50 protein-coding genes and 1 pseudogene (2 of these 51 cut by a window edge) are annotated in these 56,973 nt (G+C 70.3%); 37 read left to right on the forward strand and 14 right to left on the reverse strand.

The window, feature by feature from the left end:
• Positions 1-258 carry the end of a TetR/AcrR family transcriptional regulator gene (locus AB0E24_RS31400; RefSeq protein WP_069868263.1) on the forward strand. Its footprint begins 309 nt before the window's first position, so the window shows 258 of its 567 coding nt (coding positions 310-567); the start codon falls outside the window, past its left edge; the stop codon is at positions 256-258.
• 64 nt (positions 259-322) lie between these two features.
• Here AB0E24_RS31400 and AB0E24_RS31405 read toward each other — a convergent pair whose 3' ends face one another.
• Positions 323-1,360: a hypothetical protein gene (locus AB0E24_RS31405; protein WP_093702394.1), complete on the reverse strand. Its 1,038-nt coding sequence runs from the start codon at positions 1,358-1,360 to the stop codon at positions 323-325.
• A 144-nt stretch (positions 1,361-1,504) separates the two neighbouring features.
• Here AB0E24_RS31405 and AB0E24_RS31410 point away from each other — a divergent pair, with 144 nt between their 5' ends.
• On the forward strand, positions 1,505-2,401 hold the full coding sequence (locus tag AB0E24_RS31410; protein ID WP_359382087.1) for an RNA polymerase sigma-70 factor: 897 nt from the start codon (positions 1,505-1,507) through the stop codon (positions 2,399-2,401).
• Between the two features lie 161 nt (positions 2,402-2,562).
• Here AB0E24_RS31410 and AB0E24_RS31415 read toward each other — a convergent pair.
• The 4 genes and pseudogenes from AB0E24_RS31415 to AB0E24_RS31430 form a co-directional block, all read right to left on the reverse strand.
• Positions 2,563-3,177, reverse strand: a pseudogene (locus AB0E24_RS31415) (N-acetylmuramoyl-L-alanine amidase); the annotation flags it as partial.
• 51 nt (positions 3,178-3,228) lie between these two features.
• Complete coding sequence (locus tag AB0E24_RS31420) at positions 3,229-3,864, reverse strand: peptidoglycan DD-metalloendopeptidase family protein (protein WP_069868261.1); 636 nt, start codon at positions 3,862-3,864, stop codon at positions 3,229-3,231.
• 47 nt (positions 3,865-3,911) lie between these two features.
• Complete coding sequence (locus AB0E24_RS31425) at positions 3,912-4,952, reverse strand: helix-turn-helix domain-containing protein (protein ID WP_100804919.1); 1,041 nt, start codon at positions 4,950-4,952, stop codon at positions 3,912-3,914.
• 187 nt (positions 4,953-5,139) lie between these two features.
• Positions 5,140-6,345 carry an NAD(P)/FAD-dependent oxidoreductase gene (locus AB0E24_RS31430; RefSeq protein ID WP_079153337.1) on the reverse strand — a complete coding sequence of 402 codons (1,206 nt, stop codon included), beginning with the start codon at positions 6,343-6,345 and terminating at the stop codon, positions 5,140-5,142.
• Positions 6,346-6,707: 362 nt separating this feature from the next.
• Between AB0E24_RS31430 and AB0E24_RS31435 the strand changes: the two genes are divergently transcribed.
• The 20 genes from AB0E24_RS31435 (at position 6,708) to AB0E24_RS31530 (ending at position 29,194) form a co-directional block, all read left to right on the forward strand.
• Positions 6,708-7,058: an ArsR/SmtB family transcription factor gene (locus tag AB0E24_RS31435; protein WP_099017284.1), complete on the forward strand. Its 351-nt coding sequence runs from the start codon at positions 6,708-6,710 to the stop codon at positions 7,056-7,058.
• A gap of 192 nt (positions 7,059-7,250) precedes the next feature.
• Positions 7,251-7,733 carry an NADH-quinone oxidoreductase subunit B family protein gene (locus AB0E24_RS31440; RefSeq protein WP_069868259.1) on the forward strand — a complete coding sequence of 161 codons (483 nt, stop codon included), beginning with the start codon at positions 7,251-7,253 and terminating at the stop codon, positions 7,731-7,733.
• Complete coding sequence (locus tag AB0E24_RS31445) at positions 7,730-9,763, forward strand: proton-conducting transporter transmembrane domain-containing protein (protein WP_359382093.1); 2,034 nt, start codon at positions 7,730-7,732, stop codon at positions 9,761-9,763. The genes AB0E24_RS31440 and AB0E24_RS31445 overlap by 4 nt, the downstream gene beginning before the upstream one ends.
• 10 nt (positions 9,764-9,773) lie before the next feature.
• On the forward strand, positions 9,774-10,733 hold the full coding sequence (locus tag AB0E24_RS31450) for a respiratory chain complex I subunit 1 family protein (RefSeq protein WP_251771892.1): 960 nt from the start codon (positions 9,774-9,776) through the stop codon (positions 10,731-10,733).
• On the forward strand, positions 10,730-11,422 hold the full coding sequence (locus AB0E24_RS31455; RefSeq protein ID WP_359382096.1) for a hypothetical protein: 693 nt from the start codon (positions 10,730-10,732) through the stop codon (positions 11,420-11,422). Before AB0E24_RS31450 ends, AB0E24_RS31455 begins: the two co-directional genes overlap by 4 nt.
• Complete coding sequence (locus AB0E24_RS31460) at positions 11,422-13,020, forward strand: proton-conducting transporter transmembrane domain-containing protein (protein WP_359382099.1); 1,599 nt, start codon at positions 11,422-11,424, stop codon at positions 13,018-13,020. Before AB0E24_RS31455 ends, AB0E24_RS31460 begins: the two co-directional genes overlap by 1 nt.
• A gap of 4 nt (positions 13,021-13,024) precedes the next feature.
• Entirely contained in the window at positions 13,025-14,506 is a 1,482-nt protein-coding gene (locus tag AB0E24_RS31465; protein ID WP_359382102.1) for a hydrogenase large subunit, read from the forward strand.
• A gap of 256 nt (positions 14,507-14,762) precedes the next feature.
• A complete protein-coding gene (locus AB0E24_RS31470) occupies positions 14,763-15,725 on the forward strand; it encodes a MaoC/PaaZ C-terminal domain-containing protein (RefSeq protein WP_359382105.1) in 963 nt (320 codons plus the stop codon).
• A gap of 53 nt (positions 15,726-15,778) precedes the next feature.
• Positions 15,779-17,146, forward strand: a complete 1,368-nt coding sequence (locus AB0E24_RS31475) for an MFS transporter (protein ID WP_069868252.1) — start codon at positions 15,779-15,781, stop codon at positions 17,144-17,146.
• The gene (locus AB0E24_RS31480) at positions 17,143-18,150 is read left to right on the forward strand and encodes a hotdog family protein (protein WP_069868251.1); all 1,008 of its coding nucleotides are present in this window, start codon (positions 17,143-17,145) and stop codon (positions 18,148-18,150) included. The genes AB0E24_RS31475 and AB0E24_RS31480 overlap by 4 nt, the downstream gene beginning before the upstream one ends.
• 35 nt (positions 18,151-18,185) lie before the next feature.
• On the forward strand, positions 18,186-19,877 hold the full coding sequence (locus AB0E24_RS31485; RefSeq protein ID WP_359382109.1) for a thiamine pyrophosphate-binding protein: 1,692 nt from the start codon (positions 18,186-18,188) through the stop codon (positions 19,875-19,877).
• A 35-nt stretch (positions 19,878-19,912) separates the two neighbouring features.
• Complete coding sequence (locus AB0E24_RS31490; protein WP_069868249.1) at positions 19,913-21,121, forward strand: CaiB/BaiF CoA transferase family protein; 1,209 nt, start codon at positions 19,913-19,915, stop codon at positions 21,119-21,121.
• 3 nt (positions 21,122-21,124) lie between these two features.
• On the forward strand, positions 21,125-21,841 hold the full coding sequence (locus AB0E24_RS31495; RefSeq protein WP_217490158.1) for a GntR family transcriptional regulator: 717 nt from the start codon (positions 21,125-21,127) through the stop codon (positions 21,839-21,841).
• Positions 21,838-23,271, forward strand: coding sequence for a xylulokinase (locus AB0E24_RS31500; RefSeq protein ID WP_359382114.1), 1,434 nt, complete (start codon positions 21,838-21,840; stop codon positions 23,269-23,271). The genes AB0E24_RS31495 and AB0E24_RS31500 overlap by 4 nt, the downstream gene beginning before the upstream one ends.
• Positions 23,272-23,447: 176 nt before the next feature.
• On the forward strand, positions 23,448-24,056 hold the full coding sequence (locus tag AB0E24_RS31505; RefSeq protein ID WP_197710370.1) for a helix-turn-helix domain-containing protein: 609 nt from the start codon (positions 23,448-23,450) through the stop codon (positions 24,054-24,056).
• A 105-nt stretch (positions 24,057-24,161) separates the two neighbouring features.
• Positions 24,162-25,361 carry an NAD(P)/FAD-dependent oxidoreductase gene (locus AB0E24_RS31510; protein ID WP_359382118.1) on the forward strand — a complete coding sequence of 400 codons (1,200 nt, stop codon included), beginning with the start codon at positions 24,162-24,164 and terminating at the stop codon, positions 25,359-25,361.
• On the forward strand, positions 25,358-25,726 hold the full coding sequence (locus tag AB0E24_RS31515; protein ID WP_250850801.1) for a (2Fe-2S)-binding protein: 369 nt from the start codon (positions 25,358-25,360) through the stop codon (positions 25,724-25,726). The genes AB0E24_RS31510 and AB0E24_RS31515 overlap by 4 nt, the downstream gene beginning before the upstream one ends.
• A complete protein-coding gene (locus AB0E24_RS31520; protein ID WP_359382122.1) occupies positions 25,726-27,207 on the forward strand; it encodes an FAD-dependent oxidoreductase in 1,482 nt (493 codons plus the stop codon). The genes AB0E24_RS31515 and AB0E24_RS31520 overlap by 1 nt, the downstream gene beginning before the upstream one ends.
• A gap of 53 nt (positions 27,208-27,260) precedes the next feature.
• The gene (locus AB0E24_RS31525) at positions 27,261-28,193 is read left to right on the forward strand and encodes a dihydrodipicolinate synthase family protein (protein WP_069868679.1); all 933 of its coding nucleotides are present in this window, start codon (positions 27,261-27,263) and stop codon (positions 28,191-28,193) included.
• Positions 28,193-29,194, forward strand: coding sequence for a proline racemase family protein (locus AB0E24_RS31530; protein WP_100804909.1), 1,002 nt, complete (start codon positions 28,193-28,195; stop codon positions 29,192-29,194). The genes AB0E24_RS31525 and AB0E24_RS31530 overlap by 1 nt, the downstream gene beginning before the upstream one ends.
• A gap of 75 nt (positions 29,195-29,269) precedes the next feature.
• Here the strand turns inward: AB0E24_RS31530 and AB0E24_RS31535 are convergent, their stop codons facing one another.
• The 5 genes from AB0E24_RS31535 to AB0E24_RS31555 all read right to left on the reverse strand — a co-directional run bounded on the left by AB0E24_RS31535 (position 29,270) and on the right by AB0E24_RS31555 (position 34,839).
• Entirely contained in the window at positions 29,270-30,370 is a 1,101-nt protein-coding gene (locus AB0E24_RS31535) for a glycoside hydrolase family 172 protein (RefSeq protein WP_232636275.1), read from the reverse strand.
• 60 nt (positions 30,371-30,430) lie between these two features.
• Positions 30,431-31,228: a carbohydrate ABC transporter permease gene (locus tag AB0E24_RS31540; protein ID WP_197710513.1), complete on the reverse strand. Its 798-nt coding sequence runs from the start codon at positions 31,226-31,228 to the stop codon at positions 30,431-30,433.
• Between the two features lie 109 nt (positions 31,229-31,337).
• A complete protein-coding gene (locus tag AB0E24_RS31545; protein WP_079153334.1) occupies positions 31,338-32,270 on the reverse strand; it encodes a carbohydrate ABC transporter permease in 933 nt (310 codons plus the stop codon).
• A gap of 64 nt (positions 32,271-32,334) precedes the next feature.
• Complete coding sequence (locus tag AB0E24_RS31550; protein WP_359382127.1) at positions 32,335-33,651, reverse strand: ABC transporter substrate-binding protein; 1,317 nt, start codon at positions 33,649-33,651, stop codon at positions 32,335-32,337.
• A gap of 129 nt (positions 33,652-33,780) precedes the next feature.
• Positions 33,781-34,839 (reverse strand): LacI family DNA-binding transcriptional regulator, encoded by a 1,059-nt coding sequence (locus tag AB0E24_RS31555; protein WP_359382129.1) that lies wholly within the window; start codon positions 34,837-34,839, stop codon positions 33,781-33,783.
• A gap of 381 nt (positions 34,840-35,220) precedes the next feature.
• Here AB0E24_RS31555 and AB0E24_RS31560 point away from each other — a divergent pair, with 381 nt between their 5' ends.
• The 9 genes from AB0E24_RS31560 (at position 35,221) to AB0E24_RS31600 (ending at position 46,672) form a co-directional block, all read left to right on the forward strand.
• On the forward strand, positions 35,221-36,243 hold the full coding sequence (locus tag AB0E24_RS31560) for a sugar ABC transporter substrate-binding protein (RefSeq protein WP_359382132.1): 1,023 nt from the start codon (positions 35,221-35,223) through the stop codon (positions 36,241-36,243).
• Between the two features lie 5 nt (positions 36,244-36,248).
• Positions 36,249-37,796, forward strand: a complete 1,548-nt coding sequence (locus AB0E24_RS31565; RefSeq protein WP_359148744.1) for a sugar ABC transporter ATP-binding protein — start codon at positions 36,249-36,251, stop codon at positions 37,794-37,796.
• Positions 37,793-38,794 (forward strand): ABC transporter permease, encoded by a 1,002-nt coding sequence (locus AB0E24_RS31570; protein WP_359382135.1) that lies wholly within the window; start codon positions 37,793-37,795, stop codon positions 38,792-38,794. Before AB0E24_RS31565 ends, AB0E24_RS31570 begins: the two co-directional genes overlap by 4 nt.
• Positions 38,795-38,823: 29 nt before the next feature.
• Positions 38,824-40,899, forward strand: a complete 2,076-nt coding sequence (locus AB0E24_RS31575; protein ID WP_359382138.1) for a hydantoinase/oxoprolinase family protein — start codon at positions 38,824-38,826, stop codon at positions 40,897-40,899.
• On the forward strand, positions 40,896-42,608 hold the full coding sequence (locus tag AB0E24_RS31580; RefSeq protein ID WP_359382141.1) for a hydantoinase B/oxoprolinase family protein: 1,713 nt from the start codon (positions 40,896-40,898) through the stop codon (positions 42,606-42,608). Before AB0E24_RS31575 ends, AB0E24_RS31580 begins: the two co-directional genes overlap by 4 nt.
• The gene (locus tag AB0E24_RS31585) at positions 42,605-43,801 is read left to right on the forward strand and encodes a metal-dependent hydrolase family protein (protein ID WP_102936070.1); all 1,197 of its coding nucleotides are present in this window, start codon (positions 42,605-42,607) and stop codon (positions 43,799-43,801) included. The genes AB0E24_RS31580 and AB0E24_RS31585 overlap by 4 nt, the downstream gene beginning before the upstream one ends.
• Positions 43,798-44,676, forward strand: coding sequence for an LLM class flavin-dependent oxidoreductase (locus AB0E24_RS31590; RefSeq protein WP_359382144.1), 879 nt, complete (start codon positions 43,798-43,800; stop codon positions 44,674-44,676). Before AB0E24_RS31585 ends, AB0E24_RS31590 begins: the two co-directional genes overlap by 4 nt.
• A gap of 141 nt (positions 44,677-44,817) precedes the next feature.
• Complete coding sequence (locus AB0E24_RS31595; RefSeq protein WP_359382147.1) at positions 44,818-45,495, forward strand: GntR family transcriptional regulator; 678 nt, start codon at positions 44,818-44,820, stop codon at positions 45,493-45,495.
• Between the two features lie 79 nt (positions 45,496-45,574).
• Complete coding sequence (locus tag AB0E24_RS31600) at positions 45,575-46,672, forward strand: serine hydrolase domain-containing protein (protein WP_435865344.1); 1,098 nt, start codon at positions 45,575-45,577, stop codon at positions 46,670-46,672.
• 14 nt (positions 46,673-46,686) lie between these two features.
• On the opposite strand, the gene AB0E24_RS31605 is transcribed toward AB0E24_RS31600, so the two are convergent.
• Positions 46,687-49,014, reverse strand: a complete 2,328-nt coding sequence (locus AB0E24_RS31605) for an FdhF/YdeP family oxidoreductase (protein WP_359382150.1) — start codon at positions 49,012-49,014, stop codon at positions 46,687-46,689.
• A gap of 245 nt (positions 49,015-49,259) precedes the next feature.
• Between AB0E24_RS31605 and AB0E24_RS31610 the strand changes: the two genes are divergently transcribed.
• A complete protein-coding gene (locus AB0E24_RS31610) occupies positions 49,260-50,213 on the forward strand; it encodes a LysR family transcriptional regulator (protein ID WP_206334380.1) in 954 nt (317 codons plus the stop codon).
• Here AB0E24_RS31610 and rpmF read toward each other — a convergent pair.
• Positions 50,210-50,410 carry a 50S ribosomal protein L32 gene (gene rpmF, locus AB0E24_RS31615; RefSeq protein WP_174886214.1) on the reverse strand — a complete coding sequence of 67 codons (201 nt, stop codon included), beginning with the start codon at positions 50,408-50,410 and terminating at the stop codon, positions 50,210-50,212. The genes AB0E24_RS31610 and rpmF overlap by 4 nt on opposite strands.
• A gap of 183 nt (positions 50,411-50,593) precedes the next feature.
• Between rpmF and AB0E24_RS31620 the strand changes: the two genes are divergently transcribed.
• Positions 50,594-51,817, forward strand: a complete 1,224-nt coding sequence (locus tag AB0E24_RS31620) for a GTP-binding protein (protein WP_359382153.1) — start codon at positions 50,594-50,596, stop codon at positions 51,815-51,817.
• Positions 51,818-51,916: 99 nt separating this feature from the next.
• Here AB0E24_RS31620 and AB0E24_RS31625 read toward each other — a convergent pair whose 3' ends face one another.
• Entirely contained in the window at positions 51,917-52,714 is a 798-nt protein-coding gene (locus tag AB0E24_RS31625) for an AraC family transcriptional regulator (protein ID WP_147965575.1), read from the reverse strand.
• 96 nt (positions 52,715-52,810) lie between these two features.
• On the opposite strand from AB0E24_RS31625, the gene AB0E24_RS31630 reads away from it, so the two are divergent.
• Positions 52,811-53,611: a sulfite exporter TauE/SafE family protein gene (locus AB0E24_RS31630; protein WP_069868228.1), complete on the forward strand. Its 801-nt coding sequence runs from the start codon at positions 52,811-52,813 to the stop codon at positions 53,609-53,611.
• 46 nt (positions 53,612-53,657) lie between these two features.
• On the opposite strand, the gene AB0E24_RS31635 is transcribed toward AB0E24_RS31630, so the two are convergent.
• Positions 53,658-54,971, reverse strand: a complete 1,314-nt coding sequence (locus AB0E24_RS31635) for a sensor histidine kinase (RefSeq protein WP_251771869.1) — start codon at positions 54,969-54,971, stop codon at positions 53,658-53,660.
• A gap of 151 nt (positions 54,972-55,122) precedes the next feature.
• On the opposite strand from AB0E24_RS31635, the gene AB0E24_RS31640 reads away from it, so the two are divergent.
• The 3 genes in view from AB0E24_RS31640 to AB0E24_RS31650 are tightly spaced (each overlapping or abutting the next) and all read left to right on the forward strand, a layout consistent with a single transcriptional unit that may run on beyond the window.
• Positions 55,123-55,749, forward strand: a complete 627-nt coding sequence (locus tag AB0E24_RS31640) for a hypothetical protein (RefSeq protein WP_093703439.1) — start codon at positions 55,123-55,125, stop codon at positions 55,747-55,749.
• Positions 55,749-56,453, forward strand: coding sequence for an ABC transporter ATP-binding protein (locus AB0E24_RS31645; protein ID WP_069868225.1), 705 nt, complete (start codon positions 55,749-55,751; stop codon positions 56,451-56,453). The genes AB0E24_RS31640 and AB0E24_RS31645 overlap by 1 nt, the downstream gene beginning before the upstream one ends.
• A protein-coding gene (locus tag AB0E24_RS31650; RefSeq protein WP_100804896.1) for an ABC transporter ATP-binding protein crosses the window boundary here: on the forward strand, positions 56,450-56,973 show its 5' portion. Its footprint extends 220 nt past the window's final position; 524 of the gene's 744 nt are visible here — the first part of the coding sequence; its start codon is at positions 56,450-56,452; its stop codon lies beyond the right edge, outside the window. The genes AB0E24_RS31645 and AB0E24_RS31650 overlap by 4 nt, the downstream gene beginning before the upstream one ends.

Consider the following 56,973-nt stretch of genomic DNA (forward strand, 5'->3'; position numbering starts at 1 on the left):
CGCCGGGCGGTGATCGACGCCAGCCCGGAGTTGCAGGAGCGCGAACGGACCAAGACGGCCGCGATCACCGAGGCGATCCGCGATGCCCTGATGCGGCGTCAGGTGAACACCGGGACGGCCGAACTGGTCGCACAGCTCGCCACGGTGGCCTTCGGCAACGCCTTCCGGCGCTGGATCGAGGCCGGAGGACATACGAGTTTCGGCAGCTGCCTGGACGCGGTGACCGATGAACTGCGAGCCGCCTTCGCCGGGATGTGAGTCGGGACGCCTGACCGGCGCCATGACCGACGACCGGTCCGCGGCGGCAGGGGCGTGCTGCCCGCTACTCGCCGATGCCGGGGTTGCTCGCCAGGATGTCCTCGGTGGTCCGCCAGAGGCGGGGCAGAAAGCGGATGACCTCTTCGGCGCGGTGGAGGATGTCCTCGCTGGAGCTGATGCCCAGGTCGGTGACGGCTGACCGGAACGCGGGGGCGAGGGCGTGGTGCAGCTCGGGGGCGTCCGCGGCCAGGATGGTGTGGCAGCGGGCGAAGGTCGCGATGATCCAGAAGACGGCCTCGTGGTGGTCGCCGCGGTCGATGAGGTCCTGGCTGCCGTTGATCGCGATCGGCCGTGCCGCCGGGGTGATGTCGCTGCTGAAGAAGAACGGGGTCTTGGCGACTTCGGCGGTGGCGTCGAACGTCTTGGTGAGTTCGCGCAGATGGTGCTGGATGCGCCGGGCGGGCAGGTGCCGGCAGCCGAGAAGGTCCAGCAGTTCCGGGTACAGGCCGAGATGGCCGTAGTCGGCGAGGACCTCGCGTGCGGCCAGATAGCGCAGCCGCACGGTCGGGTTGCGGAGGGCGGCGACCAGCAGCACATGGGTGGTCACGCCGGTGGGGAACAGACAGGCCATCACCTGCTCATGGAACGGCGCTGAGGGGTCGATGGCCGCCAGCCGGGTCTCGATCCGGTGGCGGGCGTCCTGGCATCTGCGGCGGACCCAGTGCCGGGCGGCGAAGCTGCCCGAGATGTGTGCCTGCACGGTGCGCAGGTGGCCGGTGGGGTCATCGATGATCGTGTCGGTGCGGAAGCTGCCGGCCAAGTGATACGAGGCGAGGACGTCGTCGGCGGACTGGAGCTGTGACCAGGGCAGGTAGCTGACCTCCAGCAAGGTGTCGCGATAGCGGAGTTTCCCCGGTTTGGCGGGTGGGTCATCCTCGGCGGTGACAACGACGATGTCGATGTCGGAGGAGGGCGGCAGCTCGGCATCGTCCGGAAGCCCTACGGTTGAGCCGCTGAAGTACGCCCCCCGGAAACCCGCGCCGGGCTGGGCATACCGGGCCACCCATGCGGCCGCGGTGGAACGTCCCGGTCCCACTTTCACCACGCGTCCTCCTCTGCTGACGAGTGCAAGACCTGCGTTGTTCCAGTGTGCTGCGGCCTCGGCCCCTGACGCCCGTGGCCGCGCCCGGCGAAGGCGCCGGGTCTGTGGGGCTTGTAGCATGGTGACGCAAAGTTGGAGGCATGCATGCGCGACGGGGATGACGCAGGCTCCCTCGACCAGGCGATGAAGGACTTCATCACAGCGCGTCCCCGACTCTTCGGTATCGCCTACCGCGTGCTCGGCACCAGTGCGGATGCCGAGGACATCGTCCAGGAGACGTGGCTGCGGTGGCAGAGGACCGACCGCTCCGGCATCCAGGAACCTGCGGCGTTCCTGACGACGGTCACCACCCGCCTGGCGATCAACCTTGCCCAGTCCGCCAGGATGCGGCGTGAGTCCTACGTCGGCCCCTGGCTCCCGGAGCCGGTCGACACCCGCGCGGATCCGCAGTTGGGTGCGGAACGAGCCGAGGCGCTCGACCTGGCCGTGCTCTTCCTCCTGGAGAAGCTCAACCCCGTGGAACGGGCCGCTTACGTGCTGCGGGATGCCTTCGACTACCCGTACAAGCGGATCGCGGACATCCTGGAGACGAGCGAAGCCAATACGCGCCAGTTGGTGAGCCGCGCCAAAAAACACCTGTCGGCCGAGCGCAGGGAGCCGGCCGACCCCGCCGCTCACCGGCGTCTGCTGGAGGTGTTCCTCACCGCGGCCCGGACCGGCGATCTGACGGTGCTCGAGGACGTCCTCACCAAGGACGTGGCCAGCTACTCCGACGGCGGAGGAGCGCGCGGGGCGTCCAGGATCCCTGTCATCGGGCGTCCGCGCGTCTCCAAGTACCTTGCCGCCTTCGCCCCACGGTTCTGGCCTCAGGCGGACATTCGCTGGGTCGAGGCCAACGGCAGGTCGGCCGTCCTCGTCTCGGCCGGTGGGAACGCGGTGGCGCTGCTCTGCGTCGAGGTGTCCGTACGGGGCATCGAACGCATCATGTGGGTCATGAATCCGGCCAAGCTGGCTCCCTACGTGGCTTCGCTGACCGATTGACGCCGCCCCGCAAAGTCCGCGCCCTACCTGGACGACGGTCCCTACGCGGGTACGGCGCCTCCACGAGGGGGTCCCAGGGCGACGCCCGTGTGGGGTGCCTTCGTACGGAGGCACCCCACACGGGCCACAGGGTTCACTCACCCGGCGACGAGCGCGGCCTTCGGTGTCTTCTCCAGGCGGGCCGCGACGCGGTCACGCATCCCGGGCATGGGGAAGCCCTTCGGGTCGATCTTGTCCTCGGACCATTCGAGGTGGCCGATGACGCTGCGCGCGGTCCAGCCGTGGGCACGGCAGATCGCGGCGCCGACGCGTTCGATCGCCTCGAGTTGTGCCGCGGGCCAGGGGTCCTCGCCATCGCCGCGGTTGACGCATTCGAAGCCGTAGAAGTGGGCGTTGCCGTCCACGCCGTCGGCGTTGCCGCGCGTCGGCTTCGGCGGGCGGGTGCCGTAGTCCTCGGCCTTCACCCGCTCGAGGACCTCGGGATCGCCCCCGCCGGCGTGGTTGGCACGCCCGTGGCCGACGAGGTGGACGGTGCCGTCCTTGGCGATGACGCCGTGACACAGCGGGCCCGGCAGTGAGCTGGAGCCGTCCCGGCAGATGGCCACGGAATTCTGGGTGCCCGAGGTCACCGTGTGGTGGATCACCACACCGTGGACGGGGCCCCAGGCGCCCTTATGGTTGCGGTTGTGCGTGCGCCAGTCGCCGACCTCCACGACCCGTACGCCTTCGGCGCGCAGCGCGGCGAGGAGCTTCGCCGCGGACAAGGGTGTTGCCATGGAAACCTCCTGGTAGGTGAGTGTGCGGTGAGTGCCGTGGATGGCCCGTGCTCACCAGGAGGGCTTGCGGTCGTTGCCGTACCCGCCACCGCGGGGACGGTCCTCGAAGTGCAGGTGCGGACCGGTCACGTTGCCGGTCGCCCCGACCTTGCCGAGCTTCTCGCCCGCCTTCACCTTGTCTCCCTTGGAGACGCCGCGCTGGGACAGGTGGCAGTAGATGTAGTCCCTGCCGTTGTCCGCGCGCAGGCAGATCCACTTCCCGTACGGGCCACCGTCGTCGTTGGACCAGGCGATGGTGCCCGCCCGTACCGCCACCACCTGGGTGCCGGTGGATGCCGCGTAGTCGTCCCCGGTGTGGTAGCCGGAGGAGTAGCTCGAGTTGCGGACGCCGTATGCGTATGTGACCTTGTGGCCGGGCACGGGTGAGGCCACCCGGCCCGACCGGTGCCCCCCGTCCTTCAGACCGAGCAGGGCGAAGGTCTCCTTGCCCGGCAGTCCGTCCGCCCCGCTGCCCGACCAGCCCTGCTTTCGCTGGAACTTGGCGCAGGCGCTCTTCGTCTCGTCGCCGTACTTGCCGGTGGCGCCGGACGGGATCTTGTAGCCGGCGGCGATGAGGGCCTTCTGGAACGTCTTCACGCACGGCTCGGTCGAGCCGTACCGCACGTGATCGAATTCGATCGCGGTCATGAACTTCTCCCCGTTGATGTCAGCCGCCCGGTCTCAGGCGACTGATGTCATCCTCCGGGCAGCGGGCGCCGACGTGTTGACGCAGAGTCCACGGTTGTTTGACGATCCGTCCCCGTCTCCTGGAGCAGGGCACGGCGGCGGTAGTCGCGGGGCGACATGCCATAGGCCGAGCGGAACGCACGCGTGAAGACCGGATGGTGCTCGAAGCCCGCGCGCACGGCGACGAGATGCACCGGGACATCGCTCCGGGCCGGATCGGCGAGTTGCTCGCGGGCACGCTCCAGACGCAGCTGGCGGATCCAGCCGGACACGGTGGTCTCGCGGTCCTGGAACAGCCGGTGGAGATGGCTGGTCGAGATGTGGTGCGCGGCGGCGATGGCGGTCGGCGTCAGGCCGGGGTCGTGCAGGTGGTCGCGGATGAACGCCTGGATGCGCAGGGTCAGCGTCCGCCTCCGGGATTCGGCGGGCAGGCGGTCCATGGCGTCGAGCCCGTTCGCGAACACGGCCGCGAGCAGGTCGAGCAGGACCGTCTCCAGCCGGGGCGCGTCGGCTGCGGTGTACGAACGCGCGTTGTCCACCAGGGTGGTGAGGAAGGCCGCCAGCAGGGCCCCGACGCCCTCCTGTCCCGTCATCCGGCGACCGATCACCCGGTCGAGATCGTCCGAGGACAGGGGCAGGCGCGCTCGGGGCACGTCGACGCTCACCGCGTCCACGACTTCGCCCCGGGGGCCCATGAGGATCTCATAGGGGCGGGAGGAGTCGTTGGTGCGGAGCTCGTACGGGCCGTACAGGGCGTCCGGGCCGCCCATCCGGAAACCCACGCTGCCCTTGATGATCAGCGAGAGATGGACCATCTCCGGATCGGAGCGGCCGATGAGCCGTGGTGTCCGCCTGACGGTCTGCGGCGACCAGACCGAAGGCCATACGAGCGCGCTCCCCAGTCGGACGACGCGCTGCTGTGTGCGGAAGTCGGAGCCGGGACGGCAGACCAGGTCCACGGGCGCGTGGATCCTGGACAACTTCTCCCGCCACGCGTCGACCCGGTCGGCCACCGGTAAGTCCTCGGTCTTGAACACTGTTTCGATCATCGCTTCTGCCCCCGTCGCGGTGTGGATGAGCACCGGGCCGTGGCCGGCCCGGGCACATCACCAGCATGCCGAGGGGCAAATAACCAGTAAAGAGCTCCGTTCGACGCCGAGCGGGGCACTTCCGACGTTTTGGCGGCCTGTGCTGCCGTCCCCGCGATCTGTGCGGCCGCCCCCGCGGCCTGTGTTGTCAGAGGTTGGAGAAGCGACCTGCCTGGGCGAGGAGCTGCTCCGCGTCGTCGAGCGGGGGGTAGATCCACACCGTATTGATGTCCTGCTTGAGACGCTTGGCCTCTTCGCCGGCCAGCTGAACCACCCGGTCCCAGCCGGATGTGGAGACGGCGCCGGCCGGCCCGAGGTCCAAGGTGGTGGTGTAGGGATCCGGGGTGAAGGGCAGGGGGTCGGCTCCCAGGAGGTCGGCCGCCACATTGTGTCCGGCGAACTTCCCCATCGGCAGGGCGTGCTGGCAGCTCTGGAGGGTGCGGTGGCCGTCCTCCGCCGGCGCGGCCGCGGTGTCGCCGGCCGCGTACACGTCGGGAACTCCGGACACCCGGAGATACGCGTCCACGCTCAGCCGTCCCAGCCGGTCCCGTTCCCCCGGAATCCGGGCAGTCAGCGGGCTGGCGGCCATGCCGGCCGTCCATACGACGGTCACCGCGGGGATCACCTCACCATCGGAAAGGGTGACCTCCTCGGCGGTGGCCGACGTCACGGTGCGCCCCAGCCGGCACTCGATCTTCAGTTCGTCGATCGCGCCCTCGATGCTCGGGCGCGGGCCGGTGCCGAGCTCCGGGCCGAGGACATCGGCACGATCGACCAGTACGACCCGCACCTCCTCGCCCGTGCCCTGCGAATCGGCGATGGCGCGCAACCGTTCGCCAAGGCCGGTGGCGATCTCCACGCCCGTGAACCCGGCGCCCACGACGACTGCCGTATACCGGCCCGGGGACGCGGCACGCCGGGGGAGCCGCCGCAGGTGGTGATCGAGTGCGGCGGCCGAGGGCAGGGTGTCGATGTCGAAGATGTGCTGCGCGCCGGGGAGGTCGGGGCGCACCAGCTGGCTTCCGGTGGCCAGGACGAGCTTGTCGTACGCGAGGCTCCGTTCCCTGCCCGTCCGCTCGACGGCCCGGACGGTACGGGCCCGGGTGTCGATGTCCGTCACCGTCGCGGTGACGCGACGGACGCCGATCGGGCCGAGGACACGGTCCAAAGGCACCCGCTTGCTCTCCGGGTCGTCCTCGTAGAGGCGCGGCCGCACCACCAGGTCGTCACCGCCGCTGATCAGCGTCACCCGCAATTCCTCACCGGCCTCGCCGGCCTCACGCATGGCCCGTACGGCTCCCGCCGCGGCCCACACGCCCGCGAAGCCCCCGCCGACCACCAGGATGTTCCTCATCGTTCTCCCTAGTCCGACTGCCATATGCGATGTCGCAGTCATGACCGAGTGCGGTGTGGATGTGTGACAGGTGCGGCCGTCCGCCGGATGTGGATCGGATGAGAGGCACGTCACATCCACTCTCCTCAGTAACGGTCATCAGGAACTCCCCGAGACCTCCCTTATAACCTCAGTAATTGCTAACCTTCGCAATTACTGAGGTCATCACCGCGGGATTCGGCGGCTCGCTTCCTCGGTGCCCATCCGGCCCGGCCGGTGCCGCATGCGAGGGTGCGCCGCGTGTTGTTGATGAGTGGGTGGATGCGATGCGCCGAGGCCCGGCCGGTGGGGCCGTGCTGCTGGACCGGGGAGGGGACGGCACGGTGAGTACGCCGCTGTACCAGCTGAAGGCCGAGTTCTTCAAAACCCTCGGCCACCCGGCCCGTATCCGTGTCCTGGAGTTGCTGAGCGAGCGCGAGCACGCGGTCGCCGAGATGCTGCCCGAGGTGGGTATCGAGCCCGCGCATCTCTCACAGCAACTGGCCGTGCTGCGGCGGGCGAACCTGGTGCGGACCCGCAAGGAGGGGTCGAATGTGTACTACTCGCCGGCCACCCCGGAGGTGGCGGAGCTGCTGCGGGTGGCGCGCTCGATCCTGTCGGGCGTGCTGGCGGGGCAGGCGGAGCTGCTCGCCGACCTGAAGGCGGCCCGGCCGGAGGGGAAGCCGCCGTCGTAGCGGCGGCCATCGGACGGCGATCGTCTCCCGGGATTGGACAGCGCGCTCCGCGCACCGGGAGGCGATCGCCTTCACCCGCGGCAATATTTGGCAAACCTAGGCAAAACACCGGAAAAACACAGTAACTCCACGGGTGGGGTGGTCCGTTGGCCACCTGCCGGACACGTCCTCACCGTTGCGGGAAGAGGGTTCATGGGCCTGTTGCGCAAGATCCGTACCACCGGGCGGGTGGCCGAGCCCGCGCCGCCACTCCCTCGCGACGATGTGCCGGAGACGGCGCGGGAGTTCGGCGGCTCGGTGCAGGTGCGCTGTGTGGACGCGGGCTCCTGCAACGGCTGCGAGATCGAGATCGCCGCCGCGTTCAACCCGGTGTACGACGCCGAGCGGTACGGGGCGCGGCTGGTGGCCTCGCCCCGGCACGCCGATGTCGCCATGGTGACCGGGCCCGTGACGCGGAACATGGCCGAACCGCTGCGCCGCACGGTGGCGGCCATGGGCGAGCCACGGCTGGTGGTGGCGGTAGGGGACTGCGCCATCGACTGCGGGGAGTTCACCGGCGGATACGGCGTCGAAGGGGCGGTCGCCGACGTCGTACCGGTGGATCTCGCCGTACCGGGGTGCCCGCCCGAGCCGGAGGCGATCGTGGCGGCACTCAGGAGGGTGACCGGGCGGTGAGCGCGATTCCGGCCGCCCTCGCGACGGCCACGGGGCTGGGCGGTGCGGGGGCGCTGGCCGGGCTCGGGCTGCCGTACCGGCTGCGTGTGCCGGTCGTGGGAGTGCTGACGGCGGGCGTGGGGATCAGCGGTGGTACGGCGGGCGTGGCCGCGCTGGGCGGCGGCCGCTGGGCGGCCACCCTCCCCGGGGTGCTTCCGCTGGCCGGGGCGCATGTGGCGGTGGACGCGCTGGCGGGCCTCTTCATGGCGGTGGCGGGGGCCGTCGTGGTCGCGGTCGCGGTGTACGGCATCGGCTACGCGGCCGGGCACGGTCCGCATGGGCTCGGCTCGCGTACGGCGCAGGCGGCGCTGCCGCTGTTCACGCTCAGCCTGGTGCTGGTGCCCGTGGCGGCGTCGGTGTCCACGTTCCTGGTGCTGTGGGAGCTGATGGCGCTCGGCTCGCTGTCCCTGGTCCTCGCCGAACACCGCGAGCGGGCCTCGGTACGGCAGGCGGGTGTCTGGTACGCGGTGATGACGCATCTCGGCCTGGTGCTGCTGCTCGCCGGGCTCGCGCTGTTCGCCGAGCGGGCCGGCGGCGACACCTTCGCCGCACTGCGGGCGGGCGCGCACACCGTGTCGCCCACGGTGCGCGGGCTTGTGTTCGTCCTGGTCGCGGCGGCGTTCGCGTCGAAGGCGGGTGCGGTGCCGCTGCACGCCTGGCTGCCCCGGGCCCATCCCGAAGCACCCAGCCCGGTCTCGGCGCTGATGAGCGCCGCCATGGTCAACCTCGGCGTCTACGGCCTCGTCCGCACCGGCCTCGACCTGCTCGGCGGCGGTCCGGCGTGGTGGTGGCTGGGCCTGATGGCGGTCGGCGGGGTCAGTGCCGTGTACGGGATCCTTCAGGCGGCGATGGCCTCCGATCTGAAGCGGCTGCTGGCCTACTCGACGAGTGAGAACATGGGGCTGGTCCTGATCGGCGTGGGGGCGTCCGGGCTGTTCGCCGCCTACGGCAACCGGCCGCTGGCCGCGCTGGCCCTGGCGGCGGCGCTGCTGCACGTGGTCAACCACGCGGCGTTCAAGGCTCTGTTGTTCTGCGCGGCCGGGTCGGTGCTGCGGGCCACCGGCCTGCGGGACCTCGATCTCCTGGGCGGGCTGCGGGCTCGGATGCCGGTCACGGCCGGGCTGTTCGCAGTGGCCGCGCTCGGCGCCGTGGCGCTGCCCCCGGGCAACGGCTTCATCAGCGAGTGGCTGCTGTTGCAGTCCCTGATCCACGGACTCCAGGTGCCGGGGGTCGCGGTGGCCGTCGTCCTGCCGCTGTCCGTGGCGCTGATCGCGCTGTCGGCCGGCATCGCCGCCGCCGTCTTCGTCAAGGCGCTCGGGGTGGGCTTCTTCGCCCGGCCGCGCAGCCCGCGGGCCGAGTCGGCACGGGAGGCACCGCCGCTGATGATCGCCGGGATGGGACTGCTCTCCGCCGGATGCGTGGCGCTCGCGCTGGTGCCGGGGCTGCTGGGGGACGGCCTGGACCGGGCGGTGAGCGCGGTCGGGCTGCCCGGTACCGGTGCGGTGTCCGGCGGTGGAGTGCGGCTGCGGCTCGCTGACATCTCCGCGTCGCTGTCGCCGGTCTGGGTGGTGGCCGCCCTGACCGCCGCACTCATGCTGGCCGCCGGACTGCCCCGGTTGTACGGGCGGCGTCGGAGCCGGGCGAACGCCCGGTTGTGGGACTGCGGCGGCGGGGCGCCGACTCCGCGCATGGCGTACACGGCGACCTCGTTCGCCGAACCGTTGCAGCGGGTCTTCGACGACGTCCTCGCTCCCGAGCAGGACGTGGACGTCACCCCGGTGCGGGAGTCGGCGTACCTGGTGGAGCGGGTGCGTTTTCAACGGCGGGTGCCCGACCGGATCGAGCACCGGTGGTACGAGCCGGTGCTGCGCTCGCTGGCCGGGGCCGGGCAGGCGGCCCGGCGGCTGGCGGGCGGCAGCGTCCACCTCTACCTCGGCTATGGCTTCGTCGGCCTGGTCGTCCTGCTGTTGGCGCTGGCGGTGGGCTGGTGAGAGCGAACAGATGAGTACCGCTGTCGAATACGCGGCCGTGGTCGGCCAGGTCGTCGTGGTCGGAGCCGGAGCTCCCCTGGTGACGGGGTGGATGCGGCAGGTTCGGGCCCGCCTGGAGGGGCGGGCCGGGGCCGGGGTGTTCCAGCCCTGGCGGGACGCCCGCAAGCTGATGCGGAAGGAGCCCATCACCCCGGTGGGGACCGGGCCCGCCTTCCGGACGGCCCCCGCGCTGCTGGTCGCGACCGCCGTCGTGGCCGCCGCCCTCGTACCGCTGCTGTCCACCGACACCCCGGTGAGCGGGCACGCGGACCTCATCGTGGTGGTGGCGCTGATCGCGCTGGGCACCATGGCCCTCGCCCTGGCCGGGCTGGACACCGGCACGGCTTTCGGCGGGATGGGCGCCTCCCGGGAGATGACGGTGGCCGCCCTGGTGGAGCCGACCATCCTGCTGTCGGTGTTCGCCCTGTCGATACCGGCCGGGACGACCAACATCCCGGCGATCGTCTCCGGCGCGGCCAATGAACCGGCCCGCCTTGCCTCCCCGGCCGGGCTGCTGGCCACGGCCGCGCTCGCGGTGGCGGTGCTCGCGGAGACCGGGCGGATCCCGGTGGACAACCCCTCCACCCATCTTGAACTGACCATGATTCATGAGGCGATGGTGCTGGAGTACGCGGGCCCCGACCTGGCCCTGGTCGAACTCGGCGCCCAGATGCGGCTGACCCTGCTGCTCGGCCTGCTGTCCTCCCTGGTCGTGCCCTGGGGCATCGCCACCGGCGCCTCCTGGGCCGCCCTCGCCCTCGCGCTGGTGCTGTTCGCGGCGAAGGTCTGTCTGCTGGGCGCGGTGCTCGCGGCGGCCGAGGTGTTCTGGGCCAAGGTCCGACTGTTCAGGGTGCCCGAACTGCTCGCCGGATCCTTCCTGCTGGCGCTGCTCGCGGTGACCGCCTCGTACTTCCTGGGAGGAGCGTCATGAGCGGCGGCCTGTACACCCAGCTCCTCGACCTCGCCTGCGGTGCTTTCCTGCTGGCGGCCGTGATCGTGCTGTGGCGGCGCGAACTGACCTCGATCGTCCGCGTCTTCGCGCTCCAGGGCCTCGCACTGGCCGCGATCGCCGTCCTGCTCGGCGCGCACGAGGAACGCTGGGACCTGATCGCCGTGGGGCTCGGCATCGGGGCCCTCAGGGCGGGCCTCCTGCCGTATCTGATGCGGCGCGCCCTGGCCGCGCTCACCGGGGACCGGCAGCGGTACGGTGACGGGGGAGCGGAGGCCCGGGAGACACAGCCCCTCGTCAACGTCGCCGCCTCCCTGCTGACCGCGGCGCTGCTGACGCTGCTCGCCTATGCGGTGGCCCGCCCGCTGACCGAGCTGAACCCGACCTCCGCCACCCGCGCCCTTCCGGTCGGCCTGGCCGTCGTCCTGATCGGCTTCTTCGTCCTCGTCACGCGCAGGCGCGCACTGGCCCAGGTGGTCGGCTTCCTGCTGCTGGACAACGGCATCACCGCCACCGCCTTCCTCGCCACCTCCGGGGTACCGCTGATCGTCGAACTCGGCGTCTCCTTCGACGTACTGCTTGCGGTGCTGGTGCTCCAGATCCTCACCACCAGGATGCGGGAGGCGTTCGGCACCACCGACATCGATGACCTGCGGGAGCTGCACGACTGATGAGCCCTCTTGCTTCCGTTCTGCTCCTCACCGCGCCCGCCGCCGTGCCGTTGGCGGTGGCCGGCGGGTATGCGCTCGCCGCACTGCGCACCCGCTCGACCGCCCCGGCCCCCGCCGCGGTGGGCTCCGGGGCCCGGCAGCGAGTGTCCGCGCAAGGCTCCGTCCTGGTGGCGGAGGCGCCCGAGCCCGACAAGGTGCCCATGCGGCACGGGCCGGACTGGATCGGGCTCGGCTCACCCGCGGTGATCCTCACCTGCGGGAGCCTGCTCGCGGCAGACGTGGTCGACGGCGGACCTCGGCGGGCGTACGCGGGCCTCCTGCGCGCGGACGGGCTGACCGCGTGGATGCTGCTGGTGGTGGGCGCCGTCGCACTGATCGCCTGCGGCTCCGCCCCCGCGTATCTGAGGGGCGAGCGGGCCGCCGGGCGTGCGACGGACCGGACGGCGTGGCGCTACCACGTCCTGGTCCAGGCGTTCCTGGCCGCGATGTGCCTGGCCGTCGTCACCGCCAACCTCGGCGTGCTGTGGGTCGCCGTCGAGGCCACCACCATCGTCACCGCCTTCCTCGTGGGCCACCGCCGTACCCGGATGTCGGTGGAGGCGGCCTGGAAATACGTGGTGATCTGCTCGGCCGGGATCGCGCTCGCCTTCCTCGGCACCGTCCTGATCTACTACGCCGCCCGGGAGGCCGGCATCGCCGAGGCGTGGGCGCTCGACTGGCCCACCCTCGTCGCCCACGCCGACCGTCTCGACCCGGCGGTCACCCGGCTCGGCATCACGCTCGTCGTCCTCGGCTTCGGCGCCAAGGCCGGTCTGGTCCCGCTGCACGCCTGGCTGCCGGACGCCCACAGCCAGGCGCCCGCGCCGGTCTCCGCGCTGATGTCCGGGGTGCTGCTCTCCGTCGCCTTCGCCGCGATCCTGCGCTACCGGGTCATCGCCGATGCCGCCCTCGGCCCGGACTTCACCCGCGTCCTGCTCGCCGGGATCGCCCTGCTCACCCTCGCCCTGGCGGCCGCACTGCTGCTCGCCCAGCGCGACTACAAGCGGATGCTGGCCTACTCCAGCATGGAACACATGAGCCTGATCGCCCTGGCCGCGGCGATCGGCAGCCCGCTCGCCCTCTCCGCCGCGCTGCTCCACATCGCCGGGCACGGGCTCGCCAAGTCCGTCGCCTTCTGTGCCTCCGGCCTGATCCTCCAGCTGACCGGCACCGCGAGGATCGGCCGGGTGCGCGGGCTGCTCGCCCGCGTGCCCTCTGTGGCGGGCCTGTTCGGGTTCGCGGTGGTGGCGCTGATGGCGTTCCCGCCGTTCAGCCTCTTCGCGTCCGAACTCGGCATCGCCCGCGCCGGTTTCCTCGCGGGCGGCGGGCTCTCCTGGGCCACGGCGGCGGCCCTGCTGCTCGTGCTGGTGGCCTTCGCCGCGCTCGCCTCCCGCACCGCCCGGATGCTGCTCGGCCCGGCACCGGCCCCGCCCGCGGGCCCGGAGGGCACCGCCGTCTGGCCGCTCGCCCTGGGCCTGATCGCCTGCGCCGCCCTCGGCGTGACCTCCGGCCCGCTCACCGACCTGCTGCACGCCGCCGCCCAGGCGATCGGAGACTGAAGCGATGCGCACCACGCACGAAGTCGACGTCACCGAACTGCCGCAGCGGGTCAAGCGGCTGCTGGCCGAAGGGCACCGTCTCGCGCTGGTGGCCGCCCACCTCGACGAGGCCGGACCGCGTGTGGTGTACCTGTTCGTGGCCGGCTCGCCCGACACCCGCACCGAACTGCACGTACGCCTCGACCCCGACCGGCCGGAAGTGCCCACACTCGCCCATCTGTCCTTTCCCGCCGGCCGGTTCGAGCGCGAGATGCGCGACCTGTTCGGCATCGTCCCCCTCGACCACCCCCTGCCCCGCCGTCTGGTCCGCCACTTCCACTGGCCCGGCGGCTGGTACCCCATGCGCCCCGACGCCGGGCCACCGCCGCGCTTCGGCGAACAGGAGGGTCCCTACCCCTTCCTGGAGGTCGAGGGGGAGGGCGTGTACGAGATCCCCGTCGGACCCGTGCACGCCGGTCTGATCGAACCCGGCCACTTCCGCTTCTCCGTCGTCGGCGAGACCATCCTCAAACTCAAGGCCCGCCTCTGGTTCGTGCACAGAGGTGTGGAGAAGCTGTTCCAGGGACGCTCGGTGGCCGCGGGTCTCCCGCTGTCCGAACGCATCAGCGGCGACACGGCCGTTGGCCATGCCCTGGCCTACTGCCTGGCCGTGGAGGAGGCCACCGGCACCGGCGTGCCGGTGGCGGCGCGGCGCGCCCGCGCACTCCTCCTGGAGCTGGAGCGGATCCACAATCACGTCGCCGACCTCGGCATGCTCTGCAACGATGTCGGCCACGGCATCCTCAACGCCCATGCCCAGCGGGTGCGCGAGCGGCTCCTGCGCCTCAACAAGGACGTCACCGGGCACCGGCTGCTGCGCGGCGGCGTCGTCCCCGGCGGTGCCGCCCTGCGCGCGCTGCCCGATCCGGCGGCGCTCAAGGCGATCCGCGAGGACATCGGGGAGATCGTCGACCTCGCCCTCGGCCACTCCACCGTCCGTGACCGCTTCACCGGAACGGCCATCCTGCGCACCGCCGCCGCCCGGGAGATCGGCTGCCTCGGCTACGTCGCCCGCGCCAGCGGCATCGCCGATGACGCCCGTGTGGCGCATCCGTTCACCGGATACGGTGCGCGACTCGATGTGCCCGTGCACGACAGCGGTGACGTCCTGGCCCGCTTCCTCGTCCGTGCCCAGGAAATCGAGACCTCTTTCGCCCTGATCGAGGAGTTCGCCGACGGACTGGCCGTCCCCGGGGCGATGGTCGCGGCCCAGCCGCCATCCGGCGCGGGCCCCGGCACGGGCGTGGGTCTGGTGGAGGGCTGGCGCGGCACCATCGCCACCCGTGTCGAACTCGCCCCCGACGGCACCCTTGCCCGGGTCAAGCCGGTCGACCCGTCGTTCTTCAACTGGCCCGCCCTGCCGGTCGCGTTGACGGACACGATCGTCCCGGACTTCCCGCTGACCAACAAGAGCTTCAACCTCTCCTACGCGGGCAACGACCTGTGACACCTCGGACGGTGTCTCCCCGCACGGGACACGCGGGTGTTCGCCGTGCCATCCGTCCTCGTACGGCGGTGCGCTGAGCCGGGTGCTCCGGCTGACCATCCGCGCCGTCACCTCGTCCACCAGGCACATTGCCGTGCGGTAACCGGAGTTCTGCATTCCTTCTCCTTGATGCACGCCCATTGACAGCTGCGAGCGCGCAAACCTACGGTAAGGACCAGTCGTCTAGACGACTGGATTTTTGTACTCGGAGGTGACGATGAAGTCGCGGACGCCGCAGTTGAAAGAGGCTCGTTACGAGCTGGTCGAGATCCCGGAGCCGATGGGGCCGGTGACGGTGACCGTCGATAGGCGCAAGGTGCTCGACTACGCCTACAGCGAGGATGACTACGGATCCTGGTATTTCGGTGACTCGCCGTTCGGCGGTCCGGTGGGCCATCCCCTGGTGCTCGCCAATGACCTGCTGTTTCTCTTCTATGAGAACTACGACGGCAATACCGCGCAGGGGCTGCACACCCACGAACACCTCACCTTCCACGCCCCCGTCAAGGTCGGTGAGACGGTCACCGTCGAGGGCGGGTACACGCAGAAGTACGAGCGTCGCGGCCAGGGCTATGTCGTCCTGGAAGCAGAGGCCCGCGGCGATGACGGTCGGCTGCTCGTGCGGCACGTCGGCAAAGAGATCATGCGGACGGTCGCGGGAGAGGTCACCGGCCAGCACCGGACGGCGGGCGAGGCGCGGACACGCACAGTGATCGGCACCGTGGACCCCTCCGTCCCACCCCTCGGCCGGGCCAGGCTCGACGCGCCCGAACGCGCCGCGCTGCCCGAGCGCACCACCGCGTTCACTCAGGACCAGATGTCGGTCTTCTCCTGGGCCGGGCGCGGATACGCCAATGTGCACACGCATCCGGAGAAGGCGGCGGCCTCCGGCCTTGACCGCACCATCGTCCAGGCCCAGCAGCAGACCGGGCTCATCATCGCCAACCTCGTCGATATCTTCGGCAAGACCTTCTTCACCTCCGGTGAGCTGGACCTGCGCTTTGTCTCGCCCGCGTTGGTCGGCGACGAACTGACCACCGGCGGAGCCGTCGTCGCAGTCACCGGCGACCGGCTCGACCTGGAGGTATGGGTCGACAAGGCCGACGGAACGCGTACCGCGCTCGGCTGGGCCTCCGCCCGCGTCGATGACGACCCGGAACGTCCGGCACCCGTGGCCTGACGCCCTCCGCGCTCCCGCTTCATCCGGCCATGAGATCGACTACGGAGGCATCCATGGCGTCAACAGCCACCATCCCGCCCGTTACCGAACAACAGCGGACAGCACTCGCCAGACGGGCGGCTGTCGCCAGCCTCGTCGGCACGGCCGTCGAGTGGTACGACTACTTCATCTTCGGCACCGCGTCGGCCCTCGTCTTCGGCGACCTCTTCTTCCCCAATGAAAACGATCCGATCATCGGCACCCTGTCGGCCTTCGCCGTCTTCGGTGTCGGCTTCTTCGCCCGCCCCGTCGGCGGCATCGTCTTCGGCCACTTCGGTGACAAGTTCGGCCGCAAAGCAGCCCTCGTCACCACACTCATGCTCATGGGAGGTTCCACCTTCCTCATCGGGCTGATACCCACCACCGGCCACATCGGAATATGGGCGCCCATCCTCCTCGTCCTGCTGCGACTCGTTCAGGGCTTCGGTGTCGGCGGCGAATGGGGCGGCGCCTCCCTGGTCGCCGTCGAATACGCGCCGGCCCATAAACGGGGCGCGTACGGCAGCTTCCCGCAGATCGGCAACGCCGTGGGGCTCGTGCTGTCCACCGGCATTTTCTCCATCGTGTCCATGCTGCCCGACGACCAACTGCTCAGCTGGGGCTGGAGGCTGCCCTTCCTGCTCAGCGCCGTACTCATCGCGGTCGGTCTGTTCATCAGGTTCAAGCTCACCGAGACGCCGACCTTCCAGGCCGCCCAGGACGCGCTGGAGCAGCGGACCGCGGAGGAGAAGGCCGGCGAAAGGATGCCGATCGCCGAAGTGTTCAAACGGTTCAAGCGGCCCTTGCTGCTGGCCATGGGCATGCGCCTGGGCGAGGCGGTCTTCGGATACATCATCCTGACCATCGGCCTGACGTTCGCCGAGAACTACACCGACATCCCCCGCACGGACGTACTCGTCGCCGGCTGTATCGCCGCCACGGCCGCCATCTTCACCTACTACTTCTTCGGACGGCTCTCCGACCGAATCGGCCGGCGCGCGGTGTTCATCATCGGCTCGGTCGTCGGCATGATCGTCACCTTCCCCTTCTTCTGGATCCTCGACGCCGACGCCTTGGTGCCGATGTACGTGATCTACACCGTGGCGTACGCGATAGGCGTGGGCGCCGTTTACGGCGTCGAACCCGCCTTCTTCGCGGAGCTGTTCGGCACCAAGGTGCGTTACACGGGCATGTCGCTGGCCGCGCAGATCCCCAGCGTCCTCATCGGCCTGTGGCCACTGGCCTCGACCGGGCTGCTGGCGGCCACCGACGGGGACCCCTGGCCCATCGCTCTGATCACCGTCGCCGCCTTGGCCATCGGGCTGGTGTGCGCGGTCCTGGCACCCGAGACCAACAAGGCCGATATGACACGTATCGGTGAAGAGACGCGGGAGACGCGATGACGGACCCGACTTCCCGCCCCTGGCGAGATCTCACCGACCCCCGCCGCGCCGAGGCCACCGACCGCCTCGAAGCCGGGCTCAAGGAACCGGAGTTCGAGAACCTGGAGATCCCCGAAGAGCTCGGCACCGTCCAGGTCGTGATCGACGACCACAAGATCAAGAGATACGCCTTCACCCACGACGACCACTCGTCCTGGCACCTCACCGGCAGCCCGTTCGAGGGCAAGCGCATCGGCCACGCGGCGCTGCTGGGCAACGACCTCGTGCAGCTGTTCACCCTCGTCTACGCGGCCAGCCAGGTCGTCGGCTACCACACCGAGGAGCAGATGTGGTTCGACAGCCCGGCGGCACTCGACGAGGTCGTCACGCTCCACGGAACCTACACCGAGGCATACCGGCGGCGCGGTGAGGGATACGTCGTCATGGAGGCCACGGCCACCGGCGAGGACGGCCGCAGCGTCGTACGGCATCGCGGGGTCGAGATCCTCAAGACCACCCCCGGCGCCATCGGCGGACGCGGCTCGGCGCTGCCCGAGCGCCGCGTGACCGGCGAGGTCCCGAAGGACGCGCGAGTCGTCGACACGCTCGGATCGGACGCGCGCGTCGGCGATGTGCTCGCTCCCCTGCACAAGACGGTGACCGCGGAGCAGGCCGCGGTGTTCAGCCGCGTCGGCGAGTACGTACGCAACATCCACAACGACATCGACGTGGCCCGCGCGGGCGGCCTGCGAGTGCCCATCGTGCAGGGGCAGCAGCAGTTCGGCGTGCTCGCCCAGCTGCTCACCCTCCGGTCCGGGCCGGCGTTTCTCACCTCGGGGTGGCTGCGGGTCAAGTTCCTCGCGCCGCTGAAGGTGTTCGAGCCGTTCACCTCGACCGGCGTCATCACCGCGGTCACTCCCGTCGACGACGGCCTCCGCATCGACCTGGAGGTCTGGGTGCGTCGCGATACCGACAACCGTCTGATCACGGCCGGCTGGGCCGCTGTGACCGTCCCGGCCTCCTGATCAACCGCATCGACACAGAAAGCGGAACTTCTCAGATGAGTACTTCCAAGACCGGTGGCCAGCTCGTCGTCGACATGCTGGCTTCGCTCGGCGTCGAGTACGTCTTCGGAGTCGTGGGCGGGCAGACCCTCGCCATCTCCGACGCCATCATCGACACCCCCGGCATCGAGCTGATCCACACCCGGCACGAGAACGCCGCGGCCGTGATGATGGACGCCTACGGTCGGCTCACGGGCAAGCCCGCGGCCTGTATCTCCACGACCGGCCCCGGCGCGACCAACCTCCTCACCGGTGTCGGTGGCGCCTACCGCGACTCCAGCCCCGGGTTCGTCATCACCTGCAACAACAACGGTGAGAACATCCACAAGGACGATGCCCAGAACGCCGACCACGTGGAGCTGTTCAAGCCGCTGGTGAAGTACTCCCGGCTGGTCGCGCACGCCTCTTCCATCAAGCAGGCGATCGAGGAGGCATACGTCAACGCCCTCACCGGCAATCCCGGCCCGGTGCACCTCGACTTCGCCCGCGACACCATCGAGGGCCAGGTCGCGAACCCGCCCGCGGTGCCCTCCGTACACCCCAGCCGTGGCTGGGTCACCGAGCGCCCCTCCGTCAACCCGGTCGCACTGGCCCGGGTGGCCGAACGTGTCCTGGAGGCCGAACGGCCGGTCATCTGGCTCGGCAACGGCGGCAACCGGGCGCAGGCGAGCGACGACGTCCTGGCACTCGCGGACGAGCTCGGCATCCCGGTCGTCACGACGTTCAACGGCATCGGTTCCGTCCCGACCACCCATCCGCTGGTGTTCGGCGCGGCCAGCCGCATGGGTACCGCCCTCTCCGACCAGGTTCTCGGTGAGGCCGACCTCGTACTGGCGCTGGGCAACAGCCTCAACGCGGTGTCCACCACCCGCTGGCGCCGGGAACTCCCGGAGGTCGTGCAGGTCGACGTCGATCCGGCGATGATCGGACGCTACTACTCCGAGATCACCCAGGGCGTGGTCGGCGACCTCGGCTCCTTCGCCCGGGACCTGGTCGTCGCGACCGCCGGACGAGCGGAGGACGCGAAGGCCGGACGCGCACACTGGATCGCGACCCTCGACAAGGCACGCGCCGACTGGTGGCAGGGCTCCGTCGTGGCCGACACCACCGCTGATGGGCCGCTGTCCCCGGCCGACATCGTCCGCACCCTGCGCGAGGTGGCTCCCGAGAACACCCTGCTCATTCCGGATGCCGGCAACCCGGGCGTCTGGTCGTTCCTCTGGGAGATCCAGCAGCCCAACAGCTACATCAAGCCCGTCGGGTTCGGGAACATGGGATTCGCCCTTCCGTCCGCCATCGCGGCCTCGCTGATCGACCCCGAGCGTCCGGTGCTCGCACTGATCGGCGACGGTTCGCTCGGCATGAGCCTCGGCGAGATCGAGACGCTCGCCCGCGTCGGCGGCAATGTCTGCGTCATCGTCTTCAACGACTCCAGCTACGGCAATATCCGCCAGGAGCAGGAACTGCACTTCAACGGCCGCACGACCGGTGTCGACTTCGGCCGGGTCGACTTCGGCATGGCGGCCCGCGCGATGGGTGTGCACGGCGAGGTCGTCACCCGGCTCGCCGTACTCCGTGAGCGCGTGGCCGAGGCGTTCGCGGCGGGCACGCCGGTGGTGCTCGACGTGCCGATCGACCGTGATGTCAACGCCTGGACGTTCCCCTCGTTCGCGGCGCGGAAGAAGTAGTCCATGGCTCATGCTCGAGAAGAAGGAGGAAGAAGGTGACCGATGCGACACCACGAGCAGCCCAGGCACCTCTGGACGGCGTAAGAGTCCTCGATCTCTCGCGGTTCATCGCGGGCCCGCTCTGTGCGCAGATCCTGGCCGACTTCGGAGCCGAGGTGGTCAAGGTGGAGCGCCCGGCCGGGGAGGACTCCCGGCATCACGGGCCGTATCACCGGGACGAGAGCATCTACATGTTCCTGTACCACCGGAACAAGTACGACGCCTCCTTGGACACCCGCCACCCTGAAGCACTCGGAATACTCGAGCGCCTGATCCAGTGGGCCGACGTCGTCGTCGAGAACTACCGTCCGGGCACCATCGAGAAGATGGGCATCGGATACGAGCGGATGAAGGAGCTCAACCCGGACATCATCCTGGTGTCCATCTCCGGCTTCGGCCAGACCGGCCCGGACTCGCGCCGTGCGCTGTTCGACGCGATCTCCCAGGCGTCCTCGGGCCTGATGAGCATGACCGGTGAGCCCGGCGGCAAGCCGACACTGAGCGGCACCTACATCGCCGACTACACCACCGGGTACCAGGGGGCGATCGGCGCGCTGATGGCGATCCTGCACCGTGAGCGCACCGGTGAGGGGCAGCTTGTGGACGTCGCGTCCTTCGACACAATGTTCTCCGCGCTCGGCGTCCGCCTCATCTCGCATCTGATGCTCGGTCAGGACATGCCGCGCAGTGGTTCGCGCGACCTGCTCACGGCTCCCGTCAATGTGTACGAGGCCGCTGACGGGCCCATCTACATCCAGGCCGGTACCGCCTCACTGTTCCCCAAGCTGTGCGCCGTGATGGAGCGGCCGGATCTGGCCGCGGACCCGCGGTTCGCCGGAGTCGAAGGCCGCATGGCACACCAGGAGTTTCTGGAGGGCGAGATCGGCGCCTGGGCGGCGGACCGGTCCACCGATGAGATCGCGCGGGTCCTCGAAGAGGTGGGCGTGCCCTACGCCAAGGTCGCCTCGGTCTCGGAGGTGGCCGAGTCACCTCAGATCGCGGCACGCCACATGATCGTGGAGTCGGACCACCCCGAACTCGGTACCATCCGCATGCCCGGCAATCCGATCAAGATGGAGAAGACTCCGCCCACGGTCCGCAAGGCACCGCCTCGGGTTGGCGAGGACAACGTTCACGTCTACCAGAGGATCCTCGGGCTGTCCGCTCAGGAGACGGCCCGGCTACGCGAATCAGGAGCGATCTGAAGCATGTCGCGCGCACCGCGGTACCAGGTGATCTACGACGACCTCGTCTCGCAGATCCGTGCTGGCGCCCTCAGCAAGGATTCACGGCTGCCCGGCGAGACGGAGCTCGCCAAGCAGTACGGAGTCAGCCGCATGACGGTACGCCAGGCGCTGGACCTGCTGGAGTCGGAGCGCTTCGTCATACGACGGCAGGGCAGTGGCACCTTCGTCAGCGATCACGCCGAGCACGGGCGCCGGCTCAACCGCCTGCGCTCGTTCGCCGATGAGATCGCCGACACCGGCGGAACGGCGTCCTCGCGGGTGGTGCGCTGCGAGACCGCGCCCGCGTCGGCCGAAGTGGCCGAAGCCTTCGGTATCGCGGAGGGTGATCTGACCAACCGGCTCACCCGTGTGCGTCTCATCGGCGGCGTGCCCGCGGCCCTTCAGGACGCCTGGGTCCCGTACTCCGCGGCCCCGTCCCTGTCCCGCGAACCGCTGGTCGACGACTCCCTCTACCGCACGCTGACCAAGCGCTTCGGCGTCGAGCTGCGCTACGCCGACCAGTCCATGGTGGCCGTCCTGCTCGACGCGGAGCAGGCGGACCTGCTCGGTACCCTGCCCGGACGGCCCGCGCTGGAGATCCATCGCACCACTTACGGTTCTCGCGGCGAGGTCGTCGAGTTCACCACCAGCTGGACGCTGCCCGAGTTCCCCTTCCTGATGCGGATCGACGCCGAATGAACGCACATGTGATCGCGGTGGACGTCGGCACGTCAGCGGTGCGCGCGGCCGTGCTGGACACCGCCGGCCGGCTTCTCGCCCATGAGCGCGTGCCCCGCGCGTCAGGGCTCGGCGGCGACACCTTCGACGCCGACACCCTCGAGCAGGACGTACGAGCCGCGCTGAGGGGAGTGTCGGGAGGCCCGACACCCGTGGCGCTGGCCATCGCCGCGCATATCGGCACGGTCGCCGTCGACGCCGGTCTGCGGCCTGTCGGCCGAAGCGGCGGCTGGGCCGACTCCCGAGGCATACGGCAGCTCACCGCGCTCGGTGACGCCTGGGCGGGGCGGCTTCTGGCGGCGGCGGGCCGACCGTGCCTCGCCGGCGGTGCCCTGGCCTGCCTGATGGACCCGGAGGCGGTGGACGCAGAGGAGGTCCACGCCGTGCTGTCGCCCAAGGACTTCCTCGTGGCCCGGCTCACCGGCCGCCTCACCGCCGACACCATCAGCGCCGCCTACACCCTGGCCTCCGATGTGCGCCGTCGCGCATGGAACGTCGATCTGCTCCACGAAGCCAAGGTGGACGTCACGCTGTTGCCGCCGCAGTCGGAGCCGACATCGGTGGTCGGCGAGCTCACCCAGGAGGCCGCGGCGGTCACCGGATTGCCCACCGGGCTTCCCGTCGTGTCGGGCGGCCCGGACGGCTCCGTCGGCATCGGTCTGCTGCTGGGCGGCAGCGAGGACATCATCGCCGACGTCGCGGGCACCACCGACGTGGTGGGCCGGCTGCTGCGCGATCCCGACGCCCTGCCGGACGGCGCCGTGCTCAACCCGTCCGTGCTGCCGGGCCGTTTCGTCGCGGGAGGGGCGACCGGCCTCACCGGGGGTGCCGTCGCGCACTGGCGCTCCCTGGTCGGGACGGTCGAGGACGAACGGCTTGCCGAAGTGCCTCCCGGCGCGGACGGGCTCATCATCCTGCCGAGCATGACCGGTGCGCGCTTCCCCGACTGGCGCCCTGATGCCCGGGGCGCCGTGCTCGGACAGCGCCCCGAGCACGATGCCGCCCATCTGCTACGAGCCGCCCAAGAGGCCGCGGCTCACACTCTGCGCGATGCGGTGGACCGGCTCGACCCCTCGGGCGAGCTGCCCGTCGCGTTCGCCGGCGGTTCCTCCCGCAGCGCCCATGTCGCGCAACTACGCGCCGATGTTCTGGGCAGGCCGCTTCTGCTGTCCCCGGAGCCGGATGTCACCTTGCTCGGTGCGGCGGCACTGGCCCTCCTCGGCTCGGGCGAGATCAGCGACCTGGACGCTCTGCGCTCATGCCTCATCGGCACGCTGCGCCGGGTGGACCCTGACGAGGCCCGCGCGGCGCGGTACGGGGAACTCCACACCCGCTGGCGGACTCTGAAGGACACCACCGACGCCGCGTACGCGGCCGCCACCGGCCTCTAGGCCGGCTCATTATCGGCACCCCGGCCGGCGGGCCTCCGGGGACGAAATGGGTCTTTTCTTGCGGTGCCGCCGCCTGACCCCCGATCCTGATCTGAATAATGAACGCATCCATGGAATGCTCGTACGGTATACCGAACGATGCTCTGTCGAATGCGGTAGGGAAGTAAGGGGAGAGAGTGAGCGTCTCCGAGGGGTCGGTGCGGGGCATGTTGGCTGTCAATCTGCGGCAGGCGAGGCTGGAGCGGGGGCTGTCGATCTCCGAGCTGTCCAGGCGTTCCAAGATCGGCAAGGCGACGCTGTCCCAGCTGGAGTCCGGGGCCGGCAACCCCACCATCGAGACGGTGTTCAGCCTCTCGCGGGTGCTCGAGGTGCCGATCTCGGACCTGCTGGACGCCCGGCCGGCGGGTGAGCTGACCGTGGTGCGCGCGGCGGAGACGGAGGCGCTCAGCGGCGAGGGTGTCGACCTGCGCCCGCTCCAGCGGATCGAGTCCGGCGAAGCCGTCATCGAGGTCTTCGACCAGCGCGTGCGGGCCGGGCGTCGGCAGGATTCCCTCGGCCATGTGGGTACCGAGCACACCATCGTGCAGGCCGGCCGGCTCGGTGTGCGGGTGGAGGGGCGCGAGGTGGAGTTGGGGCCGGGCGACTACGTGCGTTTCGACGCGGCGCGGCCGCACAGCTACACGGCTCTCGACGGCGATGTGCGCTCGGTCCTGCTGCTCCAGTACCGGTCGGATCAGCGGCTGCACCTGCCGCACCCGGCGCCCGGCCCCCGCTCGGCGCCGTGATGGGTCCGCGGCGGGGTCCCGGAATCGTTCCGTCGTGACCGTTGACACGCTTCCTGTCCCGCGCATACTTTTTCCGCGTTCGGTTTAACGAACGAGGAGGGTTCGATGTACGGAACGCGAGTGGCGGTACTGGGAGCCGGGATCATCGGCTGTGCCTGCGCTCGCGAGTTGGCCCTCGCCGGACTCGAGGTCACCGTTGTCGACCGCGGCGCCGCCGCGTCGGCCACCACCGCGCACGGCGAGGGCAACGTACTCGTCTCCGACAAGGGGCCGGGGCCGGAGTTGGAGCTCGCCCAGCTGTCCAGGCGGCTGTGGCCGCAGGTGCTCACGGCCGTCGCCGAGCGGCTCGCGCACGCGGCGCGGGCGGTGGAGTGGGAGCCCAAGGGAGGCATCGTCGTCGCGACCACCGACGCCGGTGCCCGCGAGTTGACCCGCTTCGCCGCCGGCCAGCGCACGGCGGGGGTGCACACCGAAGTCCTCGACGCCGAAGCGCTCGCCGACGCGGAGCCGTACGTCACCCGCGAGCACACCGCCGCCCTGCACTACCCGGAGGACGCCCAGGTGCAGCCGGCGGCCGCGGCCGCCGCCCTGCTCGCCGACGCGCTCGCCGCCGGTGCCGTCCTGCGGACGGACTGCGAGGTGCTTGCGGCGGTCACCCGCGGCGGCCGGATCACCGGGGTGCGCACCTCGTCCGGCCTGCTGGAGGCCGACTGGTTCGTCAACGCCGCGGGCCCCTGGTCCGGCGAGCTGTCCACCCGCCTCGGCGCCCCCGTGGACATCCGCCCCCGGCGCGGCGATGTGCTGGTGACCACGCCGCTGCCGCCGACGGTCTTCCACAAGGTCTACGACGCGGACTACGTGGGTGCCGTGGGCAGCAGCGCCGGGGATCTCCAGACCTCGGCGGTGGTGGAGTCCACCCGCGGCGGCAGCGTCCTCATCGGTTCCTCACGCCGCCGCGTCGGCTTCGACGATCGGCTCCGCCCCGAGGTGCTGTCGGCGATCGCGGTCAAGGCGCTGCGGCTGTTCCCGACGCTGGCGGGAGTCCCGGTGATGCGGGCCTACGGCGGATTCCGCCCCTATGTCCCCGACCATCTGCCGATCATCGGTGCCGACCCGCGGCTGACCGGCCTGTGGCACGTCGGCGGACACGAGGGTGCCGGAATCGGCTTGTCGGTGGGCAGCGCACGGCTGCTGCGCGAACTGATGCTCGATCAGCCGACGGCGATGGATCCGACACCCTTCCGGGTGGACCGCCCGGCCGTGCTGGGCGGCGGCGCGGGCACCGTAGTGGAGGAGGCGGTATGAGCCCCAGACGCGTCCGCGCCGAGTCCGACGCCGTCGGGCGGCGGGACCGGCCGCTGAGGATCACTGTCGACGGCGAGCCCGTCGACGGTATCGCGGGCCAGACCATCGCGGGCGTTCTGCTCGCCGCCGACCGCCTGGCCTGGCGGCGGCAACGCTCCGGCGCGCCCCGCGGCGTCTTCTGCGGTATCGGCGTCTGTTTCGAATGTCTGGTGACCGTGGGCGACGAGCGAGATGTCCGCGCCTGCCAGCGCCGGGCCCGCGACGGCGACGCGGTGACCACACAGACCCGGGAGCCGCGGACCGGGCACGCTCCGGAGCCGTCCCCCCGGAGGAACAGCGACGCATCGGCGGGGGAGGGGAAGTGATGGGGCGACACGTGGCCGTGGTGGGCGCGGGGCCCGCGGGCCTCGCCGCGGCGGAGACCGCGCTGAGCGCCGGTGCCCGGGTGACACTGATCGACTCGGCGGACCAGCCCGGCGGCCAGTACCACCGCATGCTGCCCGAGGCTTACCACGCCGTCCGCCCCGAGCGGCTCCAGCACGGCTGGCGGGACTTCGACCGGCGCCGCCGCAGGGTGCTCGCCCACCCGCGGTGCGCATGGTGGTCCGAGACCTCCGTCTGGGCGCTGGAGCGCCCGGACCCGGAAGAGCCCGGAGTCCCGCGGGTGCACCTGCTGCGCGGCCCGGCCGACGGCGGCGGGAGGCGCCGGCTGACGCTCGCCCCCGATGCGCTGGTGCTCGCCGTGGGCGCCCACGACCGCGTCCTGCCGTTCCCCGGCTGGGAACTGCCCGGTGTCTTCGCCGCCGGTGCGGCACAGGCGTTGGCCAAGGGCGAGCGGGTCGTGGTCGGTGACCGTGTGGTGATCGCCGGTTCGGGACCGTTCCTGCTCCCGGTGGCCGCGTCGCTGCTGGAGGCCGGCTCCCGGGTGCTGGAGGTGCTGGAGGCCGGCACGGCCGCCACCCTGGCCCGCGGCTGGTCACGGCGCCCCTGGCAGTTGGCGGCGCACGCCGCGAAAAGCGGTGAACTCGCCGAATACGCCGCCTTGTTGATCCGTCACCGGGTGCCCTACCGCGTCGGCCGCACGGTCGTCGAGGCACGCGGCGACGGCCGTATCGAGGAAGTCGTCACCGCACGGCTGCGCCCCGACTGGTCGGTGGTGCCGGGCAGCGAGCGTACGTCGCCGGTCGACGCGCTGTGCGTCGCCCATGGCTTCAGCCCGAGACTGGAGCTGCCCGTGGCCGCCGGGTGTGCGCTGCGCCGCGCACCGGGCGGCGAGTTCGTGGCGGTCGACAACGACCAGCGGACCAGCTGCCCGGGGGTGTACGCGGCTGGTGAGATCACCGGGATCGCGGGCGCCCCGGCCGCACGGGCGGAGGGCGCGCTCGCCGGATGGTTCGCCGGTGGCGGGGACTCGGCCGCGCCCGCCCTGCGCCCCCTGCGACGCGGCCGGGACCGGGGCCGCGCCTTCGCCGAACGGCTGGCCGAGGCGCATCCCATGGGTGAGGAATGGACCCAGTGGCTGCGTCCGGAGACCATCATCTGCCGCTGCGAGGAAGCCGATTACGCCTCGGTGTGCCGGGCCGTGGGCAATGAGGCGAGCGCCGGTGCGCGGGTCGCCAAGCTGGAAACCCGCGCCGGTCTCGGCCCGTGCCAGGCCCGCGTCTGCGGCCCCACCGTCGCCGAGCTCGGCGCCCGGCTGACCGGCCGGCCCGCTCAGCGGCACGCCGAGGGCGCGCCGACGGCCGGGCCCCACCGCCGGCCGATCGCCCAGCCCATCCGGCTCGGCGAACTCGCCGAACCCGAACCATCCCCCGAGGACCCCACCGCCGGGCCCCACCCCCTTTGACGGCCGTCGGGCCCGCACGGCACACCAACCTCTTCGGAACGGAGTCGAAGTTCATGAGTGAACCCGAGAAGCGGCAGCTCTCCCTCGGTGGCGTCGTGGTCGCCACCGCCTTGCCGTACTACGAGGACGCGTCCGCCCCGGCGGGCCTGGCCGTGGATTACGACCGGTACGCCCAGCACTGCCGCTGGCTGGTCGACAACGGCTGCCACGGCGTCGGCCCGAACGGCTCGCTGGGGGAGTATTCCTCCCTGACCGACGAGGAGCGGCGCCGGGTGGCCCGCACCGCCGTCGAGGCGGTCGGCGACGCGGCCACCGTGGTCGTCGGTGTGCACGGTGTCGGCTCGCACCAGGCCAGGCACTGGGCCGAGATCGCGGCCGAGGACGGCGCCGACGGTGTGCTGTGCCTGCCGCCGACCATGTACCGCGCCAACCGCGGGGAGATCCTCGCGCACTTCGAGGCCGTGGCCTCCGTCGGCCTGCCGGTCATGGTCTACAACAATCCCATCGACACCAAGGTCGATCTGACCCCGGACCTGCTCGCCGAGATCGCCCGCATCGACAACGTCGTCGCGGTCAAGGAGTTCTCCGGCGATGTGCGGCGCGTTCTGGAGATCAGGGAGCAGGCGCCCGGTCTGGACGTGATCAGCGGCGCCGACGACGTCGTACTGGAGAGCCTGCTGATGGGCGCCACCGGCTGGTTCGCCGGCTTCCCGAACGTCTTCCCCGCCGAGTCGGCCCGCCTGTACGACCTGGCCACGGCCGGAAAGCTGGCGGAAGCCCGCGCGCTGTACGAGCCACTGGTGGCGGCCTTCCGCTGGGACTCACGGACCGAGTTCGTCCAGGCCATCAAGCTCGGCATGGAGCAGGTCGGCCGGTTCGGCGGTCCCTGCCGCCCACCGCGCGGCCCGCTGACGCCGCGGATGCGCGAGCAGGTGCAGGCCGATATGGCCCGCGCCATCGCCTCGATCGAGGGACCAGCCGTCTGATGCGGTCCGTCCGTACGATCAGCGCCGTCGACTCGCACACCGAGGGCATGCCCACCCGCGTCGTCACCGGTGGCGTCGGGCCGATCCCCGGCGACACCATGGCCGAGCGACGCCACCACGCCGTGGCGAACCTGGACGGGCTGCGCCGGTTCCTGGTCGACGAACCGCGCGGCCACTCCGCCATGAGCGGCGCGATCCTCCAGCCGCCGACCCGCCCGGACGCCGACTGGGGTGTGCTCTACATCGAGGTCAGCGGGTTCCTGCCGATGTGCGGGCACGGCACCATCGGCGTGGCCACCGTCCTGGTGGAAACCGGGATGGTGACGGTCACCGAACCGGAGACCATCGTGCGCCTCGACACGCCCGCCGGGCTGGTCGAGGCACGGGTGGCCGTCCATGACGGCCGCGCCGAGAAGGTCACCCTGCGCAATGTGGACGCCTTCGCGCTCGAACTGGACGCGACGGTGCATGTGCCGGGCCTCGGGGACATCCGCTACGACATGGCCTACGGCGGCAACTTCTACGCCGTCGTCGAACTCGACCGGATCGGCCTGCCGTTCGACCGGGCCCGCAAGGACGAGATCCTCGCCGCCGGTCTGTCGATCATGCGGGCGGTCAATGAGCGGAACCGGCCGCTGCACCCGGTCGACCCGCTCATCGGTGGCTGCAAACACGTGCAGTTCCTGGCCCCGGACTCGACCGCCCGGCACTCCCGCAACGCCATGGCCATCCACCCCGGCTGGTTCGACCGCTCACCGTGCGGCACCGGCACCTCGGCGCGGATGGCACAGCTGAACGCGCGCGGCGAACTGCCGCTGCACACCGAGTTCGTCAACGAGTCGTTCATCGGCACCCGGTTCACCGGCCGCCTGGTCGACACCTCCGACGTGGGCGGACTGCCCGCGGTCGTCCCCGAGTTCTCCGGCCGCGCCTGGATCACCGGCACCGCGAACTACCTGCTCGACCCGGACGATCCCTTTCCGCACGGATTCGTGCTCTAGGAGTACCCCCGACGCGCATCGCCAGCGCGCCTTCCGCACCCGAAGGAGCAACCCGGTGAGTGGCCATCACACCGCTCAGCGAGGGCGGCGCTCGGGAGCGGGTGGCAGCGGGGCACGGGGGGAATTCGGTGAGTCCTGATACCAGTAGGCGGTGGTACTCAGATCGTCCTGGCGTTCGAAGAGTCCGTGGTCCCATGCGCCGATCTGTTGCAGCGTCACTCTCAGCCGCTCCTCGAAGTAGATCGGGTCCGGGAGGTGCCAGCGATAGAGGCCGTGCATGGGTGGCATATGGGTGGCGAAGGGCGAGGCCCTCGTGGTGTCGCGCGCCGAGTGGTAGGGGTAGCCGGAGTACGGGGCACTGAAGGTGAGCACCTCGGGCTCCGGGTCGTTGCGCAATGCGTCCTGGAACGCCCACGCCCCACCGGCGTAGTCCTCCAGGCCCGTGCTGCACAGAGTCGGCAGTTCCTCGTCGTCGTCCACGAAGAATTTGACCTCTCCCTCGCCCCACCAGTACCGCTGGAGTGAGGCCAGCGCGATGTATGTGCCGACGTAGGTTCCACGGCCCCGCACTCCGTCGAGCACGACATGGTCCGTGCCCAGTGGCGTGGACCCGTTCGAGCGGCGCCACTGTGCGTGGAAGTAGCCGGTGTCCGCGCCGATCTCGTCGCCCGTGGTGTAGTCGACCTGGTAGAAGACATGGGGCAGATCGGCGTCGTGCTGGCTCTCCAGGGTGAGTCGTGCGTGGGTGCGGAAGGGCATGGGGAAGTACGCGTTCATGCCGCCCGTCGGAGCGACGACGATCGGGACGGACGTCACCAGGGCGCGGGTGGCGAACCCGTTGCAGAAGAAGTCGCCCAGCGGTACTTCGACGGCGGGCGTCTCGGAGCCCTCCCAGTACGCGCGCAGCACGAGGTCGCGCAGGACGAACGGTCCACCGTCGGGTGTCCGCTCGGCGACGGTGATCCAGATGTGCCGGATGACGCCCGGCCCATCGATCTCCGCGAGGGTGAGGGACTCACCGGCGGGCAGGGGCAGATAGGCCGACCCCTTGCGGCCGGGGCCGAGCGGCGATGCCGCCCGTCCCGCGCCGCCGGCCACGCCGGTGCGGTTCTCGGCGTTGATGGACCGGCTGCGAACGCCCCGGTTCGGGCTCAGGGCACTCCACTGGGTGAACACGTATGCTCCTCGGACGGTGTGGATGAGCGGTTGCGACGGCGGATGACCGGTTCCGCACGCTCACTTGACGGCTCCTGCGGTGACACCCCGGCTGAGGGTCCGCTGGAACACCAGGAAGAAGACGAGCGTGGGCAGAAGGGACAGCAACGACCCGGCGTTGAGGACGGTGATGTCGATCGAGTGCTGGCCACGCAGTGTGGCCAGGGCGATCGGCACGGTCTGCGCCGACGGGTCGTTGAGCAGGATGAGGGGGAGGTAGAACTCGTTCCACGTCCAGATGAAGAAGAACACGACGAGGACGGACAGCGTCGGCCGCAGGACGGGGAAGACGACCCGCCACAGGATCTGCCACCGGGACGCGCCGTCGATCACGGCCGCTTCGAGGAGTTCCTTGGGGAGGGTGGTCATGACACTGGCGAGCAGATAGGTGCCGAACGCGGCCTGGAGCACGGTGAAGACGATCACCACGGACCAGACGCTGTTGAGCAGTCCCACCTCTTCCGCGCCATAGAACAGCGGGTAGATGAGTGCCTCCTGCGGCACCATCGTGGCCAGCAGGAGCACGGCGAGGATCGCGCCGTTGCACCGCACCCTGCCGATGCCGATGGCGTAGGCGCTGATGAGGGCGAGCGCGGCGCCCAGGAAGGCGACGGCGCCCGCGATGAACACGGAGTTGCCCAGGGCGACCGGGAAGTCGACGAGCGACAGATAGCGGGAGAAGGCTTGTGGCGTGAATGTGCCCGGCCAGGAGAGGGGCCCGTGCCTCGAGTAATCCGCGCTGGTCTTGAAGGCGTTGAGGACCAGGAGCAGAAACGGCGCGAGCATGACCGTGGCGGCGGTGACGGTCATCAGCAGCATGAGCCATCGCAGGGGGTAGCGATTGCGTCGGCTCTGTTCGGCGGCCTCGGTACCGGGGTGGGGCCGGGTCGCCACGACCGAGGGTGCCGGTGGAATCTCGTCGTTCATGTCAGCCCTCCTGCCGCTCGGAACGGCGCTGCCACACGATGAGCAGGGCCGCGATGGCGAAGATGACCACAGACGTGAAGGTCGCGATCGCGGCGCCGTAGCCGACCCGGGACAGTTCGAAGAAGTTGCGATACGCGTAGTAGGACGGCACTACGGTCGAGTTCTCCGGACCGCCGCCGGTGAGAATGAGGATGGGAGCGAACACCTTCAGCGCACCCACCGTCGCGGTGAGGACCACGAAGAAGACCTCGGGGCGGATCTGGGGCACCGTGATCGCGCGGAACCGCCGCAGCCAACCGGCCCCGTCCAGCTCCGCCGCCTCGTAGAGCTCCGGATCGACCCGTTGCAGCGCGGCCATGAAGACCACCACGGGATAGCCGATCTGGAGCCAGATCAGCATGAGCATCACCGAGTACAGCGCCAGATGGGGATCACCGAGCCAGTCGGGTCCTGACGCGATGCCGATCGAGCGGAGATAGGTGTTGATCGATCCCTGGCGCGGGTCGAGGATCGTGCTCCAGATGAAGCCGGCGACCGCGATCGGCAGGATCTGCGGCAGGTAGTACGTCGCCCGTAGGAAACTCGCGGCCCGGTTGCCGAATGCCTTGCCGATGTAGTCGAAGAGCACTGCCGCGAGGACGATACCGATCAGGGTCGGGACCACGACGATGGCGACAATCATGAACAACGAGTTCCGGAACGAGTGCCAGAATTCCGCGTCGTGCATCAGGTCCAGATAGTTGCCGAGGCCGTACCAGTGCTTCGGCGCCATGCCTCCCTTCCACTGGTAGAGGCTGAGAACTATGTTCATCACGAACGGCGCGGCGACAACGACGGCGAAGCCGGCGGCGATGGGAATCAGGTACAGCCAGTACGAGCCGGACCTGCTGCGCCCTTTCCTGGGCAGACGCCGGTCAGGGACCAGTGCGGACATGGAGGTCTCTCTTCTGCGGGGGACATGCCGGGGTCGCGCCCTCCGGTCCCGGCACGTCCGGCGTCTACTGCTGGGTGGCGTTCTTCTTGCCGTCGTCGTAGAACTTCTGCAATGCCTTCAGGTATTCGTCCGCCGTCTCGCTCTTGTTGGACATGGCCTGCATATGGTTCTGCATGAAGTCGAGGAAGCCGGGCACCGGGTAGTCGGGGTAGAAGGACATGGCCTTCCGCTTGACCAGATCGTCGAACTGCTCCGTGTACTGGCGGGTTAGCTTGTCCTTGATGGCCGAGGCATCACCCGCCAGCGGCAGACCGCCCTGGTTACCGATGTCGTTCTGGACCTCAGCGCTCAGGGTGATGTCGATCCAGTCGTACGCGAGGTCCTTGTCGTTCGATTTCGTCGGCACTCCCCACAGATGTCCTGAGGAACCCATGACCTGCTGGGCGCCCGGCAGCGTGAAGTACCCCCACGGGAAGTTCGCGTCCTTGCGGATACGGGAGAACTGGCTCTGATTCCACATGAGCATGGCGTCGTCGCCGCCGAGGAAGTTGACGATGGCCTGCTCGTAGGAGAGGCCGCCGAGTTTGTCGCCGACGTACCCCTTGTCGATCCAGTCCTGGAACTTCCGTGTTCCTTCCTTCCAGGGGCCGGACCGGAAGTTCACATTGCCCTTGAGGAACATGAAGTCGTCGATCTGCTGCCGGGATGCCGAGGCGGAGACCAGCGAATACCACAGCCACATCTGGTTGAAGCCCTGGCTGGTGTTGGCGGAACTGGAGATCGGGACGTGACCCGCGGCCTTCAGTTTGTCCATGTCGGCCTCGAGCTGGGCCAGGGTCGTCGGTGGCTTGGTGATGCCGGCGTCCGTGAACATCTTCTTGTTGTAGTAGAAGGTCACATATTCGCCGACGTTCGGAACGCCGTACCAGTCGCCGGACCCGGCCAGCCCGTTCTGGTCGTACTGGGCGAACGCGGCCATCGGGCCCGTCACCTTCTTGTCCCAGCCCCGTGCCTTCGCCTCGTCCGTCAACGGCTGGAGCAGGCCCTGGCCGGCAAGCTGGCCGCCGTCCGCGTTGCCCTTGTTGAACTCGACCACGTCGGGGACGTTGTTTCCGGACAGTGTGATCTTCGCGTTCTGGCGCATCGCGTCAAAACTCGTGGTCTGGAACTTCACCTTCACGCCCGGGTGCCGCTTCTTGAATATCGCCACCGCTTTCTGCCAGCCCCCGGCCTGTGCCGAGGTCTGGTCCTCGTACTGGAGGATCGTGAATGTCCCGTCGGATTTCTCGCTCGTGCCGCCTCCGCAGGCGGCGAGGGCCAGGGCGAGCGTGGTGGAAAGACAGACGCTCAGGCAGCGCCGTGTCGTGGGTCGGAGTCTCATGTCGAAGCTCCCTCTCGACTCGTCATTGAACGGAGGTGCTGATGTCGGCCTGCCGTCCTCCGGGCAGGCTCGGCCCGCCGGAGGGACCGGTGGGAAGGTGGTGAGGGCGCCATCGGGGGCCTGGCGGGATCAGACCGCGCGGCCCTGCCGGTGTGCCGTTAACTTCTTGGGCGTCCGGCCACTGGGGGCTGCGACCGAGTCCCGGATGACCAAGGGGCAGGAGACGAAGTGGCCGGTCGGGCCATCGCCCCCGTCTTGCAGCCGGGCGATCGCCTTCTCTGCCGCACGGACGCCCATCCGATAGTGCGGAAGCTGGACGGTCGTCAGCCCCGGGAACAGGTTCTCCGCGAAATTCTGCTGGTTGTCGAAGCCCACGATGGACAGGTCCCGCGGGATCCGAAGTCCGAGTTCGGCCGCCACCTGGTAGAAGCCCAGCGCAAGCCGGTCGGAGAAGCAGAAGACCGCCGTGGGCCGGTCACCGCGGCGCAGGAGTCTGCGAGCGGGTTCCCGCGCGGCGGATGCGTTCGGCTCGGACGCCTCGACGACGAGCGACTCGTCGAGGCCCAGCCCAGCCTCCGCCAGCGCACTCTCATAGCCCTCGCGGCGCAGCGACTCGGCGATCGCGAAAGCCGGTGCGATGAGGTTGCAAAAGGCGATCCGCCGGTGCCCGGCGTCGATGAGATGGAGTGTCGCCGCCCTCGCGCCGGCCCTCTCGTCGGGCACGACCCAGTCGGCGTTCCCTCTCCGCGGCCGGCCACCCAGGATCACCTGGGGCACCGGCCGGGGAAGCCGCGGAAGATCCACCTCACGGTGGTAGTCGACGGCTACGATCAGTCCCTCGACGCTGCGTTGCAGCAGGGACCGCACCGCCGGACCCTCCATATCCGGATTGCCGGCCATGTCGACGAGGAGGAGAACATATCCCTCCCTCCACGCCTTGGACTGCGCGCCGGCCAGCATCTGCCCCGAAAAGGGAACGCTTGCGACACCGTCGGACAGCAGGCCCAGTGTGCGGGTCTGCCGCGTCCGCAGTCCCCGTGCGGCAAGGTTGGGCAGATACCCGAGATCTTCGGTCGCCTGCCGGATACGCGCGGCGGTTTCGACGCTCACCCGCCCCTCATGCTGATCGTTGAGTACGAGGGAAACGGCCGAAATGGAGACGCCACAGTGAGCGGCGATGTCTTTCATCGTCACCATGTGCCACCTCCTGCCGGTCGGCCATTCAGGGGACCCTGACAGTAAGAACGTCAAACGTTTGACGCAAGAGTGGAGACCCCGCCTTCTCGGCCGACGTGTCCGCCACGGCGAGCTGGGGTTATGGCCGATGTGATGTTTCGCCGGACGACTGGCCGACTGGCCAGAACTGCTGGCAGGAGCGGGTGCCGCCCGCACCGCGGGACGGCGGCCCTGGCGGTTCCATGGCTCCACACCATTGCCGGAGCAGCGCTGAGCTGGGGAAACCGCTCCACCTGCCGATTGGCCGAAACACAGTTGTTACCGTCGACCCCTTTAACTCCAGGTGCGGTGTGACATATTACTGCGCCATAACAGTCAAGCGGAGGCTCTCCGATGAACAGTTCGCGCAGCCGGCTCACCGGCGCCGTGGCCCTGACCACCAGCACTGTCCTTCTCACCGCCTGCGGGATCGCCGACTCGGCCGGTTCCGGCAGCGGCACCTTCAAGGTTGCCGTCCTCGCGGCCTCCAGCCAGAACGGCTACAACCAGGCCGTCTACAAGGGGGTCAAGCAGGCCGCGGCCGCGTCCGGCAAGAAGATCAGCCTGAAGCTCCTCGACGGCCAGTTCGACTCGAACACGCAGCTGTCGCAATTGCAGAACGTCACCAGCACCGGCGACTACGACGGGGTCGTGGTCGTGCCCAATGACGGCGTCGGCCTCGCGGCGGCCTTCCCGCTGGCCAAGAAGATCCCCGTCGTCACGGTGCTCAATCCCGTCGGATCGGACATCAACACGATGAAACCGCAGGTCGACGGCGTGGTCACCACCGTTGGCGTGCCCCCTGCCACAGCCGCGGCGAAACAGGCCGAGGGGGTGGTCACCTACTGCGCCGATATCGATCCCTGCAAGGTCGTACTGCTGGTCGGCAATCTGTCCTCACCGCTCGACGTGGCTCGCCGGGGCGCCTACAAGAAGGTGCTCGGCGGCCACTCCAACATCAAGGTGGTCAGCACGGTCGAGGGCCAGTACGACCGGGACACCTCGCTCAAGGCGATCAGCAACGTGCTCCAGGCGCACAAGGATGTCAACGTCATCCTGTCCAACGCCGACCAGCAGACCGCGGGAGCGCAGATAGCCCTCCAGAACGCCGGTATCAAGCCCAGGAGCATGTACCTCACCGGTGGCGGTGGTACCAAGGACGCCGTGGCCGCCGTCCGCGCGGGCACGTGGCGGGCCGACTACATCAACTTCCCGGTGAGCATGGGCAAGTCCGCGCTGGAGCAGCTCCTCAAGGCGATGGACGGCGGCAAGCCCGAGCCCGTGGTTGACGCGGACAAGATCGGCGGGATCGACCCCTACGCGACCAAGGCGACACTGGTGAAGACGCCGGACTTCACCGGCGAGTGGAACGGCTGAGGCCGATGGCCACCGCCCAACCGGTCATCGAACTGGCCGGCATCACCAAGCGATTCGGCGGAACGGCGGCCCTGGACGGAGTCGACCTGGCCGTGCACCCCGGCAGCGTGCACGCCCTGGTCGGGGAGAACGGAGCCGGAAAGTCCACCCTCGGCAAGATCGCGGCAGGAGTCTACGAGCCCGACGTCGGTCGTATCGTCGTCGAGGGCCGGCCGGTCGGACGCTGGGACACGGTACGCGCACAGCGCCGCGGCATCGTGATGATGGCGCAGGAGCTTTCGCTCGTACGGGATCTGACGGTGGCGCAGAACGTGTTCCTCGGCATCGAGCGGAGCAGCTTCGGCCTCCTGCGCCGCGACCACGGCCGCCGGTACGCCGAACTCGACGAGATCGCGCGGTTCGGCCTCGATCCGGACACCCGGGTGGGGGACCTGCGCATCGCCGACCAGCAGAAGGTCGAGATCCTGCGCGCCCTGGCCCGGGACGCCAAGGTGATCGTGATGGACGAGCCGACCTCGTCGCTCACCGCACACGAGACCCGGCGGCTGCACGAGATGATCCGCCTGCTCACCGCGCAGGGACGGTCGGTCGTCTATGTGTCGCACTTTCTCGACGCCGTACTGGAGGTCAGCGACACCGTCACGGTGATGCGTGACGGCCGCAGGATTCGCACCGCGCCCGCGGCGGACCAGACCAAGGCGTCCCTGGTGGAGGCGATGCTCGGCCGGGAGCTTGCCGTGTCCTTCCCGCCGCTGCCGCCCGCGCCCCACCCGGACACCCCACCGCTGCTCGAGGTGGCGGCGCTGGCCGGCGACAACGGGGTGAAACGGGCCTCGTTCACGGTACGGCCGGGCGAGATCGTCGGGCTGCTGGGACTGGTCGGCTCCGGGCGCACGGAGATCGCCCGCGCCCTGATCGGCGCGGACCGGGTCAGCGCCGGAACCGTCACACTGGCCGGCCGCACGCTCGGCCGGACAACCCCGCGGCGCAGCCGTGACCTGGGCCTGGTGCTGGTCCCCGAAGACCGCCATGGACAGGGCCTGGTGCTCCAGCGCAGCGTCACCGAGAACATCACGCTCGCCTCCCTGAGCCGCTTCTCCCGGCTCGGGCTGATCGATCGGCGGGCGGTCGGCAAGCAGGTGGACGAGCTCGTCCGCCGCCTGGAGCTGCGCCCGGCCAGGCCCGAACTGCCGGTGCGGAGCTTCTCCGGCGGCAACCAGCAGAAGGCGCTGATCGCCAAGTGGCTGGTCGGCGACCCGAAGCTGGTGATTCTCGACGAGCCGACGCGCGGTGTCGACGTCGGCGCCAAGTTCGCCATCTACGAGCTCATCGCCGACCTGGCGGCCCGCGGCGTCGGGGTGCTGCTGATCTCCTCGGAGCACGAGGAGGTGCTCGGCCTCGCCCACCGCGCCCATCTGATCAGCCGTGGCGAGGTGCTCGACGAGGTGGATCCGCGCGGTCTGGCCGTTGAAGACGTCCTTCGGCGGCTCTTCGATGTCGCGGACCGGACCGGAACAGGCGAAGCGGAAAAGACAAAGGAATCCCTCATATGACCGCCACCGAAACCGCACCCGAGGCCGGCGCGGGCGCCGACGTCCGCGGCGGCGTCCCGATCGGCCCGCGCGTCATCGCCTTCGCCCGGGACTACGCCGCGCTGATCCTGCTGGTCGCGATCTTCGTGACGCTGTCGATCATCTCCTCGTCGTTCCTGTCGTTCACCAACGTCATGAACATCCTCAACCAGAACACCCCGCTCGCGATCATCGCCGTGGCCGGTACCTTCGTCATCGTCTCGGGGGCGTTCGACCTCTCCACGGCGGCGATGTACGCGGTGGTCAGCGTGGTCGCGGCGTCGGTCGCCACATCCACCGGCAGCACCTGGACGGCCCTGCTCGCCGCGCCGGTGCTGGGCCTTGTGATGGGTGTGCTCAACGGGCTCGCCGTGACCCGTCTGAACGTCCACTCCTTCCTCGCCACACTCGCCTCCAGCCTGGTCTACAAGGCGGTCGCGGTACTGATCACCGGCGGCTCGCTGATCACCGTGACCACGAGCGGCTTCTCCGATCTCGGGCGCGGCCAGGTCGCGGGGATCTTCTACTCGGTCCTCATCCTGCTGGCCGTCTTCGCGCTCGCGTCGCTGCTGCTCAACGGCACGGTCTTCGGCCGCCATGTGTTCGCCGTCGGTGGCAACTCCGACGCGGCCCATCTCTCCGGTGTGCGCGTGGACCGGGTCAAGGTCACCGTGTTCGCGCTCAGCGGCCTGGCCGTCGGCATCGCCGGCGCGATCGGCGTCTCCCGCCTCGCATCCGGCCAGCCACAGGCCGGCAGCGGCCTTGAACTCCAGGCCATCGCGGCGATCATCCTCGGCGGCAGCAGCATCTACGGAGGCATCGGCGCGGTCTGGCGCTCCCTGGTCGGTGTCTACCTGATCGCCCTGATCGGCAACGGCTTCGACATCCTCAATGTCAATCCGCAGATGAAGGACCTGGTCACGGGTGTCATCATCCTGGCCGCGGTGGCACTGGCGGCCGCCGACCGACGTCGGCGCTGACCCCTCCCCCGAGTGCAGAAAGGTTCGACATGGCTGAAGTACGCGTCGCCATCGACGTCGGCGGCACCTTCACCGATGTGGTGAAACTCGACCCGCACAGCGGGGAGCTGCGGTTCGAGAAGGTGGCCACCACCCCCGCCGAGCCCACCAAGGGGGTGCTCGCGGCCTTCACCGCCGCACAGGCCCCGCTGGGCGAGGTGACCACCTTCAACCACGGCTCCACACTCGGCCTCAACTCCCTGCTGACACGCACCGGCGCCAAGGTGGCGGTGGTGGCCACCGCCGGTTTCCGTGACGTCTATCTGCTGGGGCGCACCGACCGGCGGCCCATGTACGCGCTCACGTACCACAAGCCGGAAGCGCTGCTGAAGCGACGGGACACCTTCGAAGTGGTCGAGCGTTCGCTGTTCGACGGCAGCGTCGTGACCCCGTTCGACGAGTCCGGTGCGCGCTCGGTCGCCGCCGAGATCGCCGCCGGGGGCTATCAGGCGGTCGCGGTCGCCTTCCTGCACTCCTACGCGAACCCGGCGCATGAACGCGCGATGCGGGAGGTGCTCCACGAGGTCGCCCCGGGTGTCGAGGTCACCCTGTCGCACGAGCTGTCCGGTGAGTACCGCGAGTACGAGCGCACCTCGACGGCCGTACTCGACGCGTACATCAAACCCATCATGCGGACGTATCTCGACGCCCTGACGAAGCGGCTGGACGAGGGCGGTTTCACCGGCCGGTTCCTGATGTCGCGCTCCGGCGGCGGCGCGATGACCGCCCGAGCGGCCACCCGCCAGCCGGTCAACCTGATCCTGTCCGGTCCGGCCGGCGGTGTCGTCGGCGCCGCCTCACTGGCCAAGGTGATCGGCATTCCCAACCTGATCACCATCGACATGGGCGGCACCAGTCTGGACGCCTCGCTGGTGGTCGACGGTGAACCGGTGTCGCACCAGAGCGCCGAGTTCGAGGGCCTGCCCATCAACACCACATCGCTCAACATCCACACCATCGGGGCGGGCGGCGGCTCGATCGCCTGGCTGGACGCGGCCGGTGCGCTCCAGGTCGGCCCGCAGAGCGCCGGAGCCACCCCGGGCCCGGCCGCGTACGGGCGGGGCGGCACCCAACCCACCTTCACCGACGCCGCCCTGATGCTCGGCTACATGGGCAGCGACGTACCGCTCGGCGGCTCGCTGGTGCTCGACGACGACCTCGCCGCCAAGGCCCTCCAGCACACCGCCGACCAGCTCGGCATGAGCCTGCGCACCCTGGCCCGCGGCATCCTCCGCATCTCCACTACCAAGATCGTCGGCGCGGTCCGGGCGATCACCGTCGAACTCGGCCGCGACCCGAAGGACTTCGCGCTGCTCGCCTTCGGCGGTGGCGGTGGCCTGGTCGCCGTGGACGTGGCCCGCGAACTCGGCATCCCGACCGTCGTCGTGCCGCCGGGGCAGGGCGCGTTCTCGGCGCTGGGCATGCTGATGGCCGATGTGCAGCACGACTACGCCCGCACCGATGTGCTGCCCCTGGCCTCGGCGCCGGAGTCCTCCTTCGAAGAGGCGTTCGCCGCGATGGAGGCCGAGGCGAACGCGGCCCTGGCGCAGGAGGGCTTCGGCCCCGACCACCGCGGTCTGCACCGCTCGGTCGACCTGCGCTACGCCGGCCAGGAACACGCGGCGACCGTCCCCTACCCGGACGGTGACGTCACCGACAGTCTTGCGAAGAGCTTCCGCGCGCTCCACGAACGGCTCTACGGCCATGTCATGGACGACCCGGTCGAGATCGTCACGCTGCGGCTGCGGGCGGTCGGCATCGTCGACAAGCCCGCATGGCCCCGGCACGCCGAGCGCACCGAGGGGGAGCCGCCGGTGCTGGGCGAACGCCAGGTCTTCGCCCGGTCCGACACCGGTGTGCCCTATCAACTCGTCACCCGGGAATCACTCCTGGTCGGCGATGTGATCGAGGGCCCCGCCGTGGTCGCCGAGCACACCGCCACCACCGTGTTGCACGCCGGTGACCGGCTGCGCGTCGCCGAACACGGCGAACTCGTCATCAGTGTCAGGGCCGAGAAATCCGAGAAAGCAGAGGAAGCCGAGAAAGCCGGGGGAAACGACCGATGACCGACGCGATCACCCTTGAGGTCATTCGACACGCTCTGCTCGCCGCCGCCGAGGAGATGGCCCGCAACCTGTGCCGGACGGCGTACAACACCGTGGTCTACGAGATCCACGACTACGGCATCGGCCTGCACGACGCCAACGGCGACGTGGTCGCCGACGCGCCCGGCATCGCCATCTTCACCCGCGGCAACGACCACGGCATCCACCGGGCGATCGAGCACATCGGCGCCGGGAACATGGCGCCCGGCGACGTGTTCCTGCTGAACTACCCGTACTGGTCATCGGCGCACACCCTGGACACCCTCGTCTTCGCGCCGATCCACGCCGACGAGCGGCTCATCGGCTTCGCCTCGTGCCGCATCCATGTGCTCGACCTGAAGCAGAAGAACCCCGGCTATGTGCTGGACTCCACCGACATGTACCAGGAAGGCATGTTCTTCCCCGGCTCGCGCCTCTACCGTGCCGGCGTGGTCAATCAGGAGATCTTCGACATCATCCGCTTCAACTCGCGGATGCCCGAGCGGACCATCGGTGACCTCCAGGCCCAGGTCTCCGCGTGTGTGACGGGAGTGCGGCGCACCAGGGAACTGGCCGCCAAGCACGGCACCGGCACACTGGTCGCCGCGATGCGGTCGATCAACGACCACGGGGAGCGGCTGGCCCGGCTGGCCCTGGCGGACCTGGAGCGCGGCACCTGGAGCGCCACCGACATCGTCGACTCCGACGGTGTCGACATCGATCGCGAGATCCTGCTCAAGGCCACGGTCACGATCACCGAGGACGAATTCGTCGTCGACTGGACCGGAAGCGAACGCGACGTACGCGGCCCCATCAACCTGCCGGTGGGCCAGACGATCGCGCTCTCCAGCCTCGTGTTCAAGGCGCTGACCACCCCGGACACCCCGGTGGTGGCCGGCAACTTCGCCCCGCTCAGAGTGATCACCGACCCAGGCAGTGTGATGCACGCCGTGCCGCCGATGCCCACGTTCACCCTGTGGACCGGACTGCTCGCCGGCGAAGTGATCCTGAAGGCACTGGCCCAGGGCATGCCGGAGCGCATTCCGGCCTGCTCCGGCGGCGATGTCTCGTCGATGATGGGACTCGGAACGAACCCACGCACCGGCCAGCCCTGGCTGGAGGCGACCAACGAGGCCGTCGGGTTCGGCGGACACGCCGAAGGCGACGGGGAGGATGGCATCATGCACATGTCCGAACCGGGCTGCCGCAACAACCCGGTCGAAGTGCTGGAACAGAAGTCGCCCATGTTCATCGAGCACTACGGCTACGTACCGGACACGGCGGGACCGGGCCGCCACCGCGGCGGCGTCGGCGTCCGGCGCGTCTACCGGTTCACCGCCCCGTCCACCGGCATCGCGCTGGTCTACCGCACCAAGTCGGCGCCCTGGCCGATCGGCGGCGGCCGGCCCGCGGCCCCCGCCCGGATCCTGCTCAACCCGGGCACCGAGCGCGAGGTGGTCACCCGGGGCAGCTACAACTCGCTCGCGGCGGGCGATGTGCTCGCCAACATCACCGGCGGCGGGGGCGGCTACGGGTTCGCGTTCGAACGCGAACCGGCGAAGGTGCTGGAGGACGTCATCGACGGCTTCGTATCGGTCGAGGCGGCCCGCTCCGCCTACGGCGTCGTGATCACCGAACAGCCGTGGGCCGTCGACGAGGCCGCCACCGCCCGGTTGCGGGCCGCCTCATGACCACGGCCGACCTCGTCATCACCGACGCTCTGCTGCACGAGGGCGATCCCGTCGAAGCCGACGTGGTCGTGCACGACGGGCGGATCGTGGCAATCGGCCCCGGCGCGCGCCGCGACCACACCGCGTCGCGGACGCTCGCCGCCGCGGGAGCGTCGCTCCTGCCGGGTCTCATCGATGCCCACTTCCACGCCTACGCGACCACCCTCGACGCCTGGCAGCTGGAGAACACACCGCTCAGCTTCGTGGCGCTGGCCGGTGCCCGCAGGCTGAACCGGGCGCTGTGCCGCGGGTTCACCACGGTCCGCGACGTGGCGGGCGGCGACGCGGGCCTGGACCGGGCGATCGCCACCGGGCTGATCGAGTCCCCGCGCTATCTGTGGACCGGCCCCGCGATGAGCCAGACCGGCGGCCACGGCGATCCGCGCGCCGCCGACACCGATGTCTGCTTCCACTCCGGGCCCATGAACCAGGTGGTCGACGGGGTGGACAACCTGCGGATCGCCGCGCGCGACCGGTTCCGTCACGGCGCACACGCCCTCAAGATCATGACCTCCGGCGGCGTGGTGTCGCCCACCGATCCGATCCGGGTGCCGCAGTACTCCGCCGAGGAGATCCGGGCGGTCGCCGAGGAGGCCCGGCGCCGTGGCAGCTACGTCGCCGCCCACGCCTACTCGCCCGAGGCGATTCGGCACTCGGTCGCGAACGGGGTGCGCTCCATCGAGCACGGCAACCTGCTCGACGAGGAGACGGCCACCGCGATGGCCACGGCACGGGCCTTCCTCGTGCCGACCCTCGCGGCGTACGACGCCATGGCCCGGCGGTGGCAGGAGGTGGCCCTGAACCCGGTGCAGCGCGCCAAGAACGCCGAAGTGCTGGACTCCGGCAAGAGGGCGGTGCAACGCGCCTTGGAGGCCGGGGTGCGCGTCGGATTCGGGAGCGACCTGATGGCCGATCTGGAGGACGACCAGCTGCACGGACTGCGGCTCCAGGCCGAGGCGATCGGCTGGCAGGCCACCCTGCGCTCGGCCACCCGGGTGAACGCGGAGCTGATCAACCGGCCCGACCTGGGCCGTGTCGAGGTGGGCGCGACCGCCGACCTGCTGTTGCTGGACGGCCCGCTCACCGAGGACGAGACGCTGCTCTGGGATGAGCGACGGAGCCGCACCGTTGTGCAGGGAGGTGTTCTGAAATGACCGTTCCCGTTCTGTCCTGCCTGGTCCTGCCGGATCAGGCGCCGACAGAGTTCCTGGCCCGGGTCCGTGACGCGGAAGCAGCCGGTGTGCGGACGGTCTGGACCTACGATCACCTGTCCTGGCGGGACCTGGCCGATGGCCCCTGGTTCGGCACCGTGCCGATGCTGGCGGCGGCGGCCGGGGCGACCTCCACCGTGCGCCTGGGCACGCAGGTGGCGACGCCCAACTTCCGGCATCCGGTGCCGTTCGCGAAAGAGGCCATGACCCTCGACCATGTGACCGCGGGCCGGCTGGAGGTGGGGGTCGGAGCGGGCGCCGAGGACGCGGACGCACGGGTGCTCGGCCAGGCCGCGATGTCCCGCGGCGAGCGCGCGAGCCGCTTCGAGGAGTGGGCGACGCTGCTCGCCACCCTGCTGGAACAGGACCGCACGGATTTCCACGGGTCCTTCTACCGGGCCGAGGACGCCCGCATGATCCCGGGGTGTGTACAGCGGCCCCGGGTGCCGCTGACCGTCGCCGCGGCGGGCCCACGGAGTATGCGGCTGGCGGCGCTCCTGGGCTCGGCCTGGGTGACCTACGGCCCGTACCGCCGGTCACTGGCGCCGCGGGAGTGGCTGGCGGCGATCGCCGAACAGAACGTGGCCTTGGACAAGGCGATCGCCGAGGTGGCGCCGGGCAAGCGGATTCGCCGCATCGCCCAGGTGGCGCTCGACGAAGCTCGTCCGTTCCAGGACGTGGACACCTATCGGCAGTTCGCCCGCGACGTGGCGGCGGCGGGGTTCGACGAACTCACCGTGCACTGGCCGCGCCCGGACGGCCGGGGTGTGCCGGCCGCCGCCCTCGACATGGTCGTCGCCACACACCGCGGATCATGAGCGGGTTCGCCCGACCGACAGCGAACAGCCCCGTCACCTGTACCTGGGTGCGGCCCGGCTGGAGGAAATGACTGATCGGTAGGATGTGCCATTGTACTGAACGGGACCGGAATTGGCTGTTGATTGGTGATGGGGATACTCATGACGACCGCGGACAACGCTCCTCTGGCTCCCCTCGCGCCCGCGAGCAGTCTGCGTGACCGGGTCGAAGAGGCGATCGCCGCGGCCATCGTCTCGGGTCAGATGCCCGCCGGCGAGGTGTTTTCGGCCCCGAACCTGGCCGCCCGCTTCGGCGTCTCGGCGACGCCGGTCCGCGAGGCGATGCTCAACCTCGCCAAGCGCGGCATGGTGGATATCGTGCGCAACAAGGGCTTCCGCGTCACGGCGGTGAGCGAGGATGAACTGCGCGCGATCGTCGACGTACGCCAGCTGCTGGAAGGCCCGGCGGTCAGGCGGCTCGCGGGAACGCTCTCCGGGGCCGACCTGACCCGCCTGCGCGGCCTGGCCGAGGAGATCGTGCGTGGCGCCCGGGACGGCGACCTGGCCCGCTACCTCCAGGCCGACACGACCTTCCACCTCACGCTGTTGAAGCTGGTCGGCAATATGCGGCTGCACGACATCGTGGCCGACCTGCGTGCGCAGACCCGTCTGACCGGGCTGGCGGATCTGGTGGCGACGGAGGAACTCGAGGCGTCCGCTCATGAACACCTGGATCTGCTCGATCTGTTGGAGGCAGGAGCGGCCGAAGAGTGCGAGCGGCTGATGAGCAGGCACATCGGGCATGTGCTCGGCTGGTGGGCCGGTCAGGCCGAGACATGAGGCCCCGCCGGGCGCTGCCCTCCCGCGCTTGCGGCAAGCTGCCGACGTCCAGCCGGACTCGCTTCACCTGGCCGGGCCGGTGACGGTGATGCCCTCATTGCGGCGAGAGGTCCAAAGAGTCCTCGACGAACTGGTTGATTCCGGGGCCGAAACCGGCTTGCAGGTTGCCGTTTTCCATCAGGGTGCTCTTGTTGTCGACGCGGTCGCCGGCGTCGCGGACAGCCGGACCGGGCGCGGGGTGACCCCGGAGACTCCGTTCTTCAGCTTCTCGGCCGGTAAGGTCATGACGTCGTTGATCGCTCATCTGCTCGTCAGGACGGGTGCTGTCGGATACGACACACCCGTGGTCGACCTGTGGCCGGAGTTCGGCGCCCACGGCAAGGCGACCGCGACTCTCCGGCACGTGCTCACACACTCGGTCGGCGTGCCGGCGATGCCTCGTGGCATCGGCCCGGCCGATCTGACCGACTGGTCACGGGTCTGCACCGCGATCGCGGACGCCGAACCGCGGTGGCGACCTGGGACCGAGACGGGGTACCACTCGTTCACCTTCGGCTTCCTCGTCGGCGAGGTCGCACGCCGGGCCACGGGCAAACCGATGCGGCAACTCCTGCACGAGTGGGTCGCCGTGCCCCTGGGCATCGAGGGCGACGTGTACTTCGGTGTGCCCCGAACCGACCTGGCCCGGCTGGCACGGCTCGAAGACGCCGCACCGCGCCCGGTCGCCCCGCCTGACGGCGATGCCATTCTCGCGCCCTGGGAACTGCTACCGACCGCGGCGATGGGCAACAGCCACGAGATCCTGCAAGCGGACATCCCCTCGGTCGGCACCTTCACCGCGCGGGGCATCGCTGCCGTGAATGCCGCGATCCTCGACGGTCGGCTCATCGATCCACACCAGCTCGGGGAGTTGACGGCGGTGGCCTTCGAGGGCACCGACCAGGTCTTCGGCAACCATGCGCGGCTGGCCCTGGGCTATCCGCTCGGCCGTATCGGTGCTCGGCCGGACGAAGCACCCACCACGTTCGGCTGGGTCGGTGGCGGCGGCAGCTACGTCTATGCCGACACCGCCACCGGCACCTCCTTCGCCATGACCAAGAACCGTCTCACCCCCCACTTCGACACCGCACAACGCATCGCGGACCTGACCACAGCCGCGATCGTGCCACCCGCTTGACCGTGCCCGCTTCGTCACCCCGCGACGTGCTCGTGCCGCGCCGGTGTCCGGTCGGCGGCCGGTTCCAGACGGACGATCACGCTCTTGGACGTGGGGGTGTTGCTGATGTCCGCGACGCTGTCGAGCGGCACCAGGACGTTGGTCTCCGGGTAGTAGGCGGCCGCCGAACCCCGGGGCGTCGGATAGGCGACGACGCGGAAGCCCTCGGCACGGCGCTCCGAGCCATCGGTCCAGACGCTGACGAGATCGACGAGGCCGCCGTCGTCGAGGCCGAGGTCCGCGAGGTCGCCGCGGTTCACCAGAACGACGCGCCGACTGCCCTTGATGCCCCGGTAGCGGTCGTCCATCGCGTACGGAATCGTGTTCCACTGGTCGTGCGAGCGCAGCGTTTGCAGGACCAGGTGCCCCTCGGGCGCCCGGAGCATCGTGAAGTCGTTGACGGTGAGGACGGCCTTCCCGGCAGGTGTGCGGAACACCCTCTCGTTGACCGGGTTGGGCAGGCGGATACCGCCAGGGCACCGCACCCGCTCGTTGAAGTCCTCGAAGCCGTCGACGACCCGGGCGATACGGTCGCGGACGAGGTCGTAATCGGCCTCGAACTCCGCCCAGGGGATGTCCGGTCCTGACCCCAGGACCTTGCGGGCGAGGCGGCTGATGATGGACACCTCGCTGAGCAGGTGTGCGGACGCGGGGGCGAGGCGGCCGCGCGTCGCGTGGACCTCGCTCATCGAGTCCTCGACCGTCATGAACTGCTCGCCGCCCGCCTGGACGTCGCGATCGCTGCGCCCGAGCGTGGGCAGGATCAGGGCGGTACGTCCGCACACCGCGTGGGAGCGGTTGAGTTTCGTCGAGATATGCGCGGTCAGACGGCAGTTCCGCAGGGCGCGCTCGGTGGCGTCGCTGTCGGGCGTCGCCCTTACGAAGTTGCCCGCGACTCCGACGAAGAGCTTGGCCCGTCCGTCGAGCATGGCACGGATGGAGTCGACGGAGTCCAGGCCGTGCTTGGTCGGCGCGGTGAAACGGAACTCCCGTCCCAGCCGGTCGAGGAACGGCTGGGGCATGCGCTCCCAGATGCCCATGGTGCGGTCGCCCTGCACATTGCTGTGTCCCCGGACCGGGCATACGCCCGCCCCCGGGCGGCCGATGTTTCCGCGCAGCAGGAGGAAGTTGACGATCTCGCGGATGGTGGGCACGCCGTGCTTGTGCTGGGTCAGGCCCATCGCCCAGCAGACGATGACACTGCGGCTGGCCAGCACCCGCTCGTGCACCTGCTCGATCTCATCCCTGCTCAGGCCGGTGGCCTCCAGGACGGCGTCCCAGGACGTCTCGCGGATGTGCTCGGCGAAGGCGTCGTAGCCCGTGGTGTGCGACTCGATGAAATCGCGGTCCAGGACGGTGCCCGGCTCCTTGTCCTCGGCCTCGAGCAACAGCAGGTTCAGCGCCTGGAACAGGGCCAGGTCGCCCCCGAGCCGTATCTGGAGGAACTGGTCGGCGATGTCCGTGCCGCGGCCGACGATCCCGCGTGCCTTCTGCGGGTGCTTGAAGCGGAGCAGCCCGGCCTCGGGCAGCGGATTGACGGCGACGATGTGGCCGCCGCGGCGCTTGGTCTCCTCCAGCGCGGACAGCATGCGCGGGTGGTTGGTGCCCGGGTTCTGCCCCACGACGAAGATCAGGTCCGCGTTGTAGAGGTCGTCGAGGCTGACGTTGCCCTTGCCGATGCCCAAGGTCTCGTTCAGCGCCGAGCCGCTGGACTCATGGCACATGTTGGAGCAGTCCGGCAGGTTGTTGGTGCCGAAGGCCCGCACGAACAGTTGCAGCAGGAAGGCCGGTTCGTTCGCCAGCCGCCCGGAGGTGTAGAACAGTGCCTCGTCCGGGTGGTCCAGGGCGCGCAGCTCACCGGCGAGTACGTCCAGCGCCTCGTCCCAGCCGATCGGCTCGTAGTGGGTCGCGCCCTCGCGCAGCACCATCGGTTCGGTCAGCCGGCCCTGCTGATTGAGCCAGTAGTCCGACTTCCGGCTCAGCTCGTCCACCGAGTACCGCCGGAAGAACTCGGCGGTCACCCGACGCGAGGTGGCCTCGTCACTGATGTGCTTGGCGCCGTTCTCGCAGTACTCGTTGCGGTGCCGCTTGCCCGGCGCGGGCTCCGGCCAGGCGCAGCCCGGGCAGTCGAAGCCCTTCGCCTGGTTGATGTTGAGCAGGGTCAGCGCGGTGCGCTTCGGCGACGTCTGTCCGAGTGCGTACTGAAGCGCGTGCACGACCGCGGGAGCGCCGGTCGCCCATGTCTTGGGAGCCGTCACCGACAGCTCGTCCTCGTCCTCGTCCGGTCCGTTGAAATCCCGCATCTCACACCACGCCCTCTCGTTCTGGACGGCAAGCACGCTCGGCGCCATCCGGCACGTCCAGGAGGGGGCCGCCCGCGCGCCTCGGACCCGCGCGGGCGCCGCACACCCCGCCCATCCTTCGCACCACACTGTTCGTCAGCGCCGTGGGGCAGGTCAAAGCGGCAGTTTCTATCGGCTGACAGGCAGCGCCGATCACTGCCGCGTGGACCGGCACCGAGCGGCCGGGGACGGGGGATCATTGAGGCGTGCTGCTGCGCCAACTCGAATACCTCGTCGCCCTCGCCCGCGCCCGCCACTTCGCGAAGGCGGCCCGGGCCTGCTACGTCTCCCAGCCGGCCCTGTCCGAGGGCATCCGGAAACTGGAGGAGGAGCTCGGCGTCCCACTGGTCCAGCGCGGGCGCCGATTCGACGGCTTCACACCGGAGGGCGAGCGGGTCGTGCTGTGGGCACAGCGCATCCTCGCCGACCGCGACGCGATGCGGGGCGAGATACAGGCACTGCGAGCGGGGCTGAGCGGCCGACTGCGCATCGGCACCGTCCCGACCGCCTCCACCGCGGTCGCGCTGCTGACCCAGCCGTTCTGCGCCGCCAATCCGCTGGCGACCGTCCAGGTCTTCGCCGACCTCCAGGCCGAAGAGATCGTGAACCGGCTGCGGACGTACGAACTCGACGCCGCCGTGACCTACCACAGCTCCATCGCGGCGCACGACTTCAAGTTCGTACCGCTGTACCGGGAGCGCTACGTGCTGCTGACCCAGCGGACCGCGCCCGACTCCGGGCCCGCCGAGATCTCCTGGGAGGAGGCGGCTCAGTACCCGCTGTGCCTGCTGCACCCCATGATGCAGGGCCGTCAGGTGCTCGACGCGGTGTTCGAGACCGTGGGCGTATCCGTGACACCGCGGGTCGAGACCGACTCGATCGCCTCCCTGTTCGCACACGTCAGGGCCGGTCAATGGGCGAGCATCGTGCCGCACGCCTGGCTGCATGTCTTCGGCGTGCCCACCGGCATGCGCGCCGTTCCGCTGGTCCGCCCGGTCCGCACGGAGCACATCGGCCTGGTGCTCCCGGCCCGTGAGCCGGTCTCCGTGATCGGGCAGGCGCTGATCGACGTCGTGGGCCGGGCAGGCATCGTCGACACCCTGGAGCGGCTGCCCCACCAGCCGCCGCACGGCGACACCTCGTTCGGCGCGCAGCCTTAGCTCTCGTCCGCCGGCCGTCCTCGGCCCGCGCCGTCGGTGCGGAGCAGCCCGCGCCGGTAAGCGGGGGCGAGCCGTCGTGGCACCCGGTGTTCGCGGCCGTCGATGGTGATCGTCACCAGCTCCGGCGCACTGGCCTTCCACTGGGCGCGGCGGTGGCGGGTGTTGCTCCGGGACATCTTCCGCTTGGGCACGGCCATTGATGAACGGGTCCTTTCCGGTCGGGGGTGTCTCGCACACCGTATATGAAAATGGGTACCGTTTCCATGTAGTGTGCGGGGGCCGCTGTGAGGTCGTCACTCAGGAGGACACGTGCCGTTGGTGATGGTGCGGGTACGCAGGACCGCTTATGCGCTCGTCACCGCCGTGGGAGGGGTGGTGAAGTGAGAGTCGGCGGAGCGGGCCGGGGGTTGGTGGGGGTGGTGTCCGGCAACACCCCGGAAGCCCGTGGCCGCGTCCTGGACCTGCTGCTGCGCGCCTCGCCCGACGCGCTGGTGCTCTCGGTCTCGGTCCTCGGCGACGCGTCGGAACGGTACCCCTCCGTACAGCGCCTCGCCTCGGGCGGTGACGAACGACAGCGAGCCTCGCTGACCTCGCTGTCCCAAGCGGCCACCGGCGATCCGGCGGTGATCGTGCGTCAGGACCTTCGGGCCATCGCACGGGCGGCCGCAGGTGCGCATGTCGTGCTCGCGCTGCCCGGCAACGTCGACGTCGTGGCGTTTCTGGCTGAGCTGTGGCGGGCCCGGCCGGGCACGTCCGCGCTGCGGGACTACTTCGACCTGGCACCGATCGCGGTCGGCCTCGATCCCGGCCGGCTGTTGAGGGACCTGGGCTGTGTGCACCGTGCCGTCCAGGTCTTCGGCGACCGCCCGCGTGCGGTGCCCCTCACGGTCGCCGAGGCCGCCGCCCGGCAATCGGAGGCCGCCCAGGTGATGGTCCTGGGGAAGGGGCTGGAGGAGGACCGCGGCCGCCGGGAAGGCTCCCGTGCCCTGCTCGCCCATCTCAACCCGTCCGCGACGGTCCTTTTCGACGACGCGGAAGCCGACGACGACATCTCGCTGATGACCCTGACGCGACCCGATCCTCGATGGGCCGTGGCCGGACCGGAGGACCGGCTCGACGTCGTCGCTCCGGCCGTGCGCCGCTGCGGCGTCGACCACGGTGTGGCCTCGGTGCTGTGGCGGTCGCGGCGCCCGCTGCATCCCGAGCGGCTGGCGGAGAGCCTGCCCCGGATCATGCCCTCGGTCGTACGAGGCCGAGGGCACCTGTGGGTGGCGACCCGCCCGGACGCGGTCATCTCGTGGCGCTCGGCCGGCCGCCATCTGGAACTTCGGGAGGCCGGACGCTGGCTGGAGGACGGCGATACGGAAGGCTGGCGGGCCGCCTCGGCCCAGCGCCGCACGCTCGCCTCGTGGTACTGGGACGACCGCTACGGCGAGCGGCGCAACGAGATCGTGTTCACCGGCACCGAGTTGGACCAGGACAGGCTGCGCACGGTACTGGACGCCGCCGTGCTCGACGACCGCGAACTGGCCCTCGGCGAGGCCCACTGGGCATGCCTGCCCGATCCGCTCCTCGGCACCGTGGCGCGGGGCCCGGATGGCTGAGCCGTGCGACAGCCGAGGCGTCCGGACGATGCCGAAAGCCACCCGGCCGCGTGGCCTCCGCCGAGGTCCTGGGATCAACGAAAGGCACTTGTCGGGTCGTCAGGCGCGTCCGGCGCGGCTGGGGCGAGCGGCTTGGCCGCTGGTGGTGAAACGGGACGGCGGCAGGCCGAAGGCGCGGGTGAAGGCGGTGGTGAAGGCCGCGGGGGAGGCGTAGCCGAGGCGGCCGGCGGCCTCGGTGACGGTAGCGGTGCGCAGCAGGGGGACGGCCGCGAGCAGGCGGGCGCGGGCCCGCCATACGGCGGGGCTGTCTCCGGTCTCCGCGCGGAAGCGCCGGGTGAAGGCCCGTTCACTCTGGGCCGTCCGGCCGGCCCAGACCGCGTTGGTGATGCCGAGGTCCGGCGCGGCCAGATACTCCCGGCACAGTTCCGCCAGGTCGCTGGAGGGCGGAATCGCGACGTGGAAGGGGAGCGGGGTGCGCTCGGCGATCTCGTGCAGCAGGAGCGCGGCGATGCACCCCTCCCGCCCCGACAGGCTGTAGTCGGCCTCGAACTCGACCGCGCTCACGAGGAGTTCGCGCAGCAGTGGTGGCACGTCCACGACCGTGCAGGTGGCGGGCCACCAAGGAACGGCGTCCGGCTCGATGTACAGGCTCCGGGTGCTCACCCCCAGCATCCGGACCCGGTGCCGGGTGGCGGCCGGGATCAGGACGGCGCGCTCGGGCGGAACGGTCCAGGTGCCGGCGCCGGTGTCGACGACCATGACCCCGGTGGCTCCGTAGAGGAACTGCGCGCGGCGATGCTCGTGCCAGTCCAGTACATGTCCCGGCGGGTAGTCGGTGCCGATCGGCAGGACGACCCGTTCGACGTGGTCGATGGTGTCCAGGGGGACGTTTCTCACCCCACCACCGTACTGGCCGGGACGCGAAGGAATCGTGCCGGTCTTCGCATGCGGGAAGGGTGGCGGCCCTGGTGGGGTGGTCCCGTGGACATTGCGATGTTGATCGGGATCGGGCTCCTCACCGGAGTGACGACGGTGTTGTTCGGGTTCGGCGGCGGGTTCGCCGCGGTCCCCGTGGTGGTGTGGGCGGACGCCGCGCTCGGCGCGGACGCGATGCGGGTGGCCACGGCCACCTCGGCACTGGTGATGGTGGTGAACGCGGCGTTCGCGACGGCCGTCACACCCCGGCGTGTGCTCGGTGCCCTCCGCGGCAGCACGGGGCTGGTCCTCCTGCTGGCGGCCGGTGCCACGGCCGGTGCGCTCGCCACCCGCCTCGCCCCACCGGCGCTGGTGCTCTGGCTGTTCGTCGCTTACGTGGCGATCACCATCGTCGACCTGCTGCTGCGCCCCGGCTTCCTACGCCCCCGTACACACATCGGGGAGCCGGTGGACGGACCGCGGCCGCTGCCGGCCGTCCTCGGCGCCCCCATCGGCGCGGTCGCGGCCTTCCTCGGTGTCGGGGGCAGCGTCATGACCGTCCCCGCGATGAGGCGCGCCGGGCACACGATGCACGTGGCGAGCGCGCTGGCCAACCCCCTCACCTTGGCCATCGCGCTCCCGGCCACCGCGGTCTCGCTCGGCGGCGCCGCGCTCCCGGCCTCCGCCGGTGCGCATGTCCACCTGGTGGGCCTCGTCGACGCCGGTGCCGCCGCGGCCCTGCTCGCCGGTGCGCTGCCGGTCATCGGGGCGCTGCGGCGGCGCCCACCGCGCATCCCCGACCGGATCTACGCCTGGGCGTACGTAGGTCTGCTCACCGTCGTGGTGGCGGCGATGTCGCTGTCGGGTGTCTCACGGTGACCGCGGTGTCTCACGGTGACCGCGGTGACGGCGGTGACGGTGCGGGTCACGGGCCGGTCGCGGCCTGCCGTGGCTCCGTGACCGGCAGCAGCAGGGTGAAGGCGGTGGGCTCCGACCGGGCGAGGGTGAGCCGGCCCCCGGCCGTCTCGGCTATCTCCCGCGCCAGCGCCAGACCGATGCCACTGCCGCCCCGAGCGGTGGTCGCCCCCCGTTCGAAGACGGTCCGCCGGTCGAGCGTCAGCGAGCCCTCGTCGGATACGTCCACGGCGGCCACACCGCCCATCTCGCGCACCGTGACCTCGACCGCGCCGTGGCCGTGGCGCAGGGCGTTGTCCAGCAAGACGTCCAGGACCTGCTCGGCGGTGCGGTCGGGGATCCACAGGCTCTCCCCGCCGGGCTCGACACCGAAGTCCAGCCGTCGGCCCTCGGCGGCGAACGTGCCGTGCCAGCGGCGCTCCACGCCCTCGACCACCTCGGCGGTGGGCCGGGTGGTCGTGGGAACGCCGTCGCGTGGCGTCGTTCTGGCCAGCCGGAGTACCTCGTCCACGGTCCGCTGAAGATGCCGGACCTGCTCCAGGGCCTCGCCCACGGCCGCTCGTAGATCCGTGTCCGGGTCGGCGGCAGCCGCCTCCAGACCCAGTTGCAGACCGGCGAGCGAGGTGCGGAGCTGATGGGAGGCGTTGGAGGCGAAGTGACGCTCGTGCTCAAGCCATCGGGCCAGGCGCTCGACCATGGTGTTCTGGGTACGCGCCACCTGGTCGATCTCGGCGATCGCGCTGCCTTCGGCACGCGCGGTCAGATCCCCTTCCGCCACCGCTCCGGCCTTCGCCGAGAGCACCTCCAACGGCGCGGTGAGCGTGCGCGCTTGCCGGCGTGCCACCACGACGGCCGTGATGAGCGCCACCAGGGCGGTGCCGGCCAGGCCGAGCCAGGCCAGGACGACGCGATGCCAGACATGCAGTGTCCCGGTCGAGGCGCGGGCCACGCCGATCACCTGCTCTCCGGTCGCTACGGGCACGGCCACCACGATCTGGTGATCGCCGCGCCCCCGCGTCACCGCCCCGCCCCGCGCCAGGCGGGTCGTCGCGTCCGCCTTCCTGGGGCCGCTGCCGTCGCGCAGCCGCCCGGAGAGGTCGTACACCCCGACATCGGTTCCCCGCTCATGGGCCGGCAGTTCCACACGGTCGCCCGCTACGAACTGAGGGGACACATGGACGGCGGCCGCCAGGGACAGGCGCTCCAGCTCATCGCGCTCGTCCGCGAAGAAGGACGTCTGGATCCCGAGCGCCAGCGGCGTGGCGAGCAGGGCGAGTGCCACCAGCACCGCCACCACGGCCACCCGTATCACACGCTGTCTCATACGCCCATCATGAGCGCGGGTGTGCTGTGGCGGGGCGATGCGGGCAGGTCGCCGACTGGTTTTACCGTCGTCTAACCGTCGTCGTGGGAAGCGTTTACCGCCTGCTCTCTAGCGTCCTGGACACCAGCGGTTCGCCTATGTGGAGGACATCATGAGCAAGCGGGCCATCCTCGCCGTTACCGCCGCAGTCGCCCTGACCACCGTGGTCGTGGCCGGCTGCTCCGGCTCCGGCGGAGGCTCCCACAGCGGTTCCAAGGCCACTTCGGGCTCGTCGTCCGCCCAGCGGCCCGGCCCGGCCCCGACCGAGTCCAACCCGCCCGGAGACATCCCCGACAACCAGGTCTACGTCGCCTACCGGCCGCCCGCCGGAGGGTTCACGGTCAAGGTGCCGGAGGGCTGGGCGCGCTCCTCCGCCCATGGCACCACCACCTTCAGCGACAAGCTCAACAAGGTCGAGATCTTGCGGAGCTCCGCCGGGACCGCGCCCACCGTCCAGTCGGTGAAGGCGGGCATGGTCCCCGCCCTCCGCGGGCAGGCGTCGCACTTCTCCTTGGGCAGCGTCACGACCGTCCACCGGAAGGCCGGTCAGGCCATCCGTATCACCTACCAGACGGACTCGGCCCCCGACCCGGTGACGGGCAAGGCCGTGCGCGACTCGGTGGAGCGGTACGTGTTCTTCCACAACGGCCGGGAGGCCGTTCTGACCCTGACCGGCCCGACCGGCGCCGACAATGTCGACCCATGGCGCGTCGTCAGCGATTCCCTCCGGTGGCAGTGATGGCCACCACCTCCACACCGGCCGCGCGGACCGACGGGGAGCGGGCCGTCGACGCCAGGGAGCTCTACCGGTTCTTCCACACCGGCGAGGAGGAGACCCTCGCCCTGCGCGGGGTGTCCCTGCACGTCGAGCGTGGCGAGACCGTCGCCGTCGTCGGACCCTCCGGTTCGGGCAAGTCCACGCTGCTGGCGTGTCTGGCCGGACTGGACGAACCCGCCGGGGGCTGTGTGCACATCGGCGGGGAGCGGATCAGCCACCGTCCCGAGGCTCAGCGGGCCCGGCTGCGCGCCCGCCGCGTCGGCGTACTGCTCCAGTCCGGCAACCTCATCGCCCATCTGAACGTACGGGAGAACATCCGCCTCGCCCAGGCGGCGGCGCGGCGGCGCCGCGATGGCGCGTCCGACATCGCCGAACTGCTCGACGGGGTGGGCCTGCGCGGCCGGGCCCACGCCCTGCCGCATCAGCTGGCCGGTGGGGAACTGGCCCGCGCGGGCCTGGCCGTCGCCCTGGCCAACGACCCCGATGTGCTCCTCGCCGACGAGCCCACCGGCGAACTGGACGGGCGGACCGAGCAGCGCGTGCTCAACCTGCTCAAGAGCCGGGCCGACGCCGGCCGAGGTGTCCTGGTCGTCACCCACAACACCGAGGTCATCGGCTTCGCCGACCGGGTGATCGTCCTGCGCGACGGAAGGATCCAGCCGTGAACGCTCCCGGCACCGACACCCCTCTCATCGACTGCCGCGACGCCGCCCGCACCTACGGTCAGGGCGAGAACGCCGTCGTCGCGGTGCACGGCGCGACCTGCCGGGTGCGGGCGGGCGACCGCATCGCCATCATGGGCCCCTCCGGATCCGGAAAGTCCACACTGCTGCATCTGATGGCCGGACTGGAGCGGCCCACCAGCGGAGAGATCGACTGGCCCGCCCTCGGCCGCCCCGCCACGGCGCATGACATCGGCGTCGTCTTCCAGTCCCCGAGCCTGATCCCCGCCCTCGACGTGGCCGAGAACGCCGCACTTCCGCTGGTCCTGTCGGGCGCCTCGGAGGCCGAGGCCCGCCGCCGCGCGCTGTCGGCCCTCGCCGCCGTCGGCGTCGCGGACCTCGCCGACAAACTGCCCGAGGAACTCTCCGGCGGACAGGCCCAGCGGGTGGCGGTGGCACGGGTGCTCGCCCTGAGGCCGCGGGTGGTCATCGCCGATGAACCCACCGGACAGCTCGACCGCGC

The organism is Streptomyces malaysiensis subsp. malaysiensis (genome assembly GCF_040653035.1).
Classification (GTDB): Bacteria; Actinomycetota; Actinomycetes; order Streptomycetales; family Streptomycetaceae; genus Streptomyces; species Streptomyces malaysiensis.

Bases quoted from the DNA above. Each gene is read 5' to 3' on its own strand.
- AB0E24_RS31455 (WP_359382096.1), top strand. From the start codon at position 10,730: ATGAGCGGCGGCCTGTACACCCAGCTCCTCGACCTCGCCTGCGGTGCT.
- AB0E24_RS31555 (WP_359382129.1), bottom strand. From the start codon at position 34,839: ATGAAAGACATCGCCGCTCACTGTGGCGTCTCCATTTCGGCCGTTTCC.
- AB0E24_RS31565 (WP_359148744.1), top strand. From the start codon at position 36,249: ATGGCCACCGCCCAACCGGTCATCGAACTGGCCGGCATCACCAAGCGA.
- AB0E24_RS31425 (WP_100804919.1), bottom strand. From the start codon at position 4,952: ATGATCGAAACAGTGTTCAAGACCGAGGACTTACCGGTGGCCGACCGG.
- AB0E24_RS31520 (WP_359382122.1), top strand. From the start codon at position 25,726: ATGGGGCGACACGTGGCCGTGGTGGGCGCGGGGCCCGCGGGCCTCGCC.
- AB0E24_RS31605 (WP_359382150.1), bottom strand. From the start codon at position 49,014: ATGCGGGATTTCAACGGACCGGACGAGGACGAGGACGAGCTGTCGGTG.
- AB0E24_RS31645 (WP_069868225.1), top strand. From the start codon at position 55,749: ATGGCCACCACCTCCACACCGGCCGCGCGGACCGACGGGGAGCGGGCC.
- AB0E24_RS31475 (WP_069868252.1), top strand. From the start codon at position 15,779: ATGGCGTCAACAGCCACCATCCCGCCCGTTACCGAACAACAGCGGACA.
- AB0E24_RS31430 (WP_079153337.1), bottom strand. From the start codon at position 6,345: ATGAGGAACATCCTGGTGGTCGGCGGGGGCTTCGCGGGCGTGTGGGCC.
- AB0E24_RS31585 (WP_102936070.1), top strand. From the start codon at position 42,605: ATGACCACGGCCGACCTCGTCATCACCGACGCTCTGCTGCACGAGGGC.
- AB0E24_RS31510 (WP_359382118.1), top strand. From the start codon at position 24,162: ATGTACGGAACGCGAGTGGCGGTACTGGGAGCCGGGATCATCGGCTGT.
- AB0E24_RS31570 (WP_359382135.1), top strand. From the start codon at position 37,793: ATGACCGCCACCGAAACCGCACCCGAGGCCGGCGCGGGCGCCGACGTC.
- AB0E24_RS31530 (WP_100804909.1), top strand. From the start codon at position 28,193: ATGCGGTCCGTCCGTACGATCAGCGCCGTCGACTCGCACACCGAGGGC.
- AB0E24_RS31540 (WP_197710513.1), bottom strand. From the start codon at position 31,228: ATGCTGCTGATGACCGTCACCGCCGCCACGGTCATGCTCGCGCCGTTT.
- AB0E24_RS31440 (WP_069868259.1), top strand. From the start codon at position 7,251: ATGGGCCTGTTGCGCAAGATCCGTACCACCGGGCGGGTGGCCGAGCCC.
- AB0E24_RS31485 (WP_359382109.1), top strand. From the start codon at position 18,186: ATGAGTACTTCCAAGACCGGTGGCCAGCTCGTCGTCGACATGCTGGCT.
- AB0E24_RS31495 (WP_217490158.1), top strand. From the start codon at position 21,125: ATGTCGCGCGCACCGCGGTACCAGGTGATCTACGACGACCTCGTCTCG.
- AB0E24_RS31635 (WP_251771869.1), bottom strand. From the start codon at position 54,971: ATGAGACAGCGTGTGATACGGGTGGCCGTGGTGGCGGTGCTGGTGGCA.
- AB0E24_RS31525 (WP_069868679.1), top strand. From the start codon at position 27,261: ATGAGTGAACCCGAGAAGCGGCAGCTCTCCCTCGGTGGCGTCGTGGTC.
- AB0E24_RS31630 (WP_069868228.1), top strand. From the start codon at position 52,811: ATGTTGATCGGGATCGGGCTCCTCACCGGAGTGACGACGGTGTTGTTC.
- rpmF (WP_174886214.1), bottom strand. From the start codon at position 50,410: ATGGCCGTGCCCAAGCGGAAGATGTCCCGGAGCAACACCCGCCACCGC.
- AB0E24_RS31550 (WP_359382127.1), bottom strand. From the start codon at position 33,651: ATGAGACTCCGACCCACGACACGGCGCTGCCTGAGCGTCTGTCTTTCC.
- AB0E24_RS31480 (WP_069868251.1), top strand. From the start codon at position 17,143: ATGACGGACCCGACTTCCCGCCCCTGGCGAGATCTCACCGACCCCCGC.
- AB0E24_RS31560 (WP_359382132.1), top strand. From the start codon at position 35,221: ATGAACAGTTCGCGCAGCCGGCTCACCGGCGCCGTGGCCCTGACCACC.
- AB0E24_RS31470 (WP_359382105.1), top strand. From the start codon at position 14,763: ATGAAGTCGCGGACGCCGCAGTTGAAAGAGGCTCGTTACGAGCTGGTC.
- AB0E24_RS31515 (WP_250850801.1), top strand. From the start codon at position 25,358: ATGAGCCCCAGACGCGTCCGCGCCGAGTCCGACGCCGTCGGGCGGCGG.
- AB0E24_RS31465 (WP_359382102.1), top strand. From the start codon at position 13,025: ATGCGCACCACGCACGAAGTCGACGTCACCGAACTGCCGCAGCGGGTC.
- AB0E24_RS31575 (WP_359382138.1), top strand. From the start codon at position 38,824: ATGGCTGAAGTACGCGTCGCCATCGACGTCGGCGGCACCTTCACCGAT.
- AB0E24_RS31640 (WP_093703439.1), top strand. From the start codon at position 55,123: ATGAGCAAGCGGGCCATCCTCGCCGTTACCGCCGCAGTCGCCCTGACC.
- AB0E24_RS31420 (WP_069868261.1), bottom strand. From the start codon at position 3,864: ATGACCGCGATCGAATTCGATCACGTGCGGTACGGCTCGACCGAGCCG.
- AB0E24_RS31460 (WP_359382099.1), top strand. From the start codon at position 11,422: ATGAGCCCTCTTGCTTCCGTTCTGCTCCTCACCGCGCCCGCCGCCGTG.
- AB0E24_RS31580 (WP_359382141.1), top strand. From the start codon at position 40,896: ATGACCGACGCGATCACCCTTGAGGTCATTCGACACGCTCTGCTCGCC.
- AB0E24_RS31595 (WP_359382147.1), top strand. From the start codon at position 44,818: ATGACGACCGCGGACAACGCTCCTCTGGCTCCCCTCGCGCCCGCGAGC.
- AB0E24_RS31500 (WP_359382114.1), top strand. From the start codon at position 21,838: ATGAACGCACATGTGATCGCGGTGGACGTCGGCACGTCAGCGGTGCGC.
- AB0E24_RS31590 (WP_359382144.1), top strand. From the start codon at position 43,798: ATGACCGTTCCCGTTCTGTCCTGCCTGGTCCTGCCGGATCAGGCGCCG.
- AB0E24_RS31410 (WP_359382087.1), top strand. From the start codon at position 1,505: ATGCGCGACGGGGATGACGCAGGCTCCCTCGACCAGGCGATGAAGGAC.
- AB0E24_RS31450 (WP_251771892.1), top strand. From the start codon at position 9,774: ATGAGTACCGCTGTCGAATACGCGGCCGTGGTCGGCCAGGTCGTCGTG.
- AB0E24_RS31545 (WP_079153334.1), bottom strand. From the start codon at position 32,270: ATGTCCGCACTGGTCCCTGACCGGCGTCTGCCCAGGAAAGGGCGCAGC.